Consider the following 52253-nt stretch of genomic DNA (forward strand, 5'->3'; position numbering starts at 1 on the left):
GGAACGGACGCACCCACAGAAACGATCTCTCGACCTACCCGTGAGGCAGTTCACTTCAAGTTGATCATTCGAACCTGGATATTCTCACCGTGGGACCTATGAAAGATCGACGTCGTAAGAACCGGTCGAAGACCAGAACCAAAACCTTACACGAAAGTGAGGAGGTTTTGGGTAGTCCGCCACTTGAGACGATGCGGGGCCTTCCGGCCTCTCCGCTCTCCCCTGTGGGGCGAACAAGTAATACTCTACGTCGCTCCTGGCGACTCAGCGAGTCCAGCCGCATCCCGGGCGTGTCGTCGCCGCGGACCCGCGTCATTCTGCGGAAAAGCGCGAAGGGGCCCGCTCGGCGCGTGCGCCGAGCGGGCCCCTTCGCGAGTCGTCAGGTCAGTGACCCGAATGAGGTCGTGAGGGCAGCGGCATCCGTGTGTCCTCCGGTGAACTCGATGCCGCCGAAGAACATCGCGCCGATGACGAGGGCGAACACGAAGGCGATCGAGAGGAACAGCACGGCGACGCCGGCGAGGGTGATCAGAAGCGGAAGTCGAGAAGCCATGTCGTCATCCTGCCCTGGTCCCCGGGTCGGTCACCAGGGCTTGCGCTCGAGAACGACCGAAGGCCGGCACCTCCGAAGAGGTACCGGCCTTCAGTGCGAGACGGATCAGCGACCGGAGAGCTTCTCGCGAAGCGCAGCCAGCGACTCGTCGTCGGCGAGGGTGCCCTGGGCGGGCGACTCCGACGAGAAGGATCCACCGAACGAACCGGTGTCCGTCGGGTTGGCCGCCTCGGCCTCGAGGGCCTTGGTGACGGCAGCCTTGTGAGCCTCCCAGCGACCCTGGGCAGCGGCGTACTCCTGCTCCCACTGCTCGCGCTGAGCGTCGAAGCCCTCGAGCCAGGCACCCGACTCGGGGTCGAAGCCCTCGGGGTACTTGTACTCGCCACGCTCGTCGTACTCGGTGGCCATGCCGTACAGCGCCGGGTCGAACTCGGTGCCATTGGGGTCGACCGACTCGTTGGCCTGCTTGAGCGACAGCGAGATGCGGCGACGCTCGAGGTCGATGTCGATGATCTTGACGAAGACCTCTTCGCCGACCGACACGACCTGCTCGGCGAGCTCGACGTGCTTGCCCGACAGCTCCGAGATGTGCACGAGGCCCTCGATGCCGTCGGCCACGCGGACGAACGCACCGAAGGGAACGAGCTTGGTGACCTTGCCCGGAGCGATCTGACCGATCGCGTGGGTACGGGCGAACACCTGCCACGGGTCTTCCTGCGTCGCCTTGAGCGAGAGCGACACGCGCTCGCGGTCGAGGTCGACCTCGAGGATCTCGACGGTGACCTCCTGGCCCACCTCGACGACCTCGGAGGCGTGCTCGATGTGCTTCCAGGACAGCTCGGAGACGTGGACGAGACCGTCGACGCCGCCCAGGTCGACGAACGCACCGAAGTTGACGATCGACGAGACCGTGCCCTTGCGGACCTGGCCCTTGTGCAGGTTGTTGAGGAACGTGGTGCGCGACTCGGACTGCGTCTGCTCGAGCAGGGCGCGGCGCGAGAGCACGACGTTGTTGCGGTTCTTGTCGAGCTCGAGGATCTTGGCCTCGATCTCCTGGCCGAGGTACGGCGTGAGGTCGCGGACGCGACGCAGCTCGATGAGCGAAGCCGGCAGGAAGCCACGGAGGCCGATGTCGACGATGAGGCCACCCTTGACGACCTCGATCACGGAACCGGTGACAACACCGTCGTTCTCCTTGATCTTCTCGACGTCGCCCCACGCGCGCTCGTACTGCGCACGCTTCTTGGACAGGATGAGGCGGCCTTCCTTGTCCTCCTTCTGGAGAACGAGGGCCTCGACGTGATCGCCGACGTTGACGACCTCGTTGGGGTCGACGTCGTGCTTGATCGAAAGCTCGCGGGATGGGATGACACCCTCGGTCTTGTAACCGACGTCGAGGAGGACCTCGTCGCGGTCGATCTTCACCACGGTGCCTTCGATGAGGTCGCCGTCGTTGAAGAACTTGAGCGTCTTCTCGACCGCGGCCAGGAAGTCTTCGGCGGAGCCGATGTCGTTGATCGCGACCTGCTTGGTAGCGGGGGCGGTCGTTGCGGTAGTCATGTAGTGGGTTGTCCTAGTTGGGTGTGGTGTCGGGCTCCGACTCCTGTGCCCGTCGGTACCGAGACCGGGGCCGTCGGGCCGACGACGCCCGAGGGCGAACACCGGCCACGAGTCGAAGCGAAGCGGATTGTTGATGCGATGCCACGGGTCCGCCAGACAGGCAGGACCCACGTGTGACACCTCAGTCTAACGCACCCGGCCCTCGACGCAGTCCCGAGCGTCGACGCGCGGGCGAACGGCCCGTCATACGGCGACACCGACCGCCCGGCGCGGTTCCTGCACGCGGGAGAGCCCACACCGTTCTTCGCTGATCGATTCGCCTCGGATCGGCGCTTTTCCCCGGTGGTTCTGTCACGTTGCGCCCAGGTGGCATCCAGAAAGGCGTGCCAGGCTCCCCGTCTTGTGCCCGCTGAACGCGGGTCGGACGGTGACACCCGCACCGCCCTCCCCTCACGTGAAACCGGTTTTATGCGCTCTGACTCGACGTCCTTCACCAATCGTCGTGACCGCCGCCTCGCCGCCCGCCGCACTCGTCGTCGCCCCGTGACGACCGTGGGAGCGCTCGTGCTCGGCGTGGTCGCGGCCGCGGCTCTCACTGGCACCGCTCCGGCGGCCACCGCCTCCCCCGCTGACCTCTCGACGGCCAGGTTCTCGCTCGCCTCGTCCATCACGCCCACGGTCCTCGCGGCCACGCCCGGTCCGGAGAAGACCGAGGCGCAGACGGCGGAGACCGCCGCCTCCCACTCCCTCGAGGCCGCCACCACCGTCCAGAACGACATCGCGGCATCCGGTCTCGACATCGGTCAGCCCGCGACCATCGACACCGCCGCACTCCAACAGGCGACCGCGCGTCTGGAGGCGGCCTCGGTGCTGCCCGAGACGTTCCTGCCCGGCCTCGCGAGCGAGGTCGCCGCCGCGTCCGCGACGGTCGACCAGCGCGTCGCGGAGCTGCGCGGCGGCCTCGATGCCGCCGTGGCGAAAAAGGCCGAGGAAGAGGCCGCTGAGAAGGCGCGCCAGGAGGCCGAGGCCGCCGCTGCGGCGAAGGCCGCGGAGGAGAAGGCTGCAGCGGAGAAGGCGGCGCAGTCGACGTCGTCCTCTTCGTCGAGCAACGGCGGGGGCGGCGGCTCGTCGGCCCCGTTCGCCACCGGAGGCGGCTCGGGCGACAACAGCCCCGCGGGCGCCCAGGCGGCTGCCCGCGAGATGCTCGCCAGCCGCGGCTGGGGCGACGACCAGATGTCGTGCCTCGTCTCGCTCTGGAACAAGGAGTCCGGCTGGAACTACAAGGCGTACAACGCCGGCAGCGGCGCCTACGGTATCCCCCAGGCACTCCCCGGCAGCAAGATGTCGTCGGCCGGCGCCGACTGGCAGACCAACGCCGCGACCCAGGTGTCGTGGGGTCTCGGCTACATCTCGGGCCGCTACGGCACGCCGTGCGGCGCCTGGGATCACTCGCAGTCCACCGGCTGGTACTGAGCCCTCAGCTCCATCGCAGAATCGAGCGCGCCGCTCCGGAGAATCCTCCGGTGCGGCGCGCTTCTGCGAGCAGGGGAAGGTTCTCGGGAGCGGACAGCTCGTGCAGGACGGCGGGGCCCACATGGACCTGCCACGCGCCGTGGAAGCGCTGGGCGTCGGCGCGGCGACGACCGATCTCCGCAGGCACCGCCAGAAACTGGCGCGACCGGGAACGCCCCGCGCGCGCGAGCACGCGGCGAACCCACCACGGGCCGCCCCCGCGATCGATCTCCAGCACGAACCGCGGAGAACGGATCGGGCCGTACAGCTGCTCGAGAGCCTCGCCGAACGAGCGCTGATCGGCGAGGCTCGCGTGCGGAACCCGTACTTCGGCGCGGAAGCGGTCGGCATCCGTCTGCTGCATCTCCAGCGTCGGGTCGGCGGTATGCGGTTGAACGCGGCCACTCTCGGACAGCGCCGTCCACACCACGCGGGCGATGCTCCGAAGCGTCGCGGGGGCATCACGGACCTGTCGACGGGTGCGCCGCCAGGCGCTGACCAGAGGCATCGCCGTGACGACGCCGGCGAGGGCGCTGACGACGCCCAGCGCGACGCCTGCGGCAGGCGGCAAGAGGGAAGCGAGCGCGATGAGCGCCGCCGACACGACCGCGGAGGCCGCAGACCAACGGCCCAGAGCGCGCGTCGCCACGACGGATGTCGAGAAGACGGGCGTTCGTGCGGGACGTTCGACCAGGGCCGCGAGTTCTTCGCGATCGTCATAGGGCGTGCCGATGCGCCACGCGGAGCGTGTCTCGGGGCGGGGCGGCACCGAACCCAACCCGTCGACCAGACCCGGCGCGGACCCCGGGACCTTGGCGAGCACCTCGTCGAGGGCAGTGCGGCGTTCCTCGGTGAGGACGGCCGCCAGGCCGCGGACGATGCGGTCCGGATGGTCGGCGTCGAGCCCCCACAGCTGGGCGTGTTTGCGGCGGAGGCGAGCGGCATCCGGTTGCGCGTCGAGGGGGGACGATGGCGGGAGGAGAGCTGCGACCGTCCAATTGTGGGCGACCTTCTCGAGCCAGTGCGGGTCGAGACGCAGGGTGCGCCCGCGCAGCTGCTGTGTGGCCCACGCCGTCGCGACGGCCGTGAGGTCGATGAGGGTGTTGACCGCGGGGCAGTCCCATCCCTCGCCGAACAGTCCGCGCGTGCCCACGACGACATCGAGGGCCCCCGCGGTGAGCAGACGCGAGACGGCTCCGACGATCCCGGATCCGGCGGTGCCGCGGATCTCGAGAGCGGCCGCGTCGTCCGAGCAGGGCTCGGCGCTCAGATCCGCGTCGAGCTCCCGCGACAGCGCGGGCAGCACAGAATCGACGTGCTGTACCGCGACGCGCACCGTCGAGGAGGTGACGAGTATCGAGCGCAGCGCGGAGGTCTCTGCATCCGTCACCAGGATCGAGAATGTACGCACCGCTCCCGCGGAGCCGAGAAGACCGCCGTGCACGTTGCCGTGCGTGACGAAGTCGGTCACGACGAGGGCGCGGAGGCGTCCTCCGAGTTCTGCGCGTTCGCGGGCGAGGATGTCGCACGCTCCCCGGTCCTTCGCCAGAGAGGACGCCAACACCGTGTCGATCGGGTCGCGCGTGCGGCGCACGCCCCTGTCGGTGAGCGCGAAGCCGAAGTCGGCGAGGAGGCGACGCAGGCGCTGCCAGTCCTCCGCCCGCGCCGGGTCGGGAAGGACCCGGTCGAGCGCGAATCGACCGAGAAGGCGCAGGGTCTCCTCGGTCGTGGGCGCGCGCCGGGCGACCGCCGGAAGGCGCGCGGTGACCGGGTCGTCGGACGCGATGACCGAGAACATCGCGGCGGCGGCCTCGGCACCCGCGAAGTCAGCGGCGAAGGCTGCGGTCAGGGCGGCGTCGATGCCGATGACGGGGTCGCGCGGCTCGGAAGGGGGCGACGGCGGCTCGATACCCCGGCGCTCGGGTTCACGCCTCGTGGGAGCGTCCGCGGAGACGCCCGGGGCGGGGGGCTCGAGCGGATCGGCCGACTCGGACGGGATCGGAGGCTGGAGGATCTCGCGGAGGAAGGAGTACCCGGCTCCGGCGGCGAAGGTCGTCCGCAGGGCGTCGGAGAGGGCGGCGGCGTGCGCCGACAGGAAGGCCAGCTCCTGGTCGGTCGGGACGACGACGTGCACGAGATCGCGGTACGGAGCGAGATCGCCCTCGCGCACCACGGCCGGCACCGGCACCTCCAGGTCGACCTCGCCGAGGAGGGAGACGTAGTTGTCGTACTCGTTCGCATCGTCGGGCGAGGGAAGGGTGGCGGTGAGCCCGATCACGAGTGGTTCGCGCCCCTCGGCCCGGATACGTGCGATGAGCGCGGCGACCACGAGAGCCCAATGGTCGAGCAGGTGGTGGCACTCGTCGAGCACGATCGTCTCGACCTCTGCGGCGACGAGCCGCTCGAGCAGTGCGCGCGCGTTCGGATGCAGGGCCGCGGTGAGGGCTGCGGCATCCTGCCTCGCCAGGGACCGGCGGAGAGCTCGGGAGCGGGAACGGATGCCACGGCCGTACGCCGCGGCATTGCGGGCGCTCACGGCGTCGAGCCAGGCGTCCGCCTGCTCGGGCGAGCGGTCGTCGGCGACGAGCTCCGTGGCCCAACGGGCACGGGCCAGCGCCGAGAACGGCTCGCTCGAGTCGACGACGCTGACCGACTGATAGGTGAGGACGGTGAGTTCGGCCGGGTGCTCCGGATCGTCCGAGACGTCTGCGTCGTCGTGCGCGAGCGCGCGGGCGGCCGAGACCCACTGCTCGCGGATCGCGGTGGTGGGGGCGAAGACCACCGTCCGCCGCCCGCGACGAGCGGCGAGCAGGAGTCCGAGCAGGGTCTTGCCCGCCCCGGGCGGCGCGACCAGATGCACCGGTTCGCCCGAGTCGACGTCCAGGCGATCGAGAGCGTCGGCCTGATACGCCCGCAGCGTTCCGTCGAAGCGCCACGTCGAGAGGGGACGGCGCGGTTCGGTCGACACCGCGTCAGTCTAGGCAGCGCCGCCCCGTGAGGGCGGAGCGCTCGTCGGCGTCTCCGCGCTCAGGCGCCGTTGCGGCGGGCCACGAACCCGGCCAGGACGGCGTGGGCCAAGGGCGCCACCGACACGATCATGAGGATCGTGCCGAGCACGGCTTGCTCGGCCTGCAGCAGGATGCCGCCGATGAGCAACCCCGTGAAGAGCACCGATGACACGACGCGGCGGATCATGCGCTCGAGATCGCGCAGGCGCCGCTCGATGCGCGGTGTCTGGACCGAGACCGAGCCGTCCTCGAAGCGCGAGATGAGGTTGTCGGCGCGGCGCGGGAGGCGGGCGGTGACGGCGGCCACCGCGCCGACCTCGCGGAAGAACGCCTGGGCGGTGTTCCCGCTCTCTTCGCGGATGAGGCGCTGGGCGTAGGGCTCGACGGCATCCCAGATGTTGAACGCCGGGTCGAGCGCGCTGCACATGCCGCTGGTGAGCGACATGGCGCGGACGATCAGCAGGAAGTTCTCGGGCAACTGGAACGGCAAGGACCGCACGACGTCGCCGAACTCGATCGCGAAGGCGCGGAACTCCCGGGGGTCCACCTCTTGCAGCTCGGCGAAGCCCATTCCGCCGAAACGGGAGAAGAGCTGCGTCATCGCGCGCTCGAGCTGGATCGTGTCGGCGGAGGGCAGGAGCACCCCCACGTCCCGGATGCCGTCGACCAGGCCCTTGCCGTCGCGTGAGGCCGCCGCGATGAGAACGCGACGCAGGCCGCGGCGCAGGCTCGGCGGAACCTCGCCCATCATGCCGAAGTCGATGAAGGTGAACCGCCACGCCGGGGTCCCGGCATCCGTCGTTCCGGGAAGCGGGGTGACGAAGACGTTGCCGGGGTGCGGGTCGGCGTGGAAGAAGCCGTCGTCGAAGAGCTGGTCGAACATGACCTGGGCGAAACGCGCGGCGACCTCGGAGGGGTCGATGCCGGCGGCGCGAAGGGCGTCGACATCGTTGATCTTGATCGCGGTGACGTCTTCGAGCGTCAGCACGCGGCGGGTGGTGCGCTCCCACACGACCTCGGGGACGGCCACGCCGCCCTCTCCCCCGAAGTCGGCGGCGAAGCGCTCGGAGTTCGCCGCCTCATGGAGGTAGTCGATCTCTTCGAGGCTCGTGACGGCGAACTCCTCGACGAGCGAGGGCATATCGACGCGGTCGCGGACGAGGGCGACCTTGCTCAACCACACGCCCACCTTGCGGAGGGCACGGAGGTCGACGTCGACGATTCGATCGATGCCGGGGCGCTGGATCTTGAGCACGACGGCGCTGAGCCCGGTCTCGTCGGCGAGCTCCGGCCGCAGCGCCGCGCGATGCGCCTGCCCGAGGGAGGCTGCGGCGAGGGGACGTTCGTCGACGCTCGCGAAGGCGCGCTCGAGCGGCATCCCGAGTTCTTCCTCCGCCCGAGCACGCATCTGCGCGAACGGGACCGCGGGCACCTCGTCCTGCAGGCCCTCGAGCTGCTTGGTGATGGAGGGCGGGAGGACGTCGAGGCGCGACGACATGAACTGGCCGACCTTGATCATGAGACCGCCGAGGTCGACCGCGAGCACGTGGAAGCGCTGAGCGATGCGTTCGAGCCGCCGGGTGCGGCCCCGGGCGGAGATCCACCCGAGGCCGAACCGCGGCAAGAACAACTCGTACCACCAGGCCTGCACCAGATAGCGCGCGGCGAAGCGCGTGATCCGCCGGTAGCGGGCCTTCATGAGGGCGTCGTCGGTCATCGATTCTCCTGGATGCCGACGGGCGGGAAGCCCCCGTCGAGCGGGCGTGACCTCAACCCTGGGCGAGGATGGAGTAGAGCTTACGACGCGCCTCGTCGAGGATCTCGACCGCTTGCGCGACCTGCTCCTTGTCACCCGTGCGACCGACCTGCGCCGCCGCCTGGGCGAGTTCGATGCCGGCCTTGGGCAGAGCCGTCATGCGACCACCGTCGCGGGATCCGGCCGACTCCCACGGCGCCGTGCGCTCGGTGGTCTCGTCGCCGGCCGCCGCGCGGCCTTCGGCGGTGAGCGAGTAGGTCTTGCGACCGTTCGACTCCTCGGCCTGCACGAGGCCCTCGTCGGTCAGCAGCTGCAGCGTGGGGTAGACGGAGCCGGGGCTCGGCTTCCACGAACCGCCACTGCGGTCTTCGATCTCGCGGATGATCTGGTAGCCGTGCATCGGCTGCTCGAGCAGGAGCGACAGCACGGCTGAACGCACGTCGCCTTTGTTCATGCGAGGCGCCGACGCGGTCTTCTGCTCGAACTGCGAGCGGAGCTGCTCGAGACCCTCGAGGATGTTGGACATCGGCCAGCCGGGGGTGTTGTTACCGCCGCGTCCGCCGAACGCGTCTCCCAGGAATGAACCACTCATGACGACCTCCTTCGCGCGGACCCGATCTGAGTCAGCGATACATAACGATATATCGCTGACGGGGGCGGCGGGGCGGCGTCGAGAGGATTCTCAGTACCAGTTCATCGCCTGCGAGTGGCCCCAGGCGCTGCAGGGGGTGCCGTAGCCGCGGGAGATGTAGTCGAGGCCCCAAGCGATCTGCGTGGCGGCGTTCGTCTGCCAGTCGGACCCGAAGCTCGCCATCTTGCTGCCGGGCAGTGCCTGCGGGATGCCGGTGGCCCCGCCGTCGTTGTTGTAGGCCTGGTAGTTCCAGCCGGACTCCTTGGTCCACAGCGACGACAGGCACGAGAACTGATCGCTCCCCCAGCCGTACTTCTCCGCCATGAGCTGGGATGCGTAGGCCTTGGCACCGTCGGGGGTGTTGACGCGCGCCAGGGCGGCGGCAGCCTCGGCCTGGCGTTGCGCCTCGGCGGCTGCAGCGGCTTCGGCCTGTCGCTGCGCTTCGGCGGCGGCGTCGGCGGCGGCCTTGGCAGCCTTCGCCTCGTCGAGGCTCCCCTGGACCTCGGAGACACGAGCGCTCACGCGGTCGGTCTCCGCCTCAGCGTTCTGGCTGAGGGCGGGCACGAGCAGCACGGGCAGCAGGTCACGCGAGTTCAGGCGGTCGACGGCGTCCTGGAGGGCTCCCGTGTCGACGGACGCGTCGCCGATGGACAGCGGCAGGCCGGTCGCGGCGACGTCGGCCTGCACGGAGCTCGCGCGAGACAGCGCGGCCTGCGCCTGGTCGAGCGCCGTGGTCGCCCCGGTGCTCACGGCGTCGAGGGTCGGAGCCGTCGAGAGCGGCACGGAGGTGCCGGGGGCGGAGAACGACGAGGCGGAGGCGTCGGGCAGCGAGACGGGGGCGGCCATCGCGAGGCCGGTCGTGGCGACCATGCCGAACGCGAGGCCGGCGCAGGTGGCCGCCGTGACGAGGGTGCGCCGGGCGCGGTTGACGTGGGTGAGTTTGATGTCGGAACGCAGCAAAAGAGATCTTTCGTCGGGGGCGCGCTCGTCGGGATCGAGCACGATGTCGCGCCGTCGGGTCGGCACGGGCCCCGAGCATGGGTGCTGGTTCTGGACGTTATCTTTTCGTTACCTGGAAGGCCGGTGTGAGCGGAGGGGTCGGGAGCGCCCGCACCGGGCGCGTGGGGTTGCTGATTCCGGTTCTCATCTCACCCAGGGCACGCCTTCTACGAAACATCCCCTCACCGGGCTTTTCTTCGACAGCGCCGCACGGTGACTTCTCGCGCCGGAATGAGACCCGCGCCCGTCCGCGACGAAAGGCCGATCCGACGAGGAAAAATCTCGTCGAATCGGCCTTTCTTCGGCAGATCCGTCGCCGCCACGCCCGACGGGGCTCAGCCGCGGTGCGCCCGGTAGTAGTCGAGGAGGGCGCGGGTGGAGGAGTCCTGAGCCGCCAGAGCGTCGTCGTCGCCCTCGATCGCCGGAGCGATCTGCAGCGCGAGCTGCTTGCCGAGCTCGACGCCCCACTGGTCGAAGGAATTGATTCCCCAGATGGTGCCCTGCGTGAAGGTGATGTGCTCATACAGCGCGATGAGCTGGCCGAGCACCGCGGGGGTGAGCGACGGGGCGAAGATCGACGTGGTCGGGCGGTTACCGGGGAAGGTCCGGGCGGCGACGAGCGCTCCCGTGGTCCCCTCTGCCTCGACCTCTTCGGCGGTCTTGCCGAAGGCGAGCGCCTTCGTCTGGGCCAGGAAGTTCGCCAGGAACAGGCCGTGCACGTCGCGCCCGTCGTCGGCCAGCGGGTACGCGGGGTTGACGAATGCGATGAAGTCGGCCGGAATCAGCCGCGTGCCCTGGTGGATGAGCTGGTAGAACGCGTGCTGACCGTTCGTTCCGGGCTCGCCCCAGAACACCTCACCGGTGTCGGTGGTGACCGGTGTCCCGTCCCACCGCACGGACTTGCCGTTGGACTCCATCGTGAGCTGCTGCAGGTAGGCCGCGAAACGGTGCAGCTGCTGCGCATACGGCAGCACGGCGTGCGACTGGGCGCCGAGGAAGTTGGTGTACCAGACGTTGAGCAGACCCATGAGGACGGGCACGTTCTGCGCGATCGGAGTGGATGCCACGTGCTCGTCGACCGTGTGGAAGCCGGCGAGCAGTTCGCGGAACACGTCGGGGCCGAGGGCGATGGCGAGCGAGAGGCCGATCGCGGAGTCGACGGAGTACCGGCCGCCCACCCAGTCCCAGAACCCGAAGGCGTTGGTCGGGTCGATACCGAAGGCCTCGACCTTGTCGAGCGCGGTGGACACGGCCACGAAGTGGTGGGCGACGGCGTCGGTGCGGGCGTCGTCGGAGTCGGCGATCGCGCCCTGCTCGGCGAGCTGCGCCCAGAGCCAGTCGCGCGCGAGGCGGGCGTTGGTCAGCGTCTCGAGCGTGGTGAAGGTCTTCGAGGCGACGATGAAGAGCGTCGTCTCGGGGTCGAGGTCGGCCGTCTTCTGCGCGATGTCGGTGGGGTCGATGTTCGAAACGAACCGGGCGTGGATGCCGGCGTCGGCGTAAGGAAGGAGCGCCTCGTAGACCATGACCGGTCCGAGGTCGCTGCCGCCGATGCCGATGTTGACGACGTGCGTCACCTTCTTGCCGGTCACCCCGCGCCATTCGCCCGAGCGCACGCGGTCGGCGAAGGCGCTGAGCCGGTCGAGCACCTCGTGAACGTCTCGGTCGATCTGCTGGCCGTCGACGACGAGGGCGGGCTCGGATCCGGCGGGGCGGCGCAGCGCCGTGTGGAGCACCGCGCGGTCTTCGCTGGTGTTCAGGTGCGCTCCGCCCAGCATGGCGTCGAAGCGTTCGCGCACGCCGGTCTCTTCGGCGAGCGCGACGAGGGCCTCGAGGATCTCGGGGGTGACGAGGTTCTTCGACAGGTCGACGTGGAGGTCGCCGACCGTGCGGGTGAGATCGCGCGTGCGATCGGCGTCGGCGGCGAACCAGCCGCGCAGGTCGGGCTCGAACGCGTTCTTGAGTTCGGTCAGTCGAGACCAGGCGGCGGTGGTGGTGGGATCGATGGGCGCAGTCACGGAGACCACGCTAGCGATCCCGCCGGGTCGCCACACCGCGGATGACGAAGTGTGGAAGAACCGCTAGCGCGTCGAGGCCTGTGGAGGAGCGGTGAGCTCGCCTGGGAGGGGGATCTCGCGCGCGGCATCCCAGGGCTCCGTCCATCCGAGACGGTCGAAGAGGCCGTCGAGCACCATCGCGGTGAAGCCCCATAGCGTCTGCGGACCCGCGGTGGTCTCGAGCGCGAACGCCGGGCCGCGCCACAGGCGACCGTCACGTCGGATCACGGTCGACCCGCGGCGACCCGGGTCGAGCAGGTCGGCGACGGGGGCGCGGAAGACGTCCGCCGATTCCGCCGCGTCGACGGCCCGCACCGGGGTGGGCCGAGCCCACCAGCCGAGCACGGGCGTGACCTCGTGGCGGGAGTACGCGAGCGGGACCGGAGCGAGCGTCCCGAGCACGTCGACGCCCGCGGGGTCGAGACCCGTCTCTTCCCGAGCCTCTCGCAGCGCCGCGGCCACGGCATCCTGATCATCCGGATCAACCCGCCCTCCCGGGAAGGCGACCTGACCGGGGTGCGCGCGCAGGGTGCGGGCCCGCGCGAGGAGAAGGACGTCGAGATCGCTCGGGACGTGCGCCGCGACACGACGACTCGGGATGCCGTCGAGCACTCCGAACAGGATGAGCACGGCCGCGGCCCGCGCCTCGCCCTCGACCGGCAGCGCCCGCAGCGCCGGCGACACGTCGCCCATCCCCCGGGCGAGGAGGTTCTCGAGCTGCGCGCGGGGAGTCGACATGGATCGAGGCTATGCCGAGACGGCGGCCTGCGCGGCCCGCGTGGTCGGCTCATCGGCGGGGGCGGCCACGTCCTCGGGCTCGCGCTCGGTGGTTGCGGGGGCGTGCGGCACCTCGATCCAGCGCGGGTGGGCGGAGCTTCCGGCGCGCACACGGCGCATCGGCATGCTCTGGCGCGGAGCATCGACGGGGCCGGTGTCTCCGGCATCCGTCGATGGCGATGGAGCCTCGCCGGTCACCGGCGACTCGGCGCCGGACGCCGCGGCCCCGGCGGACGGCGCCCCGAGGGCCTCGGCGATGATGCGGCGCGGGTCGTAGCGGCGCGGGTCGAGCGCCCGCCACTCGCTCGCCGCAGCGGGGACCCCGAGCTCGCTCGCGGCGCGGAGCCGCGCGGCATCCACCGTTCGGCGAAGCCCCCGCAGCACGGACGTGAGGCGCGCGACCGCCCCGGGCAAGCGCTGCGGACCGATGACCACTGCGGCGACGAGTCCGACGAGCAGGAGTTTCTCGAACGTCAGGCCGAACATGATGTCTCCTCGAAAGCCGACGCCCGGGCGAGGGCGCGATCGTGCAGAGCCGCGATCAAGAGGGCCGCGGCGTAGAGGGCGGTCATCGGAACGGCGACGACGAACATCGACATCACGTCGGCCGACGGCGTCGCCAGGGCGCTGAACAGCACGATGGTCACGACTGCGTATCGCCAGCTGTGCGCGAGACTGCGAGCCGAGACGATGCCGGCCAGATTGAGCACCACCAGCACGACCGGCAGGACGAAGGCGATGCCCGTGGCCACGACGACCTGCAGGGCGAAGTCGATGTATGCGCCCGCGTCGAGGATGGTCGAGTCCTCGCTCGACGCGAAGCCCGCCAGCACCGAGACCATGTGGGGGAACAGGAGCAGTCCCGTCGCGCACCCGGCGGCGAACAGCGGAGCCGCCGCCCCGACCGAGCCGAGGACGTACCGCCGCTCGCGCCGCGTGAGTCCGGGGAGCACGAATGCGAAGAGGTGATAGAGCCAGACCGGGCTCGACAGGACGAACCCCGCCACCAGCGCTACGCGCAGGCGCAGGTCGAAGGCCCCGGTCACGCTGTCGAAATTGAGGCTCGCGCTGCGCTCGGCCGCGATGTGCGCGATCGGCGTCCGGACCAGGTCCATCACCGGTTCGTAGAGGAACCAGCCGGCGACGGCGCAGATCGCAAGGGCGACCGCCGCCCGGACCGCACGCCGCGTCGCCTCGTCGAGGTGCGCGGAGACGGGCATGGGGGCCGACCGCGGAGCCTCGATGCGCGGGGACGCGGCGGCGGCGGTCATGTCTTACTCGGTGTGCTGGGGCCCGTCACGACGGGCGAGGCGGATGCCCTCGCGGACGCCGACTGCGAGGCGGCGGCGACCTGCGGGTCGGGCTCGGCGACGGCGTCCGCCCGGGCGTCGCTCACCTCGGTCTTGAGGATGCGCACCGACTGGCCGAGGCTGCGGGCGAGGGCGGGAAGCTTGGCGGCTCCGAAGATGAGGAGGATGACCGCCAGCACGATCAGGGCGTGCCAGCCGGTGAGGTTCTGCAGCATGAGAGGGGTCCTTCCAGGTCAGCCGCGACCGCCGGGCATGGCGCCCGCGGTCGGGGTGGTGGTGGTGTCGACGCGGACACCGAGGGAGACGGTCCAGCCGGTGGCGTTGTCGCCGGTCGCGGTGGCGAGCTCGAGCGCTCCCCCGTCGTCGCCGAAGACGTTGTCGCTCTCGAGCGACACGCGAGTGAGGTTCGATGCCGACGAGGGGTAGGCGGCATCGGTATAGACGACCTCGCACGCGGCCTGCGGCAGGGCGACCTGCGAGGTGGCGATCGCGTTCGAGGCGTCGGTGATGGCATCCACGCTGGGGTACACCTCGAAGTGGATGTGCGGCCACCGGCCGTCGTAGCAGCCGGGGAAGATCGAGGTGAACGACACCACGCCGTCGGAGCCGACCACCTGCACGCCGCGGAGGTACGTCTCGTTCTCGATCCCCGAGGAGTACATCGAGTAGCGGCCCTGATCGTCGCAGTGCCAGACGTAGACGGCGGCGCCCGCGAAGGGCACGTCGCCGTTCGCCGTGTCGAAGATCGTGAGGTTCAGGGTCATGGGAACGCCCGTGGCCGTGGCTCCACCGTCGAGACTCGAGCGCAGGTCGCTACGGACGATTCCGGACTGCTCGAGGATATCGGGGCCGTTCGAGCCGTCGCCCGGGTAGGGGCCGGCGGTCTCGTCGGGGATTTCGCCCGTGGGGAGGGCGGCGGACGCACTCGTCGCGGCGGCGGAGGGAGTGGCGGTCGGCGTCGCGGATGCCGACGGAGTCGCGGTCGCACTCGCCGTCGGCGTCCCGGAAGCCGCGGGCGCGCACGCCGCCAGCGTGGCGGTGCCCGCGCCCAAGACGACGAGTCCCAGGATGCTGCGCCGCGAGACGAGCGTGCGGATGTCGAACGGCGCCCCTTGGTCGACGACGGGCTCGTCGGCGCGGTCGAGGAGACGCCCTTCGTAGGCGGGGCCGTCGGGGGTCATCTGGGTGTCGGGGATTCTACTCATGGTCTGCTCCATCGGCCGTGGTGGGTTGGGTGAACCGAGGATGACCGAGCGACCCTGCGCCGCCCCTCACCGAACCTATGAACCGACTATGCGCGCAGGATCCGCACGCGATCCCCGTCCGCCGCCCCGATGCGCGTGTCAGGATGAAAGAGGGAGGTACGCGATGACCGGAACACTGCACGCCGTGACCCTCGTCGTGAACATGCCGATCACCAAGATCGACGCCCTCGACGCGATCGCCTTCGCCGCCGACGGAGGCGTCGACGGTGCGGGCACGACGAGCCCCCGCGTCTGGCTCGCCCCGCACGCGTGGGCCGAGGTCGAGATCCCCAAATTCGCCGATCCCCCGCCGTTCGCGATCGATGTGTACTCCGACGTGTCGGGTGCGATCGCGTGGGCGCAGGCCCGGCGTCTATTCACCGCCCTCGAGCGCTTCGGCTGGAACGTGAGCCCGCCGCGCGCGGGCGTGCAGTGAGCGAGACCGCCGCACCGCGGCCGCGACTGCTCTACGTCGAGGACGACGCCGAGATCGCCGCGATGACGCTCGAGGTGCTGAGCGAGGTCTACCAGGTCGTGCACGAGGCCGACGGACTGGCGGGCCGCGACCGCGCGCTGAGCGACAGCTTCGAGGTGATCCTGCTCGACCGCCGTCTTCCCGGCCGCGACGGCGCCGAGATCGTGCGCGACCTGCGCACCGCCCACATCACGACCCCCGTGCTGCTGCTGACGGCGCTGGGGGCGGTCGCCGATCGCGTCGAGGGACTCGACGCCGGGGCGAACGACTATCTGCTCAAGCCGTTCGACTTCGATGAGCTGCTCGCCCGGCTCAGGGCGCTGCGGCGCGGCTACCGGGCCGAAGGACGTCGCCGGGGCGTCTCGGACTGGACCTACCTCCCCGACACGGCCGTGGTCTACGGCCCCTCCGGCGAGCGCGTCGCCCTCACCTCGACCGAGAACGCCGTGCTCGAGCTGCTCACCCGGAGCCCCGACCACGTCTACTCTCGCGAGGAGATCGCCCGCGGGGTGTTCTCGTCTCCGGATGCCGTGACCACCGTCGACACGTACGTGCACTACCTGCGCCGCAAGACCGCGACCGACCTCGTCGAGACAGTCCGCGGACGCGGCTATCGCGCGGGGGCCGAGCGGTGAGCGCCGACGACGACCGGCGGGTCGTCCGCCGGGCCGCGCTGCGGGTCGGCACCCTCGTCGCGGGCGCCTCGGCGGTGGCGATCGCCGCGGGGGTAGGGATCCTCGTCGCCGTTCTGGTGATGCAGGCCCGCACCGAGGGCGGGGGGCGGCGCGGACCGGGCGGCGCCCCGATGGGCGATCGCTTCGTGGTCGACCTCGACGACGTGCTGCCCTGGGTCATCGGGCTGGGGCTCGCCGGCGTCATGGTGCTCGGACTCGTCGGCTGGGCCGCGGCCCGCTGGTCGGTGCGACCGCTCGATGAGGCCCTGCGCCGACAGCGCGCGTTCGTCTCGGATGCCAGCCACGAGCTGCGCACGCCGCTGACGGCCCTGACCAGTCGCATCCAGATCGTGCAGCGACGCCTGCACCGCGGCGAACCCGCCGACGAGCCGCTGGACCAGCTGCGGCGCGACGCGCAGATCATGGACGACGTGCTGGCCGACATGCTGCTGACCGCCGAGGGCGAGGTGCACACGGGCACCGCGCGGGTCGACGACAGCGTGCGCGCGGCGACCGCGGCGCTGTCGTCCCTCGCCGCCGACGCGGGCGTGGGCCTGCGACCGACCCGGCTGACGGAGGTGACCGTGGCGGTGCCGGCGGTCACCGTCGTGCGCATGTGCACTGCCCTGCTCGACAACGCCATCGGGCACACGCCCGCGGGCTCCGAGGTCACGATCACCGCCGACGCCGACGAACGCGCGGTCGTCGTGCGAGTCGAGGATGGGGGAAGCGGCATCCGCGACGACGATCTGCCCCGCATCTTCGAACGTTTCGCGCGCGGGGCGGAGTCGGGTCGGCGCCGGGGGTTCGGTCTCGGGCTGGCGCTCGTGCGCGAGGCTGCGACCCGCCACGGCGGCAGCATCGAGGTGGAGCGCACCTCTCCCGCGGGCACGGTGTTCGCCCTGCGCCTCCCCCGCGCCCGCTGACGGAGCGGTCTCAGCCCATGAGCGCTCCGCGGAACGCCGAGACCTCGACCCGCCCGGCGAAGCGACGCGTACGGCCGTGTTCCCAGACGATCCCGGATGCCACGGGGGCCACCGGCATCCAGTCGAGGTCGTCGATCCCGGCGATGGCCGCCACGGTGGCCCAGGCGTCGGCGGTGGTGAGGTCGTCGGCGACGATCGTCGCGCTCACGGGACCCGCGAGGTGCACGCCCGTGCGCGGATCGACGAGGTGCGCGCCGCGCTCGGACGTGCCGGAGGTCGCCACGGCCCCGTCGACGACCTCGACCGTGGCCAGCAGCTCGCCCTCGTGGGTGGGGTGGGCGATGCCGATGCGCCACACGTGCTCGCTCGTCGGGGCGGTGCGCAGGCGCATGTCGCCGCCCACGTTGACGCCGACCGCCTCGATCGATCCGTCGGCGAGCAGCTCGTCGAAGGCCCGGGTCGCGGCATCCGTCGACCATCCTTTCACGTACCCGGTCGGGTCGAACCAACCGCGCCAGTTCGCGTCGAAGCGGCCACCGCTGCGCGCGCGCAGATCGCGGCATGCCGCTGCCACCTCGGTCACCCGCGGGTCGACCTCGCCGAGCTCGAGGCCCTCGTCGCGCACCCGCGAGATATCGGAGTCGTCGCGGAAGGTGGAGAATACGCGCTCGTCGTCGCGCAGGCGCTCCACGCAGGCGGTGATCGCTCGCTCGACGCGCTCAGTGCGCTCGCCGATGACCGTGATCGAGGCGACGGTCCCCATCACGGGTTCGACGACCGTGAACGCGGCGCTCATGCGCGGGCCTGGTCGAGGGCGGACTGCAGCGAGGTGCGGTACCCGGTGCTGGTGTAGGTGGCACCCGAGACCATGTCGACCTGGGCGCTCTGCGCCTGCAGGGTCTCCTTCACCAGCACGGGCAGCGCGCGGGAGTTGATCTGCTGGTCGCGGCCGTTCTCGGAGGGGTACTGCGGCACCTGCACATCGGTGATCGCGCCGCCCGACACGGTGATCTGCACCTGCACGGGACCGAAGCGGGTGTTCGCCGCCTGGCCGGTGTAGGTGCCGTCGGTGAGGCCGCTCGACGAGGTCTGCGTGCTCGTCGACCCGCTCGCGGTCGACCCGGAGGACGCGGACGCGGAGGCGGATGCCGAGGGGCTCGCGGATGCCGAGGGGGCCGGCGTGGTCGTCGTGGTCTTCGGAGCGGTCGCGACGCCCGACGAGGGTGTGTCGGCGAGCGCGCTCGTCGACTCGGGGACCGTCGAGGTGCGGTAGCTGAACAGCAGCACGAGGCCGGTGACGGTCGCCATGAGGGCGTAGACGATCTTCTTCATCGGATTCTCCTCAGACGGTGAAGGCTTCGAGGTGGACGCGCTCCGCGGGGACGCCCGCACGGCGAAGGTCGGCGCGCACGGCATCCATCCACGGCTGGGGTCCGCACAGGAACACGTCGGTTTCGGCGGGCCGCGGCGAGACGTAGCGGATGAGGTCGGCACCCGCCCACTGCGCATGCGAGGTCGGCAACCACGACGAGGTGGTCAGGGCCCGACGACCGGGCAGCGGCGCGTGGCGCAGACCTCGCTCCCGCACGAGACGATCGATCGCGTCGGAGCGCAGGGCATCGGCGGCGGTGTGGTCGCGCACGATGAGGGTCGCCTCGCCCGGAGCCCAGTCCGCCTCCTCGAGCATCGCCACCAGGGGCGCGACGCCCGCCCCCGCACCGATCATGAGCAGGTGTCCGCCCCGGCGCTCGTCGGCGGTCATCGTGCCGTACGGTCCCTCGATCAGCACGCGCGTTCCGGGGCGCAGCGCCGCGAGCCGTTGCGTGCCGTCGCCGACGAAGCGGGCCGAGATGACGAGCTCACCGCCGGCCGGATCGGTGGCGAGAGAGAAGGGGTGTCCGCGCGTCCAGCCCGCCCCGTCGAGGAAGCGCCAGACGAAGAACTGTCCGCCGCGCGCCTTCAGCGCGTCGATGCGGCGACCGGTCATGCGCACCGAGACGCCGCTCTGCCCGTCGCGTTCGACGGCGCTGACGCGGATGCCGTGGCGCAACGACCTCGCCAGCGGAAGCCCGAGGCGGAAGACGAGGACCGTCGCCACAGTCACGCCCCACATCGCCCACCAGTACGAGGTCGCGGCGGGTGAGACGGTGAAGTCGGCGCCCGTCCACAGCATGTGCGGAATGGCGAGGCCGACGCCGAGGTAGCCGTAGAGGTGCAGAAGGTGCCATGACTCGTACCGCAGACGCTTGCGGGCCTTGCGCACCGAGGTCATCACGACCATCAAGAGCAGGCCGGTGCCCGCCGTCGCCAGCAGCATGCCCGGGTAGTCCCACACGAACTGCCACGCCTGCTCGAGGGGGTTGATGCCCGCCTGCGCCGCATAACCGAGGATCTGCAGCCCGATGTGCGCCGTGATTAACGCGAACGACCAGAAGCCGACGACGCGGTGCATGCGGGTGATGCCGTCGCGACCGAACCCTCGCTCGAACAGCGGCACTCGGGCCATGAGCAGCACCTGGGAGAAGAGCAGGTTCGCGGATGCCAGGCCCGCGGCGCGACCGAGGGAGTTGAGCGAGTCGGCTCCCCCGGCCAGCAGCGACTGCACCTCGCCACCCGCGACCCACACGGCCACGACGACGAGACTCGTCGCCCAGATGACGACGATCGCGGCGAGGTTCCACAGCGGCCGGGTGTTCGGGCTGCTCCGCGGGACGCGGCGAGCGCCGCGGAGGGCGGCGGCGGGCGGAGCGGCGAGGGCGGGTGCGGCGGTCATGCGCTCAGCGTGCCCGCGCGCTCCCCAGACGGCTCCAAGAAAGCCGGGTCGAGGGGCAATACACAGAAGACGCCTAACTCATCAGTCGTCGAGCCCCACCAGCACCTCGCTGCGCTCCCACAGCTGCCGGGCGATCACCGGGTCGTCGGCGATGCGGTTGGTTTTGGCCGGCTTGTTGTTGGAGTAGAAGCCACCGGGCGTCCAGTCGACCCCGGGCTTGCCGAGCGCGAGCCAGGTCAGGCGCGCCCCGCCGACCGAGGTCGAGGTCATCAGGCGCTGGGCGAGAGCTCCGCCGTAGAGGAACTTCCACGGGCCGTCGCTCGTGGACCCGAAGTTCGAGGCGATCACGCCCGGGTGGAAGGCCACCGCCGACACACCCTGGTCGCCGAACCGACGGTTCAGCTCCTTCGTGAACAGCACGTTCGCCAACTTCGCGTTGCCGTAGGCCGCCGTGGAGGAGTATCGGTGCTCCCCCTGCAGATCGTCGATGTCGAATCGCGGGAACAGCTTCGCCGCCGCGCTCGAGGTCTGGATCACCGAGGCGTGGGACTCGACGAGACGTTCGCGCAGCAGGTTGGTGAGCAGGAACGGCGCGAGGTGGTTGACCTGGAATGTCGTCTCGTACCCGTCCTTGGTCAGGGTGCGCTCTCCGAACACGCCGCCGGCGTTGTTCGCCAGCACGTCGATACGGGGGTACTTCTCGAGCAGGGATGCCGCGAGCTCGCGCACCTGCGCCAGGTCGCTGAAGTCGGCGACGAACGAGTCCACCCCGAGCCCGCGCGCGACACGAGCCGTCTTGTCGGGGTTGCGCCCCACGACCACGACCTCCTCGCCCACCTGGGTGAGCTGCTTCGCGGACGCGGCGCCGATGCCGTCGCTGGCTCCGGTGATGACGATGGTGCGGGTCATGCGTACCTCCTGGGTCGAGCTGGGCGCTGAGCGCCACGCTAATGCGGGCACCGATGCGAAGGGCGGGGCTTGCCCGTGGCATCCGGGATCGAGAAGAACTCACAGCCCGCTCCCAGCCCCGAGGGACCAAAACCAGCGGGTCGCGCGTTCTCACCCATGACGCCCGATAACGGGCGACAGGACGAAGGGATACGCACCGTGAGCACGGAGTACCGGAAGACGTCGGAGGCGCTCAGCCGTCTCACCGACCGCCAGTTCGCCGTCACGCAGGACGACGCCACCGAACCGCCGTTCCGCAACGAGTACTGGGACAACCACGAGGACGGCATCTACGTCGATGTCGTATCGGGACAGCCGCTGTTCTCGTCGACCGACAAGTTCGAGAGCGGATCGGGCTGGCCCAGCTTCACCCAGCCCATCGACGACGCCGCCGTCGTGAACAAGACCGACCGCTCTCTCTGGATGACGCGCACCGAGGTGCGTTCGTCTGGAGCCGACAGCCACCTCGGACACCTCTTCGACGACGGCCCCCGCGACCGCGGCGGACTGAGATACTGCATGAACTCGGCCGCGATGCGGTTCGTGCCCGTCGCCGAGCTCGAGGAGCAGGGCTACGGCGCCTACCTCCCGCTCTTCCCCCAGAGCCGGGCCTCATGAACCTCTTCCCGTTCCGCAACCGCAGAAGGAGCAACACCATGACCAGCGGACCCACCGACACCGGCGAGATCACCCGCCGCCCCGGCACCGAGACCGCCGTCCTCGCGGGCGGATGCTTCTGGGGCGTCGAAGACCTCATCCGCCGTCAGCCCGGCGTGCTCGACACGCGCGTCGGCTACACCGGCGGTCAGAACGATTACGCGACCTACCGCAACCACCCCGGTCACGCGGAGGCCGTCGAGATCGTCTTCGACCCCACGCAGACCTCGTACCGCGACATCCTGGCGTTCTTCTTCCAGATCCACGACCCGTCGACCCTGAACCGTCAGGGCAACGACATCGGCACGAGCTACCGCTCGGCGATCTTCCCCCTCTCGCCCGAGCAGGAGAAGGTCGCGCGCGACACGATCGCCGACGTCGACGCGTCGGGCATCTGGCCCGCGAAGGTCGTCACGACCATCGAGCCCGAGGCACCGTTCTGGGAGGCCGAGCCCGAGCACCAGGACTACCTGATCCGCATCCCCAACGGGTACACGTGCCATTTCGTGCGTCCCGGCTGGGTACTGCCCAAGCGCGAGGAAGCCTCCGCGTAAGTCCCTTTTCGGGGCCCGGATGCCATGGCATCCGGGCCCTCTCCTATGTCAGGAGATCGTCGAGCAGGCGTTGCACCCGCCGCTTGATGTCGTCGCGAATCCGGCGCACCTCGTCGAGGCCTTTACCCGCAGGGTCGGTGAGCTCCCAGTCCTCGTAGCGCTTGCCGGGGAAGATCGGGCAGGCATCGCCGCAGCCCATCGTGATGACCGCGTCGGAGGCGCGCACGTCGTCGGTGAGCAGGAGCTGCGGCACCTCGGCGCTGATGTCGATGCCCTCCTCGGCCATCGCGGCCACCGCCATAGGGTTGAGGGCGGCACCGGGGGCGCTGCCTCCGGACAGCACCGTGACCCGGTCGCCGCCCAGGGCACGGGCGTAACCGGCGGCCATCTGCGAGCGGCCGGCGTTGTGCACGCAGACGAAGAGGATCGTGGCGGAGGTCATCCGTTCATTCTGACGCGCGTCGGTGAACGAACGGTGTCGTCGGTCGACCGGTGTTGCGGTGCGCAAGCCCCGCGAGCCTGAGCTCGACGCTCCTTAGGCTCGCGGCATGAGCGAGTACGACGTCGTCGTGGTGGGAGCAGGACTTGCGGGCCTGCGCGCCGCGACGCGCCTGGCCGAGGCCGGGCGCGACGTCGTGGTGCTCGAGGCGAACGACGCGGTCGGCGGGCGCGAGCGCACCGACATCGTCGACGGCTTCCGCCTCGACCTCGGCTTCCACGTGCTCAACCCGGCGTATCCGGCCGTGCGGCGCTGGGTCGACGTCGACGCCCTCGTCCTGCGGCGCTTCCCCGTCGCGGTCGGCGTGCGGCTCGACGACCGGGTGGCGCGGCTGGCGCATCCACTGCGGCATCCGGGATCGATCGCTGCGACCCTGGCGAGCGGCCTCGTGCGTCCCGCCGACGTCGCCGCGCTCGCGCGCTGGGTGGGCCCCACCCTGGTATCGGCGCGCGCCGCGAAGAGAGGCGGGGTCGCGCTCGACGAGGGCTGGGACCGCGCCGGCCTCCGCGGCCCCCTCCGCGAAGCGGTGCTCGAGCCGTTCCTCGCCGGGGTCATCGCCGACGACCGGCAACAGACCAGCGACGCCTTCGTGCGCCTGCTCATTCGCAGCTTCGCGCTCGGGCGTCCGGGCGTCCCCGCGGCGGGGATCGGCGCCCTCCCCGCGCAGCTCGCCGACACCGCGCGGCGGGCGGGTGCCGGCATCCGCCTCTCGCACCGCGTCGTGTCGACCCGGAGACGGGCGCACGGCTGGCACCTCGGGGTGGAGGGTCGGGATGCCGTGACCGCCCGCACCCTCGTGCTCGCGAGCGGCCTGGATCACGCCCTCGACGCCCCTCATCCGCGGACGCGGGGCCTGCAGACGTGGTGGTTCGCCGCCGATTCGGCACCCTCGAGCGACGCCGCGCTGCGTGTCGACGGACGCCGCCGCGGGCCGGTCGTCAACACCGCGGTGATGACGAACACCGCGCCGACCTACGCCCCGCGCGGGCGCCACCTCATCCAGGCCACGTGCCTGATGCCCTCGGACGCGTCGGAGGACGGCATCCGTCGACAACTCGCCGAGATCTGGGAGGCCGACACCCGGCCGTGGCGCCTGCTGCGCCGCGACGACATCGCCCACGCCCTGCCGGCCCAGGATCCCCCGCTCCGGCTGCGTCGACCCGTGCGTCTCGACGACGGTCGGTACGTGGCCGGGGACCACCGCGATTCCGCGTCGATCCAGGGCGCGCTGGTGTCGGGCCAACGCGCGGCGGAGGCGGTACTGGCCGACCTCGCGCGGTGATCGGGCTGAGGCCCCGCGCTACCCCCGCGCGGCGAGCGCCTCGAGCGCGTCGCCCGTGACCCGGCGGGTCGTCCACTCGTCCATGGCCTCGGCGCCGAGCGCGCGGTAGAAGCCGATCGCGGGCTCGTTCCAGTCGAGCACCGTCCACTCCAGGCGCGAGTAGCCGCGCTCGAGGCATTCCGCGGCGAGCGCGGACAGCAGGGCCACGCCGTAGCCGTTCGCGCGGTATTGCTCGTGCACGTACAGGTCCTCGAGCCAGATGCCGTGACGCCCGGTCCACGTCGAGTAGGTGAGGAACCAGATCGCGATCGCGCGGATTTCCCCGTCGGGCCCCGCCACGACGAAGGCGAAGGCGCGGGGGTCGTCGCCGAACAGCGTCTCGGTGAGCATCGCGGTGGTGTTGTCCACGGCATCCGGTTCGCGCTCGTAGTCGGCGAGCGCCTGGATGCACGCGAGGATCCCCTCTTCGTCGCCGGGGCGGGCGGGGCGCAGGACGGCGCCGTCTCTCAGGTCGGTCATGACAGGGGCTCCCAGCTCTCGGCCGCGACGCGGCGGAAGTTCCCGCCGAGCACGGCGGCGACGTCGGTGTCGTTCCATCCTCGCGCGGTCAGCGCCGAGCCGACGAGGACGAAGGTCTCGGGCGGCATCCACTCCATCGGTCCCCACCGGGTGTAGCTCGCGTCGTACAGCTCCGGCATCCGCACGATCTCGTCGCGGAAGGTCTGCCAATCGAACGAGAAGTCGGTGCTGACCCCGACGTGACGGATGCCGACGACCTCGACGGCGTGCTCGATGTGGCGCACCATCGCCTCGAGCGTGGGGGTGTTCGGCCCGAGGAAGATGCCCACGCCGGTGATGCCGACGACTCCCCCGGTCTCGGCCGCCGCGCGCGCCTGGTCGTCGGTGATGTTGCGGGGGTGCTCCCACACGGCGCGCATGTTCGAGTGGCTGAAGACCACGGGCCGCGTCGAGACGGCGCACATGTCGAAGGTGGTGCGGGCGCCCACGTGCGAGCCGTCGGGCACCATCCCGTGGGCGTTCATCTCGGTGACCAGGTCGCGGCCCCACGCGGTGAGGCCGTCGTCGACCGCGTCGAGGCACCCGCCGCCGGCACGGTTGGCGTGGTTGTACGTCGGGCCGAGGGTGCGTACGCCCTGCGCGACGAGGGGGGCCACGGCATCCAGGTCTCCGCCGAGGGGGCCGCTGTCTTCGAGGTCGAAGGCGACCGCGGTGTCGCCCCGCGCGGCGATGCGGTCGATGTCGGCGACGGTCGCGGACAACTCCAGCCCGTCGATGGCGTCGACCTGGGCACGGAAGGAGCGGAGGAGGGATGCCGTGAGCTCGGGCGCGTGCGGGGCGAAGCCGACGTTGACCGAAACGTACCCGCCGCCGGCTCCGCGGTAGCGCCGCAGGTCGCCGAGGTCGGCGGTCTCGACGAGCTCGACGCACGCGTGCTGGTCCCAGAGCACGTCAAGCTCCGCTTCGCGCGGCGAGCGCGGGGTCGAGCGCCTCGCGCTCGTCGAACACGAACAGGTCGCCGTCCCAGTGGGCGGCGCCCTGGGCCTCGAACCACCCGAGGATTCCGCCCTCGAGCTGGTACGCGTCCACACCCTCGGCGCGCAAGTGCAGCGCGGCCTTCTCGCAGCGGATGCCGCCGGTGCAGAAGCTCACCACGGTCTTGCCGTCGAGCTCGTCGCGGTGGGAGTCCGCGGCATCCGGGAACTGGGTGAACCGCTCGATGCGCCAGTCCTTCGCGCCGGCGAAGGTGCCGTAATCGACCTCGAACGCGTTGCGCGTGTCGACGAGCACGACCTCGCGGCCCTCGTCGTCGGCTCCGCGGTCGAGCCAGCGGCGGAGGGTCTCGGGCGTGACGGCCGGAGCGCGGCCGTCCTGCGGGCGCACCTCGGGGCGGTCCATGCGGATGATCTCGCGCTTGACCTTCACGAGCAGCTTGCCGAAGGGCACGGCATCCGACCAGCTCTCCTTCGTCTGCAGGGCCGTGAAGCGCCGGTCGGCGCGCAGCTCGTCGATGAAGCCGCGCACGGCGGGGGCGTTGCCCGCGAGGAAGAGGTTGATGCCCTCTTCTGCCAGCAGGATCGTTCCGCGCAGCCCCGCCGCGGTGGCCCGCTCGCGCAGCGCGACCCGCAGGGCGGCCGGGTCGTCGATGCGCGTGAACAGGTACGCCGAGACGTTGAGGACGGATGCCATGGCATCCACGATACGAAAGGTGCGGGGTGTCAGCTGACGACGCAGGCGTCAAGCCGGGAAACGCCCGTCGCTCACCGCGTAGCGTGGGAGGACTCGTCCCCGGGAGGAAGTGTGCCCCAAGGCCCCGCTGCGTCGGCCGTCACCGTCTCCGTCGTCATCCCCTGCCGCGACGACGGCCCGCACCTCTGGCGCTGCCTGCGCGCGCTCGCCGCGCAGACGGTCGCGCCGACCGAGATCATCGTCGTCGACAACGCCTCGACCGACGACAGCGCCGACATCGCCCGAGCCGCGGGAGCGCGCGTGGTGTTCTGCGCGGAGCGCGGCATTCCCGCGGCCGCGGCGGCCGGATACGACGCCGCACGCGGCGACCTCATCCTCCGTCTCGACGCCGACAGCCTCCCCTCCGCGACGTGGGTAGAGAGCATGGTCGAGGCGCTGGAGGATCCGACTCGAGATGCCGTGACCGGCGGCGCCGTCTTCCATGACGGTCCCGTGCGGGGGCGTGTGGCGATGGCGCGGCTGTTCCTCGGCACCTACGCCACGTTCGCGACCCCGGCGCTCGGACACACGCCGCTGTGGGGGTCGAATATGGCGTTCCGTCGCCGGGCGTGGGAGGACGTGCGCGACGAGGTGCACCTCGACCCCGAGCTGCACGACGACCTCGACCTGGCCTACCACCTCGGCCGGAGGCACCGGATCGCCCGGGTGTCGGGCGAGCACATGCGCGTCTCGTCGCGCACGGTCGAGCCCCGCCGCTTCGCGCGATGCTTCCGACGCGGCGCGGGCACGGTGTTCGCGCACTGGCCCGCGGACTTTCCCCCGGCGCGGTGGGTGCGCCGAGGACTGAGGGGGCGCTCGTGACCGGCATCCTGTTCCCGAACGTCGAGGCGCCCGACCTCCACGTGATGAGTTTCAACATCCGCCGACGCTTCGACCGGATCACCTGGCCGCCCGCCGACCGGTGGCCGATGCGCAAGGAGCGCCTGCGCACCTTCCTCGGCGCCAATCGCCCGCACCTCCTCGGCACGCAGGAGGCGATGCCAGACCAGGCGCAGTGGGTGCAGTCCTCGCTCGGCACGGATTACGGTCGCATCGGCCTGGGCCGCGGACCCCGGCGCGACGGCGAGGGCACTCCCCTCTTCTACGACCGCGAGCGCATCGAGGTCGAGGAGTGGGAGCAGGTCGCCCTGTCGGACACCCCGAACGTGCCCGGCTCGACGGGGTGGGGCAACACCATCCCGCGCATCGCGGTGATCGCGCAGGTGCGCGATCGCGCCACCGACGCGCGCTTCACCTTCGTCAACACGCACTTCGACGCGTTCTCGCGCCGGGCTCGCCGCCGCTCGGCCGTCTGGCTGCACGACCTCGTCGCGCAGCGCGAGCGCCCCCTGCTGTTCACCGCCGATGTGAACGCCCACGTGCGCTCGGGCGAGCTGGCGCAGATGTTCGCCGACGGCCTGCTCGTCGACACCTGGTCGTACGCCCCGGCCCGCCGCACCGCCGAATGGGGCACCTTCAACAACTATGCCGCCCCCAAGGTCGGCGCTCGACGCATCGACGCCCTGCTCGCGACCCCCGACGTCGGGGTGCGGGCCGTGGGCATCGATCCCCGACCCACGGGCACCCAGTGGCCGAGCGACCATCTCCCGGTTCAGGCGGTGGTGCGCATCCATCCCGGGGGGCCGTCGTGATCCCGGCGATGTACGCGAACCTGAAGCGGCCGCCTCGCACGATCGTCGAGTGGCTGGCCGATGCGGTGCGAGCCGTCGCGATCGTGATCGTCATCGTCTCGCTGTTCACGCTGCCGTTCACGGACTTCGCGGTGCTGTCGATGTCGCTGCCGGCGGTGATGCTCTCGCGCATGATCGGCCTGCGCTCGGGACTCGACCTGGTCACGTGCGTCACCGTGTTCGTGGCGGCCGGCAGCAACGTCATCGACCTGTACCGCGCGTGGACCGGGTGGGATCTCGTCGTCCACGCCGTCTGCACGGGCGTACTCGCCGCCGTCGCGCTCGTGCTTCTCGACGATGCACGCGTGATCGAGCCGACCGGACGCCGCCGGACGCCGATCGTGGTCGCCACGGTGGCCGGTCTCGCGCTCAGCGCCATGTGGGAGATGGTCGAGTGGTTCGGCTACCGCTTCATCACCGACGCGATCTTCGTCACCTACGACGACACGATCGGCGACATGATGGCCGGCGGCGCGGGAGCGCTGTTGCTGGGCATCGTGGCATCCCGCTTCCGCTTGACGCGGGCGGATCGCGCCGCACTGTAGACGGCGGGCGTCACCGGCCGCGGGACTCGCGCTCCGGCCCCGTCGTCACCGCGACCGTTTCGGCGAACACCCACACCGACCCAACGCCCCGCGCGCGGCGCGAGCCGCTTCTCTTGACGAGCCAGAGGTGGTTGTGTACCTTTCAGTACAGCCTGTACCTTTCAGTACAGCTAATCAGATCGGAGCCCGCCATGACCCGGCCACCCCTCCCCCCGTTCACCGCCGTCACGGCTGCGCAGAAGGTGCGCGCCGCTGAGGACGCGTGGAACACCCGCGACCCCGAGCGCATCTCGCTCGCCTACAGCGTCGACAGCTGGTGGCGCAATCGATCCACCTTCGTGCAGGGCCGCGCCGCGATCGTCGATTTCCTCGCCGACAAGTGGCAGCGCGAGCTCGACTACCGCCTCATCAAGGAGCTATGGGCCTTCACCGGCGACGTCATCGCCGTGCGCTTCGCCTACGAGTACCGCACCGCCGAGGGGCAGTGGTTCCGCGCGTACGGCAACGAGAATTGGCGCTTCGACGAAGATGGCCTCATGACCCACCGTCACGCGAGCATCAACGACGTCGCCATCGACGCCTCGGAGCGCCTCTTCTTCTGGGACGCCTCAGGCCCGCGCCCGGCGGACCACCCGAGCCTCAGCGACCTCGGCCTCTGATGGCCAAGACCCTCCTCGATCGGTCCGACGCGGTGCGGGCCCTCGCCGGCGTCTTCCGTCGGCGAGGGTTCGAGAGCGGTTCACTGTCGGTCATCCAGCACGAGACCGGAATCGGCCGCGGGAGCTTGTACCACTTCTTCCCCGACGGCAAGAGCGACATGGCCCGCGCCGTGCTCGACCAGGTGAGCGTCTGGTTCGACGAGCACGTGTTCGAGCCTCTGCGTGCGACTGAGAAAGGGGCTGATGCCGTCCGCGCGATGTGCCGCGAGGTGGGCGCATACTTCGTCTCACGCGAGCGCGTGTGTCTGTACGCGGCCATGACCCTCGGCGAAGAACGGGCAACCTTCGCCGAGTCGGTCCGTGCCTATTTCACCGACTGGGTCGAGGCCTTGTCGACAGCTCTTCAGCACGGAGGCCTCTCCGACGACGCGGCTGACGCGGCGGCGCTCGATGCGGTTGCGACCATCCAGGGCGGGCTGATCCTCGCCCGCGCTTACGACGACGACCAGACTCTCCTCGACATCGTCGCCCGGGTCGAGAAGCGCCTGCTCGACGCGCTCGCCTGACGAGCCGGGCCTCCGCGCCGATCAGACCGGCGGCACCCACTTGCGCGGATGCCGCCGGCCCCGTCACTCCGGTTTCAGACGCGGCCCGCCACGTCGCGCCCGACGAGGTCACCATCGGGGTTCGGCTCGCTGAGCTGCTCGTCGGAAGCGGTCGACCCCTCGAGCGGTGGGAGCCCCGCCTCGACGCGGGAGCCGATCTCGGCATCCACGTTCTTCCAGTACTGCACGGCGCGCTCGCGCACGTCGGCGCGGGTCACTCCCCCGACGTGCCCGGTGATCGTCTCGACGAGACGGTCGCGCTCCTCGGCCGACATGACCTCGCGCACGAGGGTCCCGGCCTGGCCCCAGTCGTCGTCTTCGGGGTGCAGGGTCGCGGCGGAACGCACGAGCTCCCCGTCGCTGTGCCAGCCGCCGTCGCCCGCGCGGTGCGGATCGGCCGCGGGGCCGCCAACCGAGTTCGGCGCGTAGACCGGGACCTCGGGCGGGTTGTACTCGTAGCGCATCGCGCCCTCTTTCGAGTACGAGTGCACCTCGGTGTGCGGGCGGTTGACCGGCAACTGCTGGTAATTCGTGCCCACGCGGTAGCGGTGCGCGTCGGCGTAGCTGAAGATGCGCGCCTGCAGCATCTTGTCGGGGCTGCCGTCGATGCCGGGGACGAAATTCGACGGCTCGAACGCCGCCTGCTCGATCTCGGCGAAGTAGTTGCCCGGGTTGCGGTTGAGCTCCATCGTGCCGACCTCGATCTCGGGGTAGTCGCTGTGCGGCCACACCTTCGTCAGGTCGAACGGGTTGAAGCGGTACGTCTTCGCGTCCTCGTAGGGCATGATCTGCACCTTGAGCGTCCAGGTGGGGAACTCGCCCCGCTCGATCGCGGCGTACAGGTCGCGGATGTGGAAGTCGGCGTCCTGACCGGCGATCTGGTCGGCCTCGTCCTGCGTGAGCGTCTTGTGACCGAGGTCGGTGTGGAAGTGGTACTTCACCCAGAACCGCTCGCCCTCGGCGTTGATCCACTGGTAGGTGTGCGAGCCGTACCCGTTCATGTGACGCCAGGATGCCGGGATGCCGCGGTCGCCCATGAGCCAGGTGACCTGGTGCGCGCTCTCGGGCGACAGCGTCCAGAAGTCCCACTGCATCGTGTTGTCGCGCAGGTGACTGCCCGGCAGACGCTTCTGCGAGCGGATGAAGTCGGGGAACTTGATGCCGTCCTTCACGAAGAAGACGGGGGTGTTGTTGCCGACGAGGTCGTAATTGCCCTCGGTCGTGTAGAACTTGAGCGAGAACCCGCGCGGGTCGCGCCAGGTGTCGGGGCTGCCCTGCTCGCCGGCGACCGACGAGAAGCGCGCGAGCATCTCGGTCTCGACTCCCGGCTGGAACAGCGCCGCGCGGGTGTACGCCGACACATCGCCCGTGGTGCGGAAGGTGCCGAACGCGCCACCGCCCTTGGCGTGCACGACGCGCTCGGGCACCCGTTCGCGATTGAACTGAGCGAGCTTCTCGATCAGGTAGTGGTCGGTGAGGGCGATGGAACCGTCGGCTCCGACGCTCTGGGAATGTTCGTCGCTCGCGACGGGCGCTCCGCCGTTCGTGGTGGTCGGCTCGGTCATGGCTCTCCTCACATCGTGGGCCGCGAAACGAAAGGCCCACCCCCGACGCTACGCAGGGGGTCCGACATCGACGAGGCATTGCGCTTCGCCCGTCGAGCATCTAGGCCCCACCGTGCAGCGCGCGTCCGTGTCAATCCCCCGAGTCCCCCCGCGCCGCCTCGACACCATGGCGGAACCGAACGAGAGGAACGAGAGCATGTCGAAGGATCTGTCGAAGGGCGACCGCGTCAGCTGGGACACCCCGCAGGGCAAGACGCAGGGCGAGGTCGTGGAGAAGAAGACGAAGGACTTCCAGCACGACGGCCAGAAGTTCACGGCATCCGATGACGACCCGGCCTACATCGTGAAGTCCGAGAAGTCGGGCTCGACCGCGGCCCACAAGGGCTCGTCGCTGAACAAGCTCAAGAGCTGAGCGCGTGCTCGGCCGTGCCGGGCTCCGGAGATTCCGCGGACTCGCGTCCGCCCGCGTCGCCCTGACCGGCCGCGCACACCGATCGTCCGGAGCCCGGCACAGCGAACGCCCGACCTACCCCTTCGCGTCGCGCCGCTTGCGCATCTGCGCCAGCGCGAGGCCCAGCCGGTGGTTGCCGGCCAGAACGTCTTCGTGCCGCTCGAGGAACTCCCAGTACGCGTCGGTGAAGACCGAGTCCTTGGCATCCTGTGCCGAGGGCCACCACGACCCCATCTTCTGCAGGTAGGCCCCGCCCGAGACGTACGGCTTGGTCGCGACGAACCCGCCGTCGGCGAACTGACTCATGCCCATGACGTTGGGCACCATGACCCAGTCGTACGCGTCCACGAACAGCGCGAGGAACCACGCGTTGACCTGCCGGGGTGCATAGCCCTGCAGGAGGAACCAGTTGCCCAGCACCATGAGCCGCTCGATGTGGTGCGCGTAGCCCCGACGGTGCACGCGCTCGAGCACCGTGCGCACGGGGATCGGCAGGTCACTCGGCATCCGCTCTCCCGAATACCAGTACTTCTGGACCCTCTTCTCGAGGTGCAGCGCGTTGACGTGCTCGAGCTTCGGGTGCGCGCGGTACATGCCCCGCATGTACTCGCGCCATCCGATCACCTGGCGGATGAACCCCTCGACGGATGCCAGGGGGGCTTCGGTCCGCGTCGCTGCGGCGACCACTTCTTCGACGGTGAGCAGGCCGATGTTGAGCATCGGCGAGATGATCGCGTGGAAGAGGAACGGCTCGTCGGCCTTCATGGCGTCTTCGTACCGGCCGAAGTCGTGCAGGCGCTCGGCGACGAAGACGTCGAGCCAGTCGCGCGACTCCTCCGGCGTGACGGGGAGCCAGAAGTCGGCCGCGCTCCCGGGGTGCTCGGGGTAACGCTCGTCGACCTCGGCGATCACCGCGCGGGTGATCTCGTCGTGCGCGAGCTGCGGCAGGGCGGGGATGTCGACGCCTTTCTTCGGCAGCGCCTTGCGGTTGTCGGCGTCGAAGTTCCAGCGGCGCCCCGCCGGCTTCCCGCCGTCCATCAGGATGCCGGTGCGCCGGCGCTGCCAGTGGTAGAAGTCCTCCATGAGGGGCGTCGGGTGCTCGGCGAACCAGGCGTCGACGTCGTCTTCGGGGGTGAGGAACAGCCCGTCCGAGAGTACGTCGGTGTCGACGTCGTGCGCCCGACAGATGCGGGCGATGCGCTCATCGACGGGGCGGTTCGGGTCGCTCATCCACGTCAGTTCGGTGACCCGGTGCTTCTTCAGCAGGCGCTCGAGCCCCGCTTTGAACGTGAGGTCGTCGTCGAGGGTGATGCGACGTACGGTCTTGCCCTCGGTCTCGAGGCGAGCCGCCGTGTGCCGCATCGCCGAGACGAGGAGGACGATCTTGTGCCGGTGGTACGGCAGCTTCGCGAACCGCGGCGCCGACTCGATGAAGAAGAACTCCTCGATCCCATCGTCGGCGTACGCGGGGTGCTCCGCGAATTGCTGCGTTGCGAGGATCAGCGCGGCCCTCACGCGCGGCGCCTCTGCTTCGCGGCGTTCGCGCGACATCCGCGCGAGCAGTACAGCACCTGGTCCCACTGGTCTCGCCCGCTCCACCGTTTGCGATCGGTGAACGGGCGCCCGCAGTAGGCGCAGGGCTTGGAGCGCACCTCGGGTCGTGACATGTCGTCATCGTCGCGCAGCGCACATCCGGCATCCGGGGGCTTGCGCTGGCACGCCGACCCGGTTCGCGCAAGGCCCGCGCGGCGGGCGGGGCCGCCGTGGTCGTCTGGCGCGATGGACAGCACACCGAACCGCACGAACGACACCGCCGACGAGCCCGACGAGCTCGAGACCGCCGACGCCCCCACGATCCCCGACACGACCGACGAGGGCGACGCCCCGGTCGACAACCCCTCGGGCGGATGAACGACGAAGAGCCCCGCACCGGCACGGTGCGGGGCTCTTCCACGTATGTCAGTCGGTGAGGTCGAACTTCTCGTTCTCGCCGCCCTTGGGGCGGTCCCCCGTCACCTTCGAGGTCACCAGGGCGATCGCCGTCGCGAGACGCCCACCGGCACTTCCCCAGTACTCACCGGTCAGGGCCGAGACCTTCAGCAGCGTCACCCCGGGTGCTTCAGGACCGTCCGGGAACCAGGCCTCCACACTCGTGGACCACAGTTCCTTGAGCTTGGCGAGGTCATCGACCACCTCGGCCTCCCCGGCGAGCGAGAGCCAGGTGCCGTCGGTGCTGAACGACAGGCCGACCTTCGGGTCGCGGCGCACGTGCTCGACGGCCGAGGCGTGCGTCCCGACGATGAACCACAGATCGCCGTCGGACTCGTGCTCCTGGACCGTCAACGGGTGCGCGTGCAGGGCACCGTCCTCGGCGTGGGTGGTGACCATGGCGAAGCGGAACTTCTTGAGCAGATCGTTGAGCGTGTCGAGCTCGGACGCGGTGGTGGACATGGGACTCCTTCGGTTCGAACCCTCATCGAACCGCGCTCACCCGCCCCGCGCTATGTGTTGACGTCGGTCGCCCCGTCTGCTCTCGCCGGAGGCGCGAGACGGTCGAGTTCTTCCACCGCGTCCCGCGCGCGGCCGATGCGCGCCTCGACCTCGTCGTCCCACCAGCGCGGCCCCCGCTCGCCGAGACCGTGCTTGGCCAGGTCCACGCGGCGACGCGCGGCGGCCACCGCATCGTCGCCCTCCTTCTTGGCCACCCGCACCGCCGAGCGCGCGCGACCCAGGTGCGAACGCAGCCGTGCGGCCAGGTCGTCGGGAAGTTCCGGATCGGTCCGCCGCCACCGCCGCCCGTCGATGACGAGCCAACGCTCGTCGTCGGTGCTCTCCTGCGCGGATGCCATGACCCCAGTGCACCCGTCGGACGGCGGTGGCGAAATCTCCCGGGCACGGGAGAGACATCCGTGCTAGCGTGGGCCGTATTCGTTCTGGGACTTGCTTCATCGACGCCCGCCTCATCGTAGAGATGCCGGGCGCACGGCGCCGAGCCGTTTCCGACAGCATTCCCTCCTCTCACCATCGTGTGCCTCGCTCGACGACTTCGGTCCTCGCCTTGCACTCGCGGAAAGTTCTCGTGTCTCTGCTTCACCCTTCGCCACTGTCGTGGCGCCAGGCCGATCTCGACGTCTACGTCGCGACGGTCGGATCCGACTACGCCGGTTTCGTCGGCGCGGCCACCTCGGGCTACGAAGCCCAGGGTCCGCTCGGCGAGAATCTCGGTGTCCACACGTCCGTCGGAGCGGCGCAGGCCGCCGTCGACGGGCACCGCGTACGCGCCACCACCACGGTGACGCGTCGTCCCCGTCCGCTCCGCACTCGTCGGAACGGCGCCCACGGCCGCAGCTGCGGCCCAACATGAATAAAGGAAGAACACGATGGCCACTGGCACCGTGAAATGGTTCAACTCCGAAAAGGGCTACGGCTTCATCGCTCCCGACGACGGCTCCGCCGACCTGTTCGCGCACTTCAGCGCGATCCAGGGCAACGGCTTCAAGGAGCTCACGGAAGCGCAGAAGGTCGAATTCGACGCTGAGCAGGGCCCCAAGGGCATGCAGGCGGCGAACATCCGCCCCCTCTAAGCTCCGCTTACCCCGGAAGCCGGGTTCGTCGCCAGCGCGACGACCCGGCTTTCGCTGTTCCACGGCGCGTTCGTGCACCCTTCGGTTACAGGTTCCCGTGAGCATCCTGGGCGTATGCACGTATGCCCGACGCTCCATACGACGACCCGTAATGTGGGCGTCAGCCCGGGTAGCCGCCCCGGCTCGAGGCCTCCGGCCACCCCCACCCGAGGAGCTGCTGATCGCTTCCCCCGTCGTCGAGTCCCGCCTCGGCCCCATCCGTCAGACCTATTCCGGCACCACCGAATTCCCCCCGATCACCAAGGCCTATACAGAGCTGTCTCAGGTCGTCCGCGAGAGCGGTCTGCTGGTGCGCACGCCCGGCTTCTACGCCCTCGTCGGCGCCGCGATCGTGCTCGGCTTCGCCGGGTGCGTGACCGGGTTCATCCTGCTCGGTGACAGCTGGTTCCAGCTGATCATCGCGGCGGTGCTCGGCATCCTGTTCACCCAGGTCGCCTTCCTCGCGCACGAGGCGGCGCACCGCCAGATCTTCGCCTCCGGTCCCGCGAACGACCTGCTGGGTCTCCTCATCGGCAACGGGGTCGTGGGCATGAGCCGGTCGTGGTGGGCGTCGAAGCACACCCGCCACCACGCCAACCCGAACCGCGTCGGCAAAGACCCCGACATCGAGATCGACACCATCTCGTTCCTCGACGTCGACGCGGCCAAAGCCCGCGGCATCCAGCGCTGGATCACGAAGCACCAGGGTTACCTCTTCTTCCCGCTGCTGACCTTCGAGGGGCTGAACCTCTACGTCCTGGCCCTGCGTCACCTGTTCTCGCGCGGCGAGATCAAGGACCGCTGGAAGGAGCTCGGTCTGCTGGCCGTGCGCCACGCCCTCTTCATCGCGCCGATCTTCATCTTCCTGCCGGTCGGTCTCGCGTTCGCGTTCTTCGGCGTCTCGGTCGCGGTCTTCGGGATCTACATGGGCGCGTCGTTCGCCCCCAACCACAAGGGCATGCCGATCATCGAGCCGGGCGCGAAGCTCGACTTCTTCAGCAAGCAGGTGCGCACCTCGCGCAACGTCTCGGGCGGCTGGTGGGCCACCTGGCTCATGGGCGGTCTGAACTACCAGGTCGAGCACCACCTCTTCCCGAACATGCCGCGCCCGCACCTCAGCAAGGCCCGCGTGATCGTGCGCGAGCACTGCGAGACGCTGAACGTCCCCTACGTCGAGACGACGCTGTTCCAGTCGTACGGCATCGTCATCGCCTACCTGAACCGGGTCGGGCTCGCCGCTCGCGACCCGTTCGAGTGCCCCATGACCTCGGCGCAGCGCCACCTCACGGTGGAGTGAGCCGCTGAACCACGACGGCGCCGCACCCGGGAGGGGCGGCGCCGTCGTCGTTCAGCCCCGCGCGTCGGCCATCGGCTCGGGGCACTCGCCCCCGGCATCCGTCGCCTTCTCGAAATGCCACCGCTCGTTCGCGTAGGTCTGACACAGGCCCCACATGCGCCCGTGTTCGATGATCCACAGCTGCGCGTCGAGCGAGCCGATGTCGACGGCGTGGCCGGTGACGTGACTCGACCCCTCGGGTGAGGCGACGTACTGCCGCGCGATCGCTTCGGTGCCGTAGGTGCGGATCGCGTCGCCGAGCAGCCACCGCTGGTAGTCCGCGCTGCGCCACCCGCTCGTGATATCGAACACGATGCCGTCGACGGCAGCAGCGGCCTGCGCGGAGCGGAGCGCCTCGCGCAACTCGTCGTCGAGGCCCGTCATCGCCGGATGCACGTCGTCGTCGACGCTGAGGGCCGACTCCGCGGGGATCATGCCGTCGGCCTCGGTCGGTGAGAAAGGGGTGCGCGCGCTCAGCCCGGCCGAGAAGGACGACGCGGTGTTCATCGCGAGGAGCACCGCCACCACGGTGAGGACGAGGGCGAACGCCGCCGCGACGGCGAGCACCGCGATGCGGCGACGGGAGGGGATTCGATGCGGGATGCCGAGGATGCCATGTCCCCAGTCGAACCGGGGCCGCGTTGTCCGGGCGTATGCCTGACCCGATACGGCCCCGATACATCCGGGGCGCGGCTCAGTCCCGCGACACCTCGTGCAGCACGACGTCGCGAACCTCGCCGTCGACAAGCGTTGCCGTCATCAGCGTGCACGCCGGCTGTCGCCGGCGGTCGGTCGGCGAGCCCGGATTGAGAAGGCGCAGACCGTTCGGGGTCACGGTGTCCCACGGGATGTGGCTGTGCCCGAACACGAGCAGGTCGGCGTCGGGGAAGGCGGCATCCATCCTCTTCTCCCGTCCGGTCGATGCCCCCGTCTCGTGCACGACCGCCACACGCACCCCGTCGATCTCGGCGCGGGCGACCTCCGGCAGGCGAGAGCGCAGGTCGTCGCCGTCGTTGTTTCCCCAGACGCCCAGCACGGGTCCGAGAGTCTCGAGCTCGTCGAGCACGCTCGCGCTCACCCAGTCGCCCGCGTGCACGATGAGATCGACTCCGGATGCCGCCAGCCGCACCGCTTCGGGAAGCACGCGCGCCCTCGTGGGCACGTGCGTGTCGGCCACGAGGAGCAGTCGGGTCGCCATGCCTCCACGCTACCGACGCCGATCGGGGTGCGGGCCGGGCATACGTCGGCGATACACCCGCCCGCCTACGATGACGGGATGCGCGTGCTGATCGTCGAGGACGAACCCTTCCTCGCCGAGGCGATCCGCGACGGTCTGCGTCTCGAAGCGATCGCGGCCGACATCGCGGGCGACGGCGACACCGCGCTCGAGGTGCTCGGCTACACCGCGTACGACGTCGTGGTGCTCGACCGCGACATCCCCGGGCCCAACGGCGATGAGATCGCCCGGCACCTCAGCGCGCAGCCCACCGCCCCGCGCGTGCTGATGCTGACCGCCGCCGATCGCCTCGACGACAAGGCGAGCGGGTTCGAGAGCGGCGCCGACGACTACCTGACAAAGCCGTTCGTACTGCGCGAACTCGTGATGCGCCTGCGCGCCCTCGCGCGCCGACCGGCGGCCTCGACCCCGCCGGTTCTCGAGCAGCACGGCATCCGTCTCGATCCCTTCCGCCGCGAGGTCTACCGCGACGGGAGATATATCTCGCTCACCCGCAAGCAGTTCGCGGTCCTGCAGGTGCTGATGGGGGCGGACGGCGGGGTCGTCAGCGCCGAAGCCCTGCTCGAGCGCGCGTGGGACGAGAACGCCGACCCGTTCACGAACGCCGTGCGCATCACGATCTCGACGTTGCGCAAGCGGCTGGGTGAGCCGTGGCTCATCCAGACGGTCGCGGGGGTCGGGTACCGCATGGGGCCCGTCGATGCGTGAACGCGCCCCCGGGCTCTCGGTGCGCCTCAAGCTCACCCTGAGCTACGCGGGCTTCGTGGTGATCGTGGGCATCGCCGTGTTCGTGGTGGGCTTCCTCGTGCTGCGCTTCCTGCCCGAAGGCAATCTCTACTCCGAGAGCGGGTTGTTCACCCCCGGCCGGGGCGATCTCACCGAGGTGTTCGTCCGGTACGCGTGGTACGCCGTGCTCGCCCTGGCCGTGCTCGGCCTCGGCGGCGGCTGGATCGTGTCGGGCCTCATGCTGCGCCCGCTTCGTCGGATCACGGATGCCGCTCGCGCGGCGCGCGACGGCGACCTCGCGCACCGCGTCGAGCTGACCGGACGCCGCGACGAGCTGACCGACCTCGCCGACACGTTCGATGCGATGCTCGCGCGCGTCGAGGAGACCCTCGAGGAGCAGAAGCGCTTCGCCGCGAACGCCTCCCACGAGCTCAGGACCCCGCACGCGACGATGCGCACCCTGCTCGAAGTGGCCCGGGCCGACCCCGCCGGAGTGGACCTGGAGCGGCTGCTGCACCGCCTCGACCTCACGAACGAGCGCGCGATCCGCCTGATCGAGGCTCTGCTCGCCCTCGCCCGATCGTCGCGCGAGCGCGCTCTCGCGCCCGAGCCCACGGGGGTGGACGACCTCGTCGCGACCGTGGTGGCCGAGGCCGGGCCCGGTGCCGGAGACCTCGATCTCGCCCTCGTCGGCACCTCGGGCGGGATCGCGCGGATCGACGAGACCCTCGTTCACCACGCGGTGACGAACCTCGTCCGCAACGCGCTCGTGCACAACGTCCCGGGCGGGTGGGTCCGCGTCGCGGTGAGCGGCGGAGCCGACGAGGTGATCGTGGATGTGGTCAACACCGGAGAACCGCTCTCGCGCGAGCTCGTCGCGACCCTTCCCGAGCCTTTCGTGCGCGGAGCGGGCCGGACGCGCGGGCGCGCTGACGGCACGGGTCTCGGACTCGCGATCGTCGCCTCCGTCGCCCGCGCGCACCGCGGCCGGCTGGAGTTGTGGCCCCGCGACGGCGGTGGCCTGCATGCCCGGCTGCGCCTGCCCCGCTGAGGGGCTCAGCGTCGCGCCGAACGCCCGACCCGAGCGGTCACGCGCAGCACGATCACGACAACGGTGCCGATCGCGGCCCCGATCGTGTTCGACACCACGTCCTCGGCATCCGGAACCCGACCCGGAATCGCCGCCTGCAGCGTCTCGACCGTGAACGACACGAGAGCGCAGAGCACGAGGGATGCCGGTGCCCACCGCAACGGCAGGAGCACAGCGACCGCGGCCCCGAGAGGTACGAAGAACGCGATGTTCAGGGCCACATCGGCTCCCGCACCGAAGAGCAGGGCACTCCAGGACGGCGGGAGGCCGTCGAGCGCGTCGAGGACGAAGGTGCGGGCGGGCCAGGCGAGGGCGCGGGGGGCGAGGGTGAGTGCGACGACCGCGGCGAGCACGGCACCCGCGATCAGCACGCGCGCGGGGGTGAGGACGGGATGAACGGACACGAAAACCTCCAGGATCGGACGGTTCCATCCCAGCCACCGCGCTGTTGCCCCGGTGTCTCGGCCTCGCGATACGCGCACGATATGTCTCCGCGGGGGCGGGACAATGGACGGGTGTCCTCTCCGCGCCGCTCCCCCGTCCCCGCCCTGATCGTCGACGTCGTGCTCGTCGTCGTGTTCGCCGCGATCGGGCGCGCGACCCACGACGGCGATGTGCTCGGCCCGTTCGGCTCGGGGCTGGCCACCACCGCGTGGCCGTTCGTGGTGGCTCTGCTCGTCGGGTGGCTCGTGACGCGCGCCTGGCGGCGCCCCATCGCCCTCGTCACGACCGGTCTGCCCGTGTGGGCGATCACCGTCGCGCTGGGCATGGTGCTGCGCGCGGTCAGCGGTCAGGGCGTGGCGGTGGCGTTCGTCATCGTCGCGACGATCACCGTCGCGCTGTTCCTGCTGGGGTGGCGCGCGGCCGCCCGTCTGGTGACGCGGCGGCGGGTCTGAGCTCCCCGCCCGCCCGGCGCGCGCGCCGTGGTCTCAGTCCGTGAGCGTGACGTCGACCTGGATCTCGGTCGCCAGACGCTCGAGTTCGCCGACCAGATCGTCGACGGCGACGTCGGCCGCCACCGTCGCGGTGATGGAGGCCTCGAACAGGCGCCCGCCGGCCATCGCGGCGTCCGTCGTCTGGGTCGTCATGCGTTCGATGCTCGCGCCATGAGCGCTCAGGGCCGCCGACACCTCGCGCACGATGCCGGGGCGGTCGTTGCCGACGACGTCGAAGGTGACGGTGCGCCCGGGGTTCTCGGCCGACCCCGCGCCCGCGTGCACGGTGACGGCGAGGGTTCCCGCGAGCCCCTCGAGGGCGACGCGCAGGTCGTCGGCGCGCTCGGGCGTGACCGAGACCTCCACGATGCCGGCGAAGGCTCCCGCGAGTTCGGCGAGCTCGCTGTTCTCCCAGTTGCCGCCGTGGGCGTCGACGATGTCGGCGACCGCGGACACGAGGCCCGCGCGGTCGTCGCCGACGACGGTGAGGACGAGGGTGGTCATGCCGACAGCGTACCGATGGCCGCGCTGATACCGTGAAGTGTCCGCACGACAGGAGGTGAGCGCATGATCGCGTCGATCATCGCGACGATCAACCTCCTGCTCGCGTTCGCCGAGCTGGCCCTGACCCCCGGTTCCGACGCCCCGCTGCTGGCGGTCGTGCTCGCCGCGGCCGTCGTCGTCACCGTCGCCGTCGTGCTGCTCGTCGTGCCCGGGCTCGTGGCATCCGCCCCTCGACCCTCCCCGCGCCCGATCGACCCCTCCGCGCTCGTGGCGCAGAGCGATCCGGATGCCGCGGGGCACCCGCGCCCGCGCGCCCCGGGGCTCGCGATCCCGGTCGCGTAGCCCGCCGTCCGCCGCCCTCGCGGCATCCGGTGCCCTCACGCGACCGCCGGTCGCTCGTGCGCTCTCGCGCCGACGACCGGTCCTCCCGTGATCGCCGCACCGATTGGACGCCCCGTTGGACCTCTTCGCCTTTCCTCCCCTCGCCCTGCTCCTCGACCTGACCACCCGAGCCCTGCTCGCCCTCACCTCCGCCCTCGAGCCCATCGCCGGGGGCTCTGCCGCCGCCGTGGCCGTCGTCGTCGTGACGCTGCTCGTGCGCCTCATGCTGATCCCGGTCGGGGTCTCGCAGGCCCGCGCCGAGCAGACTCGTGCCCGTCTCGCCCCACGCCTGCGCACGCTGCAGCAGCGGTGGAAGGGCAACACCGAGCGCCTCCAACGCGAGACGATGCAGCTGTACCGCGACGAGGGGGCGTCGCCCGTCGCGGGGTGTCTGCCCCTGCTCGCGCAGGCCCCCGTGGTGGGGCTGCTCTACGCCGTGTTCCTGCACCCCACCGTCGGCGGGCAGGCCAACGCCCTGCTCGCGCACGAGCTGCTCGGCGCCCCGCTCGGGCGCAGCCTCATCGCCGCCGTCACGACCGGGACCGCGGATGCCGGGACCCTGGCGGTGTTCGCGGTGCTGGTGACCGTGATCGTCGCCGCCGCCGAGCTGACGCGCCGCCTGTTGCGCCCGGCCGTCGACCCGTCGGCGCCGGCCTGGTCGACGGGACTGTTCGGGGCACTGCAGTTCACCACCGCGGTCGTGGCCCTCTTCGTTCCTCTCGCCGCCGCCCTCTACCTGACGGTGACCACGGTGTGGACACTCGTGCAGCGGGTCCTGCTCAGACGGCGCTATCCGCTGCCGGCGTGAGCGCTGAGCGAGCGTCCCACCGCGTCGTCCGTGACGCGTTCACCGCCGCCATCGCCAGCACCAGCAGCGCGGCCGCGGCAGGGAAGAGCAGGGCGGTCTCGACCGAGACGTTCTCGGCCACCGCCCCGGTGACCGCCGACGACAGCGCCTGGGCGAGCGTGAGGGCCGAGGCGAGGATCGTCATGGTCGAGGCGGTGCGCCCGCGGGGGGCGCGGTGCCCGGCGAGGCTGAACAGCGTCACGAGCGAGGGGCCGACGCCGATGCCCATCAGGCACAGCACCAGCGTCACCGTCGGCACCGATCCGCCGACCGAGTACGCCCCCGCCGAGGCGGTGAGGATGATGGCGAACGTCACGAGACGCCAGCGCAGCGTGAACCGCTCGGGGATCACCGCGACGGCCAGCGCCAGCACGGCCGAGCCCACGCCCATCACGCCGTACAGCAGCGCGCCCGCCTCGGGAGCGCCCTGCGCCTCCATGAACGCGGTCAGCGAGGTGAGGGTCGATCCGAAGAACAGCCCGACGCCGAACACGGCCGCCACCAGCACGAGCATCCGGGGGTGCAGCAGCTCGCGGAACGGCGCCATCGCGGTGCGTTCCGACCGCTCGGGGACCGCACGCCCGGTGGGGTGCAGGGCGAAGGCGGTGACGAAGACGAAGCTCAGCAGCGCGGCGCCCGCGATCGGCGCCCACGGCGCGATGAGCGCGGCCAGCACGCCGACCACGAACGGGCCGATGACGAAGGCGGTCTCGTCCGCGGCCGACTCGTACGCCATCGCGCGCGAGAACGTGCGCTCGCGCCGCGTGGGGTGCACGCGGTCGCCGATGAGGGCCATGACGCGGCTGCGCGACATCGCCGCCGTCTGCGGTCCGGTGAGACCGATCGCGGCGGCCGCCGCCAGCAGCAGTGCGTCGGAACTCGCGGCCTGCACGACGAGGGGGAAGAGAGCGAGCAGGATGCCGTTCGCCAGCCCCACCGGCACGAGCACGCGCCGCTGTCCGAAGCGGTCGGCGAGGTCACCGAGGACGGGGCCGGCGGCGACCACACCCAGACCGACGGCGGCCGAGGTCAGGCCGCCGAGGGCGACCGAGCCGCGCTCGGCGACGACGATGGCCAGCACCCCGACGGTCATCATCGCGAACGGCAGACGAGCGATGAACGCGACGGGGAAGTACCAGAACCCCGTGTGGTGGATCAGGGAGCGGTGGGCGGCCGTGGGGGCGGGGTGGCGTGCGGGCGCAGACATGGAGCGGTCTCTCGGAGGCGATGGAACGTGCCGCCTTGCCGGGTCCGGTAGGTAGTTGCACAGCGTGCGGTGGGCGAACCCACCCGACGATTCTACCGCGGGGCGCCGGAAAGCGCCCGGGAGAGTCAGCTCACCAGGGCGGCGATGGCGGCGATGACGGATGCCAGGGCCAGCACCAGAGCGAGGGCGATGAGCACCGTGTGCACGATCAGGAACGCGGTGGGCTTTCCCGCGGCATCCCGCGCGCGCGGGTCTTTCGCGATGCGCGGGTAGAAGCGGGGCCACACGACGGCGTTGAACACGGCGTTGGCGAACAGCAGCACGATCAGCAGGGGTTCCACGCTCCGAGCCTAGGCGTGCTGCGCGGCTCCGGCCGTCCGGCGGCCGCTCACGCCGCGCACGAGATGCAGCGGCGCGCGAAGGGCAGCGCCTCGAGCCGGGCGTCCGCGATGGGCCGGCCGCACGTCTCGCACACGCCGAAGACTCCGGATGCCACCCGCTCGCGCGCCGCGGCGATCTCGGCCCGCTCCGCCTCGGCACCACGGCGCAGGGCGTCGACCTGAGCCCACTCCCCCGACAGCGTCGAACCCTCGGGGTCGTGCTCGTCGTCGGCGGTGGCGTCGGCACGGTCGTGCCGAAGACTCGCTTCGTCGTCGCGCAGGCGCGACAGGCGGTGCTCGACCTCGCGCTCGCGGTCATCGAGCATGCGCGTCGCGGTGCTGGCATCCATTCTTCGACGCTAGCCCCCACCGCCGACATCGGCGCTGCGGAAGGATCGGCTCATGAGCGCACTCCGACGACACTGGACCCCCACCGCCGTGGCCTTCCTGGTGCTGGCTGTCGCCGGTCTCGTGGGCACCTGGACCTTCAACGTCTTCGCGATCGTGCAGATGCGCGACTTCATCGGAGACCTCGTCTCGAGCGGGCCGGCGGTGTCGTCGATCACCGTCGACCTCCTCGTCGTGGCGGTCGCGGGGAGCATCTTCATCATCGTCGAGGCGCGACGGCTCGGCATGCGATTCGCGTGGCTGTACATCGTGCTGTCGGGGCTGACGGCTTTCGCGTTCACCTTCCCGCTGTTCCTCGCGATGCGCGAGCGGCGGCTGACCGCGCTGCGCTCCTCCGCCGACTCCCCCACCCGCCCCGCTGATCCGGCATGACCCGCGCGGACGGGCCAAGCGCGTGAGTCCGGCTAAGCGCGTGAGTCGCCACGATTTGTCGCCGCGTGAGGGTGGGAAGCGACAAAAGATGGCGACTCACGCGAGAGGGTCCGGCTCAGCGGGCGGCGAGGCCCTCGCGCAGACTCTCGACCAGGGGCGTCGTCGGGCGGCCGATGATGCGCGACAGTGAACCGTCGGTCTTCTCGAGAGCGCCGCGAGCGATCGCGTCGTCGATCCCGGCGACGAACGCGGCGGTGCCGGCATCCAGGCCCGCCGCCTTCAGCCCCTCGGTCAGCTGCTCGACCGAGACGCGCGTGTACGTCACCGGACGACCGAGCACCTCGGTCGCCGCTGCGGCGAGCTCGTCGTACGTCCACGCGACGTCGCCGCCGACCTCGATGGTCTGCTCCGCCAGGTCGTCGGTGGTGAGGGCGATGGCGGCGGCCTCGGCGTAGTCGCGACGGCTCGCGCTCGCGACACGGGCGTCGCCGGCGGCCGCGACGATCTCGCCGGTGTCGGCGGCGCGAGCGACGGCGTCGAGGTAGTTCTCGGTGTACCAGTTGTGGCGCAGGATCGTGGCGCTCACGCCCGAATCGGCGATCGCCCGCTCGGTGGCCTTGTGATCGGCGCCGAGGGCGTAGTCGACCTCGTCGACGCGCGGGGCGCTGGTGTACACGAGGCGCTCGACGCCGGCGGCACGGACGGCGTCGATGACGTTGCGGTGGCCCGCCACGCGGTCGGCATCGGTTCCCGAGATGAGCAGCACGCGCGTCACGCCGTCGAGGGCGGGGGCGATGGTCTCGGGACGGGCGTAGTCGACTTCGGCGACGCCGATCCCGCGCGCGGCGAGGTCGTCGACCTTGGCGGGGGTGCGCACACCGGCCACGATGTCCGAGGCCGCGACGCCGCGCTCGAGGAGGGCTTCGACGACGAGACGGCCGAGGTGTCCGGAGGCGGCGGTGACGAGGAGGGTCATGATGGAATCCTTTCGATGGGTTCGTCGGGCTCAACACCTCGACCCCGCACGCATTCCGGAATGCCGGTACCCACTTTCCGGTTAGGTACTCACATGAGCGTCAGTCTTGCGTCGTTGCGCGCCGAACAGCCCGGTCTCTTCGCCGACGGGTGCCCGACCCGCACGGTCCTGGACCACGTGATGGGCAAGTGGGGCATCCTCGTCCTGCTCGCTCTCTCGGACGGTACCCAGCGGTGGGGCGCTCTGCGCCGCGCCATCGACGGAATCAGCGAGAAGATGCTCGCCAGCACGTTGAAGACGCTCGAGGCCGACGGCCTGGTCCTGCGCACCGCCTACCCCGAGGTGCCGCCGCGCGTCGAGTACGCCCTGACCGATCGCGGGCGCGACCTCATGACCCACGTCATCCCCCTCATGGGCTGGGTCGCCGAGAACGCGATCGAGATCGTCGGACGACGGAGGTGACGGTGCGCATCCCCTCCGCCCGCGCCGTGCGCGACAGCCTCACCGTCCGCGCCCCGCGCCGAGTGCCCCTGCTGCAGGTCGCGAAATCCGCCCTCGCGATCGTCACCGCCTGGCTGCTCGCCGGGTGGTTGGTGCAGGGCCCCCCGCCGATCTTCGCCGCCATCGCCGCCCTTCTGGTCGTGCAGCCGAGCATCAACCAGTCGTTCACGCGCGCCGTCGAGCGCAGCGTCGGCGTGATCGTGGGGGTGCTCATCGCGGCCCTTCTCGGTCTCGTCTTCGGCTCGCAGCCCTGGGTGGCACTGCTGTCCGCGGGAGTGGCACTGCTCGTCGCGTGGGCCGCGCGCATCTCGGCCGGAGCCACGAACCAGATCGCCATCAGCGCCCTGCTCGTGCTCGCCCTGGGCACGGCAACACCGAACTACGCCCTCGACCGCGTCCTCGAGACCCTCATCGGCGCAGCCATCGGCATCGTCGTGAACGCGGTCCTCGTGCCGCCCGTGCTCGTGCCCACCGCGCGGACCAAGATCGACGTCCTGGGGCGCGAGCTCGCGGCAGCGCTCGAGCGTCTCGCCGACGCGCTCGAGACCCCGCAGACCGCCGCGTCGCTCGAGGGGCTGCTTCTCGAGGCGCGCCTGCTTCGCCCCGTTCGGGATGCCGCGGCCGACGCGATCCGCGACGGCGCCGACTCGCTGGCGCTCAACCCCCGCAGCGGTCGGCACCGCGCCGACCTCGCGGAGATGGACGCGCTCGTCGAACGCTTCAGCCCCGTCGTCACGCAGACGATCGGGATGACGCGTGCCGTCTACGACGGCTACGAGCAGACGATCCCCGACGAGCCCGCCGTCCGCGCGATCGCCGAGCAGCTGCACCGCGCCGCGCACGACGTGCGGCTGGCGTTCGCGCTCGACGCGGGCCCCGAGCGTGTCGTCGAGGAGGAGCCAGCCCTCACCCGGCCCCTGCAGATCCGCACGCCGTCGACCGCGCACTGGGTGCTCGTGGGCTCCCTGCTGATGGACCTGCACCGCGTGCACGAGACGCTGAGCGACGACCAGGACTGATCGACCGGTCCGACCTGGGAACTCGCTCGCTGATCGCGCTCCCCCGGCCCCTCGGCTCCCGTCCCCTGCTTGACTGAGGGCATGGGTACCGCGATGTTCCCCCTCGGAGCCGTCCTCTTCCCGCACACGCCCCTCGCGTTGCGGATCTTCGAAGAGCGGTATCTCGTCATGCTGGGGCGTCTGCTCGACGAGACCGATCCCGCCTTCGGCGTCGTCCTCATCGAGCGCGGCAGCGAGACGGGCGGCGGAGATCAGCGCTTCCCCCTCGGCACGATGGCGCAGTTGAGCCAGGTCGTCCCGCAAGCGGGACAGATGCAGATCGTCGCGCGCGGAACCGAGCGCTTCGAGATCGTCGAATGGCTCGACGACGACCCCTACCCGCGAGCCGATGTGCGCGCGCTCCCCGACCTCGAGTGGCATGACGCCCTGCTCCCCCTGCTGGAGGAGGCCGAACGGATCGTCCGGCGCGTCCTGGGCCGCGCCCAGCTGTTCGGCGGAACGCGATGGGACCCCGAGGTCGAGCTCGCGGAGGAGCCGCTCCCTCGCGCGTGGCAGGTCGCGGCGATCGCCCCGCTCGGCGAGCTCGATCAGATGGAGCTGCTGCGGTCGGTGACCCTCGGCGGGCTCCTGCGCGCGACCATCGATCTCACGCTCGCGGCCGAGCCGCTGCTCGGCGATCCCGTGCCCGACGGCGTGATCGTCGTCGAGGACGAGACGCCGGGCGACGAGGACTGACTCCGCCAGCGCGCGGAGCGGCCGGCGAGACGCGCTGACACGCCGCGCACGGCGAGGAAGCGGGCCGAACCGGACCGCCGGCGCCGGCGCGCCCGCCTGAACGACGGCGGCCTCGACCAGGCCGGGACGCCGCGCTGAGCGACGCCCCGGCCCTCTCGTCAGTTGAGTTCGCGCACCGACGACGGGATGACCCCGTTGCCGTACAGGTCTATCGCGAGGTCCTGCAGCGCGGTGAGCGCGACGCGCTGCGTCAGTGGACCGTAGGAGATCCGCGCGACGCCGAGCTTCTCGTACTCGGCGGCCGAGAGGGCGCCGGGGAAGCCGATGACGCTCAGCCGCTGCGGTCCGAGACCGTCGACGAGCCGACGGGTGGTCTCGGCGTCCAGCAGCCCGGGCACGAACACCGAGGTCGCCCCGGCGTCGAGGAAGGCGCGGCCGCGCTTCACGGCATCCGCGATCTTATCGTCGAGCGGTCGATCGCCACCCTTGACGAAGACGTCGGTGCGCGCGTTCAGCACGAAGGGAACCCCCTCGGCCTCCCCCGCCGCGATCACGGCCTCGACCGCGGCCACCGCCTCGTCGAGCGGCTTGACGCGGTCCTCGACGTTCGCTCCGACGACACCGACGCCGATCGCGCGCCGCGTGGTCTCGCCCGGGTTGCCGAAGCCGGCGTCGAGGTCGGCCGTCACCGGGACGTCCACCGCGGCGACGATGCGCCCGACCATGTCGAGCATGACCTCGAGCGGGATGTTCTCGCCGTCTTCGTACCCGAAGGCCGCGGCGATCGAGTGCCCGGCCGTGGCCAGCGCCTTCGTCTCGGGGAGAGCGGCGACCGCTTTCGCCGACACGACGTCCCAGATGTTGACGACCCGCAGGATCTCGGGGGCGGTGTGCAGCTCCGCGAACGACTCGGCCTTCTCGCTCAGCGCGTTCATGCCTGTGCTCCGTCCACGCGACCGGCGTCGGCCACGACGGCCTCGGCGATCAGGGTGTCCCCCGCGCCGAAGCGGATGAAGCGCCCGACGGTCGCCGGCTGCACGAGCACCGCGGCCGCGACGGCGGCCACATCGGCGCGCGAGACCTCGGCCCTTCCCTGGGGCGCCGTGGTGATGCGGCCGGTGGGCTCGCCCTCGGTCAGGGTTCCGGGACCGAGGATCGTCCAGTCCAGGTCGCTCGCGCGCAGGTGGTCGTCGGCTGCGAGCTTGGCGTCGGCGTACGCGTAGAACGAGTCGTCAGGGTCGATGCCGTGATCCGGCGTCGACCCGATCCACGAGACCATCACGAAACGGCGCACGCCCGCCCGCGACGCCGCGTCGACGGCGCGCTGCGCGGCGTCGCGGTCGACCGCGTAGGTGCGCTCGGCGCTGCCGCCGCCCGCTCCCGCCGACCAGATCACCGCGTCGGCTCCCGAGAAGGCCTCGGCCAGGGCGTCGACATCGGCCTTCTCGACGTCGAGCACGAGCGGCTTTCCCCCCGCGCTCTCGACGTCAGACGACTGCTCGGCCGCGCGGATGACCGACGTCGCCTCGTCGCCCCGGTCGGCGAGCAGCCGAGCCAGGTGGAGGGCCACCTTGCCGTGCCCTCCGATGATCACGATGCGTTCCATGTCACTGTCCTCCCACTTTGTCGATCGACATCTTCAGAATCACCCGGTCGGCGCTATCCGGCGGCGCCTCCTGCTGGGCGTTGCCGTACCGCTGCCCGAGGCGCACGTAGAAGGCCCCCGTCGGGTCGGGTTCGGCCTCGACGAGGCGACCGCGCACTTCGATGTAGCGATAGGGGCGCCCGGGGTCGAACACCATCAGGCTCATCGAGGGGTTGCGCTGCAGGTTGCGGAACTTCTGCCGCGTCGTGGTGTGCGTGAAGAGCAGGTGTTCTCCGTCGAACTCAAACCACATCGGGTTGACCTGCACCGTGCCGTCGGGGCGAACGGTGCCGAGGCTGCCGTAGTTCGGGTTCTCGAGGAGGTCGCGCTGGTCGTCGGGGATCATCCGTGTCCTTTCGCCGAGGATCCGCGTCCGACCCTACAAACGACCCCCGACATCGCCCGCGGGGTTGACGGCCTCCGGCGGCGGCTCCGGTTCAGCCGACGTCGCCGTCGACGTACACCCAACGTCCCCCGCGCCGTTCGAACCGGCTCCGCTCCCGCAGCTCCCCGCGCTCCGCACCGTGCCGCCACCCTGCGCGGAACGTCACGGTCGCGGCATCCGCCCCCTCCGACGCGTCCTCGATCACGAGCCCCGTCCACCTCGTGCCGTCGTGGACGACGATGTCGTCGGGACGGGTGCGCGGATGCCAGGACCGGGCGAGGTGCGCCGCGTCGCCGACGGAGAAGGCGGTGTATCGCGAGCGCATCAGCCGCTCGGCGCTCGGGGCGGGGGCGCCATCGAGGATCGGCCCGCAGCACTCTCCGAAGGCGGCGCGACCGCACGGGCACGCGGCATCCGGAGCCGGACGACGGGAGGCGGAGCCGAAGGACATCCGGCCACTCTAGGTCAGCGCGGCACCCCGCGTGCCAGGATCGAGAGGTGACCGATCGCCTCATGCTCCTCGACACCGCCTCGCTGTACTTCCGCGCGTTCTACGGGGTGCCCGACAAGGTCAAGGCCGCCGACGGCTCGTCGGTCAACGCGGTGCGCGGTCTGCTCGACATGATCGCGAAGCTCGTCACGGCGTACCGGCCCACCCGTCTCGTCGCGTGCTGGGACGACGACTGGCGCCCCGCGTGGCGGGTCGACCTGCTGTCGAGCTACAAGGCCCACCGCGTGGTCGAGGCCGTGCCCGCCGGTCCCGACGTCGAGGAGGTGCCCGACCCCCTCGAGGCGCAGATCCCCCTGATCCGCGAGGCGCTGGCCGTGCTCGGGATCCCCGTCGTGGGCGCCGCGGAGCACGAGGCCGACGACGTGATCGGAGCCCTCGCCACCCGCGCCGACGTCCCGGTCGACATCGTCACCGGCGACCGCGACCTCTTCCAGCTGGTCGACGACGACCGCGGCATCCGGATCGTCTATACGGCCCGCGGTATGAGCAACCTCGAACTCGTCGACGACGCGGTGGTCTACGCCAAGTACGGCGTCCACGCGCACCAGTACGCCGACTTCGCCGTGCTGCGCGGCGACCCCTCCGACGGTCTGCCGGGGGTGGCGGGTATCGGCGAGAAGTCCGCGGCGTCGTTGCTGGCCGCGTGCGGCGACCTCGACGGCATCCGGTCCGGGGTCCTCGACGGCACCGCCGGAACCCCCGCGCAGCGCGCCAAGATCGCCGCCGCCGCGGACTATCTCGAGGTCGCCCCGACCGTGGTGCGGGTCGCCCGCGAACTCGACCTCGCGCCCTTCGACGACCGTCTGGGCCCCGTCGACCGCTCCGCCGCCGAAGACCTCGCCGAGCGCTGGAACCTCGGATCGTCGATGACCCGAGCGCTGGCCGCCCTCCCCGCCTGAGTTCGCGCGCTCAGCGGCTGCGCTCGAGCCAGGCGCGCAGGCGATCGAGCGGCCAGGTCGTGACGATCCGGTCGACCGGGACTCCCGCGGCCTCGGCGCGCGCGGCGCCGTAGTCGAGCAACGAGAGCTGTCCAGGAGCGTGCGCGTCGGAATCGATCGAGAACAGGCACCCCGCCTCGATCGCGAGCGCGAGCAGGTCGTCGGGCGGGTCCTGCCGCTCGGGCCGGGAGTTGATCTCCACGGCCACGCCCGAAGCCGCCGCCGCCGCGAACACCTCGCGCGCGTCGAACTCCGACGGAGGCCGCGTCCCCCGCGCCCCCTCCACCAGCCGGCCGGTCACGTGGCCGAGCACGTCGACCCGGGGGTCGCTCGCCGCCGCGACGAGACGCTTCGTCATGGGCCCGCGTTCCATGCGGAGTTTGGAATGAGCGGATGCCACGACCACATCGAGCGCGTGCAGCAGCGCGTCCTCCTGATCGAGGGCGCCGTCGTCGAGGATGTCGACCTCGATCCCGGTCAGGAGAGTGAACCCCCCGCCGCGATGCCCCCGGACGATCTCCATCTGCGCGCGCAGCCGCTCG

65 protein-coding genes (1 of these 65 running past the window's edge) are annotated in these 52253 nt (G+C 70.9%); 27 read left to right on the forward strand and 38 right to left on the reverse strand.

What is annotated here, in order from left to right:
* Nucleotides 1-379: 379 nt before the first annotated feature.
* A complete protein-coding gene (locus F9B98_RS15770; protein ID WP_191966592.1) occupies nucleotides 380-553 on the reverse strand; it encodes a hypothetical protein in 174 nt (57 codons plus the stop codon).
* 105 nt (nucleotides 554-658) lie between these two features.
* Nucleotides 659-2113: a 30S ribosomal protein S1 gene (gene rpsA, locus F9B98_RS00005; RefSeq protein ID WP_058232454.1), complete on the reverse strand. Its 1455-nt coding sequence runs from the start codon at nucleotides 2111-2113 to the stop codon at nucleotides 659-661.
* A 468-nt stretch (nucleotides 2114-2581) separates the two neighbouring features.
* On the opposite strand from rpsA, the gene F9B98_RS00010 reads away from it, so the two are divergent.
* Nucleotides 2582-3586 carry a lytic transglycosylase domain-containing protein gene (locus F9B98_RS00010; protein WP_191966593.1) on the forward strand — a complete coding sequence of 335 codons (1005 nt, stop codon included), beginning with the start codon at nucleotides 2582-2584 and terminating at the stop codon, nucleotides 3584-3586.
* A 4-nt stretch (nucleotides 3587-3590) separates the two neighbouring features.
* On the opposite strand, the gene F9B98_RS00015 is transcribed toward F9B98_RS00010, so the two are convergent.
* The 10 genes from F9B98_RS00015 to F9B98_RS00060 all read right to left on the reverse strand — a co-directional run bounded on the left by F9B98_RS00015 (nucleotide 3591) and on the right by F9B98_RS00060 (nucleotide 15365).
* Entirely contained in the window at nucleotides 3591-6593 is a 3003-nt protein-coding gene (locus tag F9B98_RS00015; protein WP_150951310.1) for a DEAD/DEAH box helicase family protein, read from the reverse strand.
* 59 nt (nucleotides 6594-6652) lie between these two features.
* Complete coding sequence (locus F9B98_RS00020; protein ID WP_150951313.1) at nucleotides 6653-8350, reverse strand: ABC1 kinase family protein; 1698 nt, start codon at nucleotides 8348-8350, stop codon at nucleotides 6653-6655.
* A 52-nt stretch (nucleotides 8351-8402) separates the two neighbouring features.
* Nucleotides 8403-8981, reverse strand: coding sequence for a PadR family transcriptional regulator (locus F9B98_RS00025; RefSeq protein WP_150951315.1), 579 nt, complete (start codon nucleotides 8979-8981; stop codon nucleotides 8403-8405).
* Between the two features lie 90 nt (nucleotides 8982-9071).
* Nucleotides 9072-10046: a phospholipase gene (locus tag F9B98_RS00030; protein ID WP_225310160.1), complete on the reverse strand. Its 975-nt coding sequence runs from the start codon at nucleotides 10044-10046 to the stop codon at nucleotides 9072-9074.
* A gap of 308 nt (nucleotides 10047-10354) precedes the next feature.
* Nucleotides 10355-12034 carry a glucose-6-phosphate isomerase gene (gene pgi, locus F9B98_RS00035; RefSeq protein WP_150951317.1) on the reverse strand — a complete coding sequence of 560 codons (1680 nt, stop codon included), beginning with the start codon at nucleotides 12032-12034 and terminating at the stop codon, nucleotides 10355-10357.
* Between the two features lie 63 nt (nucleotides 12035-12097).
* Nucleotides 12098-12811, reverse strand: a complete 714-nt coding sequence (locus tag F9B98_RS00040) for an NUDIX hydrolase (protein ID WP_150951319.1) — start codon at nucleotides 12809-12811, stop codon at nucleotides 12098-12100.
* Between the two features lie 9 nt (nucleotides 12812-12820).
* Nucleotides 12821-13336, reverse strand: coding sequence for a twin-arginine translocase TatA/TatE family subunit (locus tag F9B98_RS00045; RefSeq protein ID WP_150951321.1), 516 nt, complete (start codon nucleotides 13334-13336; stop codon nucleotides 12821-12823).
* Nucleotides 13324-14121 (reverse strand): twin-arginine translocase subunit TatC, encoded by a 798-nt coding sequence (gene tatC, locus F9B98_RS00050; protein WP_191966594.1) that lies wholly within the window; start codon nucleotides 14119-14121, stop codon nucleotides 13324-13326. The genes F9B98_RS00045 and tatC overlap by 13 nt, the downstream gene beginning before the upstream one ends.
* On the reverse strand, nucleotides 14118-14375 hold the full coding sequence (gene tatA / locus F9B98_RS00055) for a twin-arginine translocase TatA/TatE family subunit (RefSeq protein WP_150951324.1): 258 nt from the start codon (nucleotides 14373-14375) through the stop codon (nucleotides 14118-14120). Before tatA ends, tatC begins: the two co-directional genes overlap by 4 nt.
* An 18-nt stretch (nucleotides 14376-14393) precedes the next feature.
* Complete coding sequence (locus F9B98_RS00060) at nucleotides 14394-15365, reverse strand: 3,4-dioxygenase subunit beta (RefSeq protein WP_150951326.1); 972 nt, start codon at nucleotides 15363-15365, stop codon at nucleotides 14394-14396.
* Nucleotides 15366-15528: 163 nt separating this feature from the next.
* Here F9B98_RS00060 and F9B98_RS00065 point away from each other — a divergent pair, with 163 nt between their 5' ends.
* The 3 genes from F9B98_RS00065 to F9B98_RS00075 are packed head-to-tail and all read left to right on the forward strand — an operon-like array spanning nucleotide 15529 to nucleotide 17479.
* The gene (locus F9B98_RS00065; RefSeq protein ID WP_150951328.1) at nucleotides 15529-15840 is read left to right on the forward strand and encodes a hypothetical protein; all 312 of its coding nucleotides are present in this window, start codon (nucleotides 15529-15531) and stop codon (nucleotides 15838-15840) included.
* Nucleotides 15837-16514 carry a response regulator transcription factor gene (locus F9B98_RS00070; RefSeq protein ID WP_150951330.1) on the forward strand — a complete coding sequence of 226 codons (678 nt, stop codon included), beginning with the start codon at nucleotides 15837-15839 and terminating at the stop codon, nucleotides 16512-16514. Before F9B98_RS00065 ends, F9B98_RS00070 begins: the two co-directional genes overlap by 4 nt.
* Nucleotides 16511-17479: a sensor histidine kinase gene (locus F9B98_RS00075; protein WP_150951332.1), complete on the forward strand. Its 969-nt coding sequence runs from the start codon at nucleotides 16511-16513 to the stop codon at nucleotides 17477-17479. Before F9B98_RS00070 ends, F9B98_RS00075 begins: the two co-directional genes overlap by 4 nt.
* 10 nt (nucleotides 17480-17489) lie before the next feature.
* Here the strand turns inward: F9B98_RS00075 and F9B98_RS00080 are convergent, their stop codons facing one another.
* The 4 genes from F9B98_RS00080 to F9B98_RS00095 form a co-directional block, all read right to left on the reverse strand.
* On the reverse strand, nucleotides 17490-18275 hold the full coding sequence (locus tag F9B98_RS00080) for an FAD:protein FMN transferase (RefSeq protein WP_150951334.1): 786 nt from the start codon (nucleotides 18273-18275) through the stop codon (nucleotides 17490-17492).
* Nucleotides 18272-18811 carry an FMN-binding protein gene (locus F9B98_RS00085; RefSeq protein WP_150951336.1) on the reverse strand — a complete coding sequence of 180 codons (540 nt, stop codon included), beginning with the start codon at nucleotides 18809-18811 and terminating at the stop codon, nucleotides 18272-18274. Before F9B98_RS00085 ends, F9B98_RS00080 begins: the two co-directional genes overlap by 4 nt.
* Nucleotides 18812-18821: 10 nt before the next feature.
* Nucleotides 18822-20252: a ferric reductase-like transmembrane domain-containing protein gene (locus F9B98_RS00090; protein ID WP_150951338.1), complete on the reverse strand. Its 1431-nt coding sequence runs from the start codon at nucleotides 20250-20252 to the stop codon at nucleotides 18822-18824.
* An 81-nt stretch (nucleotides 20253-20333) separates the two neighbouring features.
* Nucleotides 20334-21161 (reverse strand): SDR family NAD(P)-dependent oxidoreductase, encoded by an 828-nt coding sequence (locus F9B98_RS00095; RefSeq protein WP_150951340.1) that lies wholly within the window; start codon nucleotides 21159-21161, stop codon nucleotides 20334-20336.
* A gap of 198 nt (nucleotides 21162-21359) precedes the next feature.
* Here F9B98_RS00095 and msrB point away from each other — a divergent pair, with 198 nt between their 5' ends.
* Both msrB and msrA read left to right on the forward strand, forming a co-directional pair.
* On the forward strand, nucleotides 21360-21818 hold the full coding sequence (gene msrB / locus F9B98_RS00100) for a peptide-methionine (R)-S-oxide reductase MsrB (protein WP_150951342.1): 459 nt from the start codon (nucleotides 21360-21362) through the stop codon (nucleotides 21816-21818).
* A gap of 38 nt (nucleotides 21819-21856) precedes the next feature.
* Complete coding sequence (msrA, locus tag F9B98_RS00105) at nucleotides 21857-22411, forward strand: peptide-methionine (S)-S-oxide reductase MsrA (RefSeq protein WP_150951344.1); 555 nt, start codon at nucleotides 21857-21859, stop codon at nucleotides 22409-22411.
* Between the two features lie 43 nt (nucleotides 22412-22454).
* On the opposite strand, the gene F9B98_RS00110 is transcribed toward msrA, so the two are convergent.
* Nucleotides 22455-22853, reverse strand: a complete 399-nt coding sequence (locus tag F9B98_RS00110; protein WP_150951346.1) for an arsenate reductase ArsC — start codon at nucleotides 22851-22853, stop codon at nucleotides 22455-22457.
* Nucleotides 22854-22959: 106 nt separating this feature from the next.
* Between F9B98_RS00110 and F9B98_RS00115 the strand changes: the two genes are divergently transcribed.
* The gene (locus tag F9B98_RS00115; protein WP_150951348.1) at nucleotides 22960-24192 is read left to right on the forward strand and encodes an NAD(P)/FAD-dependent oxidoreductase; all 1233 of its coding nucleotides are present in this window, start codon (nucleotides 22960-22962) and stop codon (nucleotides 24190-24192) included.
* An 18-nt stretch (nucleotides 24193-24210) separates the two neighbouring features.
* Here the strand turns inward: F9B98_RS00115 and F9B98_RS00120 are convergent, their stop codons facing one another.
* The 3 genes from F9B98_RS00120 to F9B98_RS00130 are packed head-to-tail and all read right to left on the reverse strand — an operon-like array spanning nucleotide 24211 to nucleotide 26400.
* Nucleotides 24211-24711, reverse strand: coding sequence for a GNAT family N-acetyltransferase (locus F9B98_RS00120; RefSeq protein ID WP_150951351.1), 501 nt, complete (start codon nucleotides 24709-24711; stop codon nucleotides 24211-24213).
* The gene (locus tag F9B98_RS00125) at nucleotides 24708-25661 is read right to left on the reverse strand and encodes a dipeptidase (protein ID WP_150951353.1); all 954 of its coding nucleotides are present in this window, start codon (nucleotides 25659-25661) and stop codon (nucleotides 24708-24710) included. The genes F9B98_RS00120 and F9B98_RS00125 overlap by 4 nt, the downstream gene beginning before the upstream one ends.
* A gap of 1 nt (nucleotide 25662) precedes the next feature.
* Nucleotides 25663-26400, reverse strand: coding sequence for a sulfurtransferase (locus F9B98_RS00130; protein WP_150951355.1), 738 nt, complete (start codon nucleotides 26398-26400; stop codon nucleotides 25663-25665).
* A 111-nt stretch (nucleotides 26401-26511) separates the two neighbouring features.
* On the opposite strand from F9B98_RS00130, the gene F9B98_RS00135 reads away from it, so the two are divergent.
* The 5 genes from F9B98_RS00135 to F9B98_RS00155 all read left to right on the forward strand — a co-directional run bounded on the left by F9B98_RS00135 (nucleotide 26512) and on the right by F9B98_RS00155 (nucleotide 29900).
* Nucleotides 26512-27261 (forward strand): glycosyltransferase family 2 protein, encoded by a 750-nt coding sequence (locus F9B98_RS00135; RefSeq protein ID WP_150951357.1) that lies wholly within the window; start codon nucleotides 26512-26514, stop codon nucleotides 27259-27261.
* Complete coding sequence (locus F9B98_RS00140; RefSeq protein ID WP_191966595.1) at nucleotides 27258-28091, forward strand: endonuclease/exonuclease/phosphatase family protein; 834 nt, start codon at nucleotides 27258-27260, stop codon at nucleotides 28089-28091. The genes F9B98_RS00135 and F9B98_RS00140 overlap by 4 nt, the downstream gene beginning before the upstream one ends.
* Nucleotides 28092-28099: 8 nt before the next feature.
* Nucleotides 28100-28675, forward strand: a complete 576-nt coding sequence (locus tag F9B98_RS00145; RefSeq protein WP_225310161.1) for a hypothetical protein — start codon at nucleotides 28100-28102, stop codon at nucleotides 28673-28675.
* 191 nt (nucleotides 28676-28866) lie between these two features.
* On the forward strand, nucleotides 28867-29334 hold the full coding sequence (locus tag F9B98_RS00150; RefSeq protein ID WP_150951363.1) for a DUF1348 family protein: 468 nt from the start codon (nucleotides 28867-28869) through the stop codon (nucleotides 29332-29334).
* Complete coding sequence (locus tag F9B98_RS00155; RefSeq protein WP_150951365.1) at nucleotides 29334-29900, forward strand: TetR/AcrR family transcriptional regulator; 567 nt, start codon at nucleotides 29334-29336, stop codon at nucleotides 29898-29900. Before F9B98_RS00150 ends, F9B98_RS00155 begins: the two co-directional genes overlap by 1 nt.
* Nucleotides 29901-29974: 74 nt before the next feature.
* Here F9B98_RS00155 and F9B98_RS00160 read toward each other — a convergent pair whose 3' ends face one another.
* Nucleotides 29975-31504 carry a catalase gene (locus F9B98_RS00160; RefSeq protein WP_150951367.1) on the reverse strand — a complete coding sequence of 510 codons (1530 nt, stop codon included), beginning with the start codon at nucleotides 31502-31504 and terminating at the stop codon, nucleotides 29975-29977.
* A gap of 196 nt (nucleotides 31505-31700) precedes the next feature.
* On the opposite strand from F9B98_RS00160, the gene F9B98_RS00165 reads away from it, so the two are divergent.
* The gene (locus F9B98_RS00165; RefSeq protein ID WP_136587688.1) at nucleotides 31701-31916 is read left to right on the forward strand and encodes a DUF2945 domain-containing protein; all 216 of its coding nucleotides are present in this window, start codon (nucleotides 31701-31703) and stop codon (nucleotides 31914-31916) included.
* Between the two features lie 114 nt (nucleotides 31917-32030).
* On the opposite strand, the gene F9B98_RS00170 is transcribed toward F9B98_RS00165, so the two are convergent.
* Complete coding sequence (locus F9B98_RS00170) at nucleotides 32031-33470, reverse strand: cryptochrome/photolyase family protein (protein ID WP_191966596.1); 1440 nt, start codon at nucleotides 33468-33470, stop codon at nucleotides 32031-32033.
* Nucleotides 33467-33622 carry a DUF2256 domain-containing protein gene (locus F9B98_RS00175; protein ID WP_150951372.1) on the reverse strand — a complete coding sequence of 52 codons (156 nt, stop codon included), beginning with the start codon at nucleotides 33620-33622 and terminating at the stop codon, nucleotides 33467-33469. Before F9B98_RS00175 ends, F9B98_RS00170 begins: the two co-directional genes overlap by 4 nt.
* A gap of 112 nt (nucleotides 33623-33734) precedes the next feature.
* On the opposite strand from F9B98_RS00175, the gene F9B98_RS16215 reads away from it, so the two are divergent.
* Nucleotides 33735-33866, forward strand: a complete 132-nt coding sequence (locus F9B98_RS16215) for a hypothetical protein (RefSeq protein ID WP_263641774.1) — start codon at nucleotides 33735-33737, stop codon at nucleotides 33864-33866.
* Nucleotides 33867-33914: 48 nt separating this feature from the next.
* On the opposite strand, the gene F9B98_RS00180 is transcribed toward F9B98_RS16215, so the two are convergent.
* Nucleotides 33915-34406 (reverse strand): pyridoxamine 5'-phosphate oxidase family protein, encoded by a 492-nt coding sequence (locus tag F9B98_RS00180; protein ID WP_150951375.1) that lies wholly within the window; start codon nucleotides 34404-34406, stop codon nucleotides 33915-33917.
* Nucleotides 34407-34456: 50 nt separating this feature from the next.
* Nucleotides 34457-34804 (reverse strand): biopolymer transporter Tol, encoded by a 348-nt coding sequence (locus tag F9B98_RS00185; RefSeq protein WP_150951378.1) that lies wholly within the window; start codon nucleotides 34802-34804, stop codon nucleotides 34457-34459.
* Between the two features lie 230 nt (nucleotides 34805-35034).
* Between F9B98_RS00185 and F9B98_RS00190 the strand changes: the two genes are divergently transcribed.
* The 3 genes from F9B98_RS00190 to F9B98_RS00200 all read left to right on the forward strand — a co-directional run bounded on the left by F9B98_RS00190 (nucleotide 35035) and on the right by F9B98_RS00200 (nucleotide 36875).
* Nucleotides 35035-35319: a hypothetical protein gene (locus tag F9B98_RS00190; protein ID WP_150951380.1), complete on the forward strand. Its 285-nt coding sequence runs from the start codon at nucleotides 35035-35037 to the stop codon at nucleotides 35317-35319.
* A gap of 16 nt (nucleotides 35320-35335) precedes the next feature.
* On the forward strand, nucleotides 35336-35539 hold the full coding sequence (locus F9B98_RS00195; RefSeq protein WP_013583139.1) for a cold-shock protein: 204 nt from the start codon (nucleotides 35336-35338) through the stop codon (nucleotides 35537-35539).
* A gap of 151 nt (nucleotides 35540-35690) precedes the next feature.
* On the forward strand, nucleotides 35691-36875 hold the full coding sequence (locus tag F9B98_RS00200) for a fatty acid desaturase family protein (RefSeq protein WP_150951382.1): 1185 nt from the start codon (nucleotides 35691-35693) through the stop codon (nucleotides 36873-36875).
* 51 nt (nucleotides 36876-36926) lie between these two features.
* Here F9B98_RS00200 and F9B98_RS00205 read toward each other — a convergent pair whose 3' ends face one another.
* Nucleotides 36927-37481 (reverse strand): M15 family metallopeptidase, encoded by a 555-nt coding sequence (locus F9B98_RS00205; protein WP_225310162.1) that lies wholly within the window; start codon nucleotides 37479-37481, stop codon nucleotides 36927-36929.
* A gap of 127 nt (nucleotides 37482-37608) precedes the next feature.
* On the reverse strand, nucleotides 37609-38112 hold the full coding sequence (locus tag F9B98_RS00210) for a metallophosphoesterase family protein (protein WP_150951384.1): 504 nt from the start codon (nucleotides 38110-38112) through the stop codon (nucleotides 37609-37611).
* Nucleotides 38113-38190: 78 nt separating this feature from the next.
* On the opposite strand from F9B98_RS00210, the gene F9B98_RS00215 reads away from it, so the two are divergent.
* Together F9B98_RS00215 and F9B98_RS00220 are read left to right on the forward strand one after the other, a co-directional pair.
* Complete coding sequence (locus F9B98_RS00215) at nucleotides 38191-38859, forward strand: response regulator transcription factor (RefSeq protein WP_150951386.1); 669 nt, start codon at nucleotides 38191-38193, stop codon at nucleotides 38857-38859.
* Nucleotides 38852-39928 carry a sensor histidine kinase gene (locus F9B98_RS00220; protein ID WP_150951388.1) on the forward strand — a complete coding sequence of 359 codons (1077 nt, stop codon included), beginning with the start codon at nucleotides 38852-38854 and terminating at the stop codon, nucleotides 39926-39928. The genes F9B98_RS00215 and F9B98_RS00220 overlap by 8 nt, the downstream gene beginning before the upstream one ends.
* 5 nt (nucleotides 39929-39933) lie before the next feature.
* Here the strand turns inward: F9B98_RS00220 and F9B98_RS00225 are convergent, their stop codons facing one another.
* Nucleotides 39934-40371: a VanZ family protein gene (locus F9B98_RS00225; RefSeq protein WP_225310163.1), complete on the reverse strand. Its 438-nt coding sequence runs from the start codon at nucleotides 40369-40371 to the stop codon at nucleotides 39934-39936.
* A gap of 111 nt (nucleotides 40372-40482) precedes the next feature.
* On the opposite strand from F9B98_RS00225, the gene F9B98_RS00230 reads away from it, so the two are divergent.
* Nucleotides 40483-40863: a DUF3054 domain-containing protein gene (locus F9B98_RS00230; RefSeq protein WP_225310164.1), complete on the forward strand. Its 381-nt coding sequence runs from the start codon at nucleotides 40483-40485 to the stop codon at nucleotides 40861-40863.
* A gap of 33 nt (nucleotides 40864-40896) precedes the next feature.
* Here F9B98_RS00230 and F9B98_RS00235 read toward each other — a convergent pair whose 3' ends face one another.
* The gene (locus F9B98_RS00235) at nucleotides 40897-41406 is read right to left on the reverse strand and encodes a glycine cleavage system protein R (RefSeq protein WP_150951393.1); all 510 of its coding nucleotides are present in this window, start codon (nucleotides 41404-41406) and stop codon (nucleotides 40897-40899) included.
* Nucleotides 41407-41469: 63 nt separating this feature from the next.
* On the opposite strand from F9B98_RS00235, the gene F9B98_RS00240 reads away from it, so the two are divergent.
* Complete coding sequence (locus F9B98_RS00240; protein WP_150951395.1) at nucleotides 41470-41748, forward strand: DUF6412 domain-containing protein; 279 nt, start codon at nucleotides 41470-41472, stop codon at nucleotides 41746-41748.
* Between the two features lie 115 nt (nucleotides 41749-41863).
* Nucleotides 41864-42595: a YidC/Oxa1 family membrane protein insertase gene (locus tag F9B98_RS00245; protein ID WP_150951397.1), complete on the forward strand. Its 732-nt coding sequence runs from the start codon at nucleotides 41864-41866 to the stop codon at nucleotides 42593-42595.
* Here the strand turns inward: F9B98_RS00245 and F9B98_RS00250 are convergent.
* The 3 genes from F9B98_RS00250 to F9B98_RS00260 all read right to left on the reverse strand — a co-directional run bounded on the left by F9B98_RS00250 (nucleotide 42567) and on the right by F9B98_RS00260 (nucleotide 44571).
* Nucleotides 42567-43841 carry an MFS transporter gene (locus F9B98_RS00250; protein WP_150951399.1) on the reverse strand — a complete coding sequence of 425 codons (1275 nt, stop codon included), beginning with the start codon at nucleotides 43839-43841 and terminating at the stop codon, nucleotides 42567-42569. The genes F9B98_RS00245 and F9B98_RS00250 overlap by 29 nt on opposite strands.
* Nucleotides 43842-43966: 125 nt before the next feature.
* Nucleotides 43967-44182, reverse strand: coding sequence for an SCO4848 family membrane protein (locus F9B98_RS00255; RefSeq protein WP_150951401.1), 216 nt, complete (start codon nucleotides 44180-44182; stop codon nucleotides 43967-43969).
* A 47-nt stretch (nucleotides 44183-44229) separates the two neighbouring features.
* Nucleotides 44230-44571, reverse strand: a complete 342-nt coding sequence (locus F9B98_RS00260) for a TraR/DksA family transcriptional regulator (protein WP_150951403.1) — start codon at nucleotides 44569-44571, stop codon at nucleotides 44230-44232.
* Nucleotides 44572-44623: 52 nt separating this feature from the next.
* On the opposite strand from F9B98_RS00260, the gene F9B98_RS00265 reads away from it, so the two are divergent.
* The gene (locus tag F9B98_RS00265) at nucleotides 44624-45001 is read left to right on the forward strand and encodes a DUF2834 domain-containing protein (protein ID WP_150951405.1); all 378 of its coding nucleotides are present in this window, start codon (nucleotides 44624-44626) and stop codon (nucleotides 44999-45001) included.
* A gap of 115 nt (nucleotides 45002-45116) precedes the next feature.
* On the opposite strand, the gene F9B98_RS00270 is transcribed toward F9B98_RS00265, so the two are convergent.
* On the reverse strand, nucleotides 45117-45977 hold the full coding sequence (locus tag F9B98_RS00270) for an SDR family oxidoreductase (RefSeq protein WP_150951407.1): 861 nt from the start codon (nucleotides 45975-45977) through the stop codon (nucleotides 45117-45119).
* Between the two features lie 93 nt (nucleotides 45978-46070).
* Between F9B98_RS00270 and F9B98_RS00275 the strand changes: the two genes are divergently transcribed.
* The 3 genes from F9B98_RS00275 (at nucleotide 46071) to F9B98_RS00285 (ending at nucleotide 48232) form a co-directional block, all read left to right on the forward strand.
* On the forward strand, nucleotides 46071-46439 hold the full coding sequence (locus F9B98_RS00275; RefSeq protein WP_150951409.1) for a winged helix-turn-helix transcriptional regulator: 369 nt from the start codon (nucleotides 46071-46073) through the stop codon (nucleotides 46437-46439).
* 2 nt (nucleotides 46440-46441) lie between these two features.
* Complete coding sequence (locus F9B98_RS00280) at nucleotides 46442-47497, forward strand: FUSC family protein (RefSeq protein ID WP_191966597.1); 1056 nt, start codon at nucleotides 46442-46444, stop codon at nucleotides 47495-47497.
* 81 nt (nucleotides 47498-47578) lie between these two features.
* The gene (locus F9B98_RS00285) at nucleotides 47579-48232 is read left to right on the forward strand and encodes an LON peptidase substrate-binding domain-containing protein (RefSeq protein ID WP_150951411.1); all 654 of its coding nucleotides are present in this window, start codon (nucleotides 47579-47581) and stop codon (nucleotides 48230-48232) included.
* 158 nt (nucleotides 48233-48390) lie between these two features.
* Here F9B98_RS00285 and F9B98_RS00290 read toward each other — a convergent pair whose 3' ends face one another.
* From F9B98_RS00290 to F9B98_RS00305, 4 genes are all read right to left on the reverse strand, one after another.
* Nucleotides 48391-49167: an isocitrate lyase/PEP mutase family protein gene (locus F9B98_RS00290; RefSeq protein ID WP_150951413.1), complete on the reverse strand. Its 777-nt coding sequence runs from the start codon at nucleotides 49165-49167 to the stop codon at nucleotides 48391-48393.
* A complete protein-coding gene (locus F9B98_RS00295; RefSeq protein ID WP_150951416.1) occupies nucleotides 49164-49838 on the reverse strand; it encodes an SDR family oxidoreductase in 675 nt (224 codons plus the stop codon). Before F9B98_RS00295 ends, F9B98_RS00290 begins: the two co-directional genes overlap by 4 nt.
* A 1-nt stretch (nucleotide 49839) precedes the next feature.
* On the reverse strand, nucleotides 49840-50223 hold the full coding sequence (locus F9B98_RS00300) for a PPOX class F420-dependent oxidoreductase (protein ID WP_150951417.1): 384 nt from the start codon (nucleotides 50221-50223) through the stop codon (nucleotides 49840-49842).
* A gap of 91 nt (nucleotides 50224-50314) precedes the next feature.
* Nucleotides 50315-50713 (reverse strand): YchJ family protein, encoded by a 399-nt coding sequence (locus F9B98_RS00305; protein ID WP_150951420.1) that lies wholly within the window; start codon nucleotides 50711-50713, stop codon nucleotides 50315-50317.
* Nucleotides 50714-50760: 47 nt separating this feature from the next.
* Here F9B98_RS00305 and F9B98_RS00310 point away from each other — a divergent pair, with 47 nt between their 5' ends.
* Nucleotides 50761-51672 (forward strand): 5'-3' exonuclease, encoded by a 912-nt coding sequence (locus F9B98_RS00310; protein ID WP_150951422.1) that lies wholly within the window; start codon nucleotides 50761-50763, stop codon nucleotides 51670-51672.
* A gap of 10 nt (nucleotides 51673-51682) precedes the next feature.
* Here the strand turns inward: F9B98_RS00310 and F9B98_RS00315 are convergent, their stop codons facing one another.
* Nucleotides 51683-52253, reverse strand: partial view of a PHP domain-containing protein gene (locus tag F9B98_RS00315; protein WP_150951425.1) — the 3' portion only. 422 nt of this gene lie beyond the right edge of the window; only the last 571 of its 993 coding nucleotides appear in the window; its start codon lies off the right edge, out of view — the gene reads right to left on this strand; the stop codon is at nucleotides 51683-51685.

Source organism: Microbacterium testaceum StLB037, from assembly GCF_008763945.1.
GTDB classification, from domain to species: domain Bacteria; phylum Actinomycetota; class Actinomycetes; order Actinomycetales; family Microbacteriaceae; genus Microbacterium; species Microbacterium testaceum_G.

Excerpts from the sequence above, each read along its gene's own strand:
- F9B98_RS15770 (WP_191966592.1), bottom strand. The coding sequence starts at position 553 with ATGGCTTCTCGACTTCCGCTTCTGATCACCCTCGCCGGCGTCGCCGTG.
- rpsA (WP_058232454.1), bottom strand. The coding sequence starts at position 2,113 with ATGACTACCGCAACGACCGCCCCCGCTACCAAGCAGGTCGCGATCAAC.
- F9B98_RS00010 (WP_191966593.1), top strand. The coding sequence starts at position 2,582 with ATGCGCTCTGACTCGACGTCCTTCACCAATCGTCGTGACCGCCGCCTC.
- F9B98_RS00020 (WP_150951313.1), bottom strand. The coding sequence starts at position 8,350 with ATGACCGACGACGCCCTCATGAAGGCCCGCTACCGGCGGATCACGCGC.
- F9B98_RS00025 (WP_150951315.1), bottom strand. The coding sequence starts at position 8,981 with ATGAGTGGTTCATTCCTGGGAGACGCGTTCGGCGGACGCGGCGGTAAC.
- F9B98_RS00040 (WP_150951319.1), bottom strand. The coding sequence starts at position 12,811 with ATGTCGACTCCCCGCGCGCAGCTCGAGAACCTCCTCGCCCGGGGGATG.
- F9B98_RS00045 (WP_150951321.1), bottom strand. The coding sequence starts at position 13,336 with ATGTTCGGCCTGACGTTCGAGAAACTCCTGCTCGTCGGACTCGTCGCC.
- tatC (WP_191966594.1), bottom strand. The coding sequence starts at position 14,121 with ATGACCGCCGCCGCCGCGTCCCCGCGCATCGAGGCTCCGCGGTCGGCC.
- tatA (WP_150951324.1), bottom strand. The coding sequence starts at position 14,375 with ATGCTGCAGAACCTCACCGGCTGGCACGCCCTGATCGTGCTGGCGGTC.
- F9B98_RS00060 (WP_150951326.1), bottom strand. The coding sequence starts at position 15,365 with ATGAGTAGAATCCCCGACACCCAGATGACCCCCGACGGCCCCGCCTAC.
- F9B98_RS00065 (WP_150951328.1), top strand. The coding sequence starts at position 15,529 with ATGACCGGAACACTGCACGCCGTGACCCTCGTCGTGAACATGCCGATC.
- F9B98_RS00080 (WP_150951334.1), bottom strand. The coding sequence starts at position 18,275 with ATGAGCGCCGCGTTCACGGTCGTCGAACCCGTGATGGGGACCGTCGCC.
- F9B98_RS00085 (WP_150951336.1), bottom strand. The coding sequence starts at position 18,811 with ATGAAGAAGATCGTCTACGCCCTCATGGCGACCGTCACCGGCCTCGTG.
- F9B98_RS00090 (WP_150951338.1), bottom strand. The coding sequence starts at position 20,252 with ATGACCGCCGCACCCGCCCTCGCCGCTCCGCCCGCCGCCGCCCTCCGC.
- F9B98_RS00095 (WP_150951340.1), bottom strand. The coding sequence starts at position 21,161 with ATGACCCGCACCATCGTCATCACCGGAGCCAGCGACGGCATCGGCGCC.
- msrA (WP_150951344.1), top strand. The coding sequence starts at position 21,857 with ATGACCAGCGGACCCACCGACACCGGCGAGATCACCCGCCGCCCCGGC.
- F9B98_RS00110 (WP_150951346.1), bottom strand. The coding sequence starts at position 22,853 with ATGACCTCCGCCACGATCCTCTTCGTCTGCGTGCACAACGCCGGCCGC.
- F9B98_RS00115 (WP_150951348.1), top strand. The coding sequence starts at position 22,960 with ATGAGCGAGTACGACGTCGTCGTGGTGGGAGCAGGACTTGCGGGCCTG.
- F9B98_RS00120 (WP_150951351.1), bottom strand. The coding sequence starts at position 24,711 with ATGACCGACCTGAGAGACGGCGCCGTCCTGCGCCCCGCCCGCCCCGGC.
- F9B98_RS00130 (WP_150951355.1), bottom strand. The coding sequence starts at position 26,400 with ATGGCATCCGTCCTCAACGTCTCGGCGTACCTGTTCACGCGCATCGAC.
- F9B98_RS00145 (WP_225310161.1), top strand. The coding sequence starts at position 28,100 with ATGTACGCGAACCTGAAGCGGCCGCCTCGCACGATCGTCGAGTGGCTG.
- F9B98_RS00150 (WP_150951363.1), top strand. The coding sequence starts at position 28,867 with ATGACCCGGCCACCCCTCCCCCCGTTCACCGCCGTCACGGCTGCGCAG.
- F9B98_RS00155 (WP_150951365.1), top strand. The coding sequence starts at position 29,334 with ATGGCCAAGACCCTCCTCGATCGGTCCGACGCGGTGCGGGCCCTCGCC.
- F9B98_RS00160 (WP_150951367.1), bottom strand. The coding sequence starts at position 31,504 with ATGACCGAGCCGACCACCACGAACGGCGGAGCGCCCGTCGCGAGCGAC.
- F9B98_RS00165 (WP_136587688.1), top strand. The coding sequence starts at position 31,701 with ATGTCGAAGGATCTGTCGAAGGGCGACCGCGTCAGCTGGGACACCCCG.
- F9B98_RS00175 (WP_150951372.1), bottom strand. The coding sequence starts at position 33,622 with ATGTCACGACCCGAGGTGCGCTCCAAGCCCTGCGCCTACTGCGGGCGC.
- F9B98_RS16215 (WP_263641774.1), top strand. The coding sequence starts at position 33,735 with ATGGACAGCACACCGAACCGCACGAACGACACCGCCGACGAGCCCGAC.
- F9B98_RS00180 (WP_150951375.1), bottom strand. The coding sequence starts at position 34,406 with ATGTCCACCACCGCGTCCGAGCTCGACACGCTCAACGATCTGCTCAAG.
- F9B98_RS00185 (WP_150951378.1), bottom strand. The coding sequence starts at position 34,804 with ATGGCATCCGCGCAGGAGAGCACCGACGACGAGCGTTGGCTCGTCATC.
- F9B98_RS00195 (WP_013583139.1), top strand. The coding sequence starts at position 35,336 with ATGGCCACTGGCACCGTGAAATGGTTCAACTCCGAAAAGGGCTACGGC.
- F9B98_RS00200 (WP_150951382.1), top strand. The coding sequence starts at position 35,691 with ATGTGGGCGTCAGCCCGGGTAGCCGCCCCGGCTCGAGGCCTCCGGCCA.
- F9B98_RS00210 (WP_150951384.1), bottom strand. The coding sequence starts at position 38,112 with ATGGCGACCCGACTGCTCCTCGTGGCCGACACGCACGTGCCCACGAGG.
- F9B98_RS00215 (WP_150951386.1), top strand. The coding sequence starts at position 38,191 with ATGCGCGTGCTGATCGTCGAGGACGAACCCTTCCTCGCCGAGGCGATC.
- F9B98_RS00220 (WP_150951388.1), top strand. The coding sequence starts at position 38,852 with ATGCGTGAACGCGCCCCCGGGCTCTCGGTGCGCCTCAAGCTCACCCTG.
- F9B98_RS00235 (WP_150951393.1), bottom strand. The coding sequence starts at position 41,406 with ATGACCACCCTCGTCCTCACCGTCGTCGGCGACGACCGCGCGGGCCTC.
- F9B98_RS00240 (WP_150951395.1), top strand. The coding sequence starts at position 41,470 with ATGATCGCGTCGATCATCGCGACGATCAACCTCCTGCTCGCGTTCGCC.
- F9B98_RS00250 (WP_150951399.1), bottom strand. The coding sequence starts at position 43,841 with ATGTCTGCGCCCGCACGCCACCCCGCCCCCACGGCCGCCCACCGCTCC.
- F9B98_RS00260 (WP_150951403.1), bottom strand. The coding sequence starts at position 44,571 with ATGGATGCCAGCACCGCGACGCGCATGCTCGATGACCGCGAGCGCGAG.
- F9B98_RS00265 (WP_150951405.1), top strand. The coding sequence starts at position 44,624 with ATGAGCGCACTCCGACGACACTGGACCCCCACCGCCGTGGCCTTCCTG.
- F9B98_RS00270 (WP_150951407.1), bottom strand. The coding sequence starts at position 45,977 with ATGACCCTCCTCGTCACCGCCGCCTCCGGACACCTCGGCCGTCTCGTC.
- F9B98_RS00275 (WP_150951409.1), top strand. The coding sequence starts at position 46,071 with ATGAGCGTCAGTCTTGCGTCGTTGCGCGCCGAACAGCCCGGTCTCTTC.
- F9B98_RS00285 (WP_150951411.1), top strand. The coding sequence starts at position 47,579 with ATGGGTACCGCGATGTTCCCCCTCGGAGCCGTCCTCTTCCCGCACACG.
- F9B98_RS00290 (WP_150951413.1), bottom strand. The coding sequence starts at position 49,167 with ATGAACGCGCTGAGCGAGAAGGCCGAGTCGTTCGCGGAGCTGCACACC.
- F9B98_RS00295 (WP_150951416.1), bottom strand. The coding sequence starts at position 49,838 with ATGGAACGCATCGTGATCATCGGAGGGCACGGCAAGGTGGCCCTCCAC.
- F9B98_RS00300 (WP_150951417.1), bottom strand. The coding sequence starts at position 50,223 with ATGATCCCCGACGACCAGCGCGACCTCCTCGAGAACCCGAACTACGGC.
- F9B98_RS00305 (WP_150951420.1), bottom strand. The coding sequence starts at position 50,713 with ATGTCCTTCGGCTCCGCCTCCCGTCGTCCGGCTCCGGATGCCGCGTGC.